General features: G+C 63.2%; 52 protein-coding genes, 2 tRNA genes and 1 pseudogene (1 of these 55 only partly in view). 33 read left to right on the forward strand and 22 right to left on the reverse strand.

Translation table 11 applies throughout. From position 1 onward, the window contains the following. A protein-coding gene (gene truA / locus MRBLMA1_RS12800) for a tRNA pseudouridine(38-40) synthase TruA (protein ID WP_363737213.1) crosses the window boundary here: on the forward strand, window positions 1–105 show its 3' end. It extends 642 nt beyond the left edge of the window; only the last 105 of its 747 coding nucleotides appear in the window; its start codon lies beyond the left edge, outside the window; it ends in the stop codon at window positions 103–105. Between the two features lie 31 nt (window positions 106–136). On the opposite strand, the gene MRBLMA1_RS12805 is transcribed toward truA, so the two are convergent. Further along, window positions 137–856, reverse strand: a complete 720-nt coding sequence (locus MRBLMA1_RS12805) for a queuosine precursor transporter (protein WP_363737214.1) — start codon at window positions 854–856, stop codon at window positions 137–139. An 84-nt stretch (window positions 857–940) separates the two neighbouring features. Here MRBLMA1_RS12805 and MRBLMA1_RS12810 point away from each other — a divergent pair. Beyond that, window positions 941–1,017, forward strand: a tRNA-Arg gene (locus MRBLMA1_RS12810). Between the two features lie 13 nt (window positions 1,018–1,030). Here MRBLMA1_RS12810 and MRBLMA1_RS12815 read toward each other — a convergent pair. The 3 genes from MRBLMA1_RS12815 to fsa form a co-directional block, all read right to left on the reverse strand. Beyond that, window positions 1,031–3,052, reverse strand: a complete 2,022-nt coding sequence (locus tag MRBLMA1_RS12815; RefSeq protein WP_363737215.1) for an acyltransferase family protein — start codon at window positions 3,050–3,052, stop codon at window positions 1,031–1,033. A 192-nt stretch (window positions 3,053–3,244) separates the two neighbouring features. Beyond that, on the reverse strand, window positions 3,245–3,589 hold the full coding sequence (locus MRBLMA1_RS12820; protein ID WP_363737216.1) for an antibiotic biosynthesis monooxygenase family protein: 345 nt from the start codon (window positions 3,587–3,589) through the stop codon (window positions 3,245–3,247). Between the two features lie 186 nt (window positions 3,590–3,775). Beyond that, a complete protein-coding gene (gene fsa, locus MRBLMA1_RS12825) occupies window positions 3,776–4,429 on the reverse strand; it encodes a fructose-6-phosphate aldolase (RefSeq protein WP_363737217.1) in 654 nt (217 codons plus the stop codon). Window positions 4,430–4,575: 146 nt separating this feature from the next. On the opposite strand from fsa, the gene MRBLMA1_RS12830 reads away from it, so the two are divergent. Genes MRBLMA1_RS12830 through MRBLMA1_RS12840 form a run of 3 tightly spaced genes read left to right on the forward strand, consistent with a single transcriptional unit; the run spans window position 4,576 to window position 7,624 of the window. Next, window positions 4,576–5,241, forward strand: a complete 666-nt coding sequence (locus MRBLMA1_RS12830; RefSeq protein WP_363737218.1) for a DUF2490 domain-containing protein — start codon at window positions 4,576–4,578, stop codon at window positions 5,239–5,241. A gap of 47 nt (window positions 5,242–5,288) precedes the next feature. Next, window positions 5,289–7,460, forward strand: coding sequence for a primosomal protein N' (locus MRBLMA1_RS12835; RefSeq protein WP_363737219.1), 2,172 nt, complete (start codon window positions 5,289–5,291; stop codon window positions 7,458–7,460). 14 nt (window positions 7,461–7,474) lie between these two features. Then, complete coding sequence (locus MRBLMA1_RS12840) at window positions 7,475–7,624, forward strand: DUF1289 domain-containing protein (protein ID WP_363737220.1); 150 nt, start codon at window positions 7,475–7,477, stop codon at window positions 7,622–7,624. Window positions 7,625–7,658: 34 nt separating this feature from the next. On the opposite strand, the gene ada is transcribed toward MRBLMA1_RS12840, so the two are convergent. Next, on the reverse strand, window positions 7,659–8,717 hold the full coding sequence (gene ada / locus MRBLMA1_RS12845) for a bifunctional DNA-binding transcriptional regulator/O6-methylguanine-DNA methyltransferase Ada (protein WP_363737221.1): 1,059 nt from the start codon (window positions 8,715–8,717) through the stop codon (window positions 7,659–7,661). A gap of 117 nt (window positions 8,718–8,834) precedes the next feature. On the opposite strand from ada, the gene MRBLMA1_RS12850 reads away from it, so the two are divergent. The 10 genes from MRBLMA1_RS12850 (at window position 8,835) to MRBLMA1_RS12895 (ending at window position 19,476) form a co-directional block, all read left to right on the forward strand. After that, window positions 8,835–10,385, forward strand: coding sequence for a S1C family serine protease (locus MRBLMA1_RS12850; protein WP_363737222.1), 1,551 nt, complete (start codon window positions 8,835–8,837; stop codon window positions 10,383–10,385). Window positions 10,386–10,602: 217 nt separating this feature from the next. Continuing rightward, complete coding sequence (locus tag MRBLMA1_RS12855; RefSeq protein WP_133653031.1) at window positions 10,603–11,157, forward strand: F0F1 ATP synthase subunit delta; 555 nt, start codon at window positions 10,603–10,605, stop codon at window positions 11,155–11,157. A gap of 2 nt (window positions 11,158–11,159) precedes the next feature. Beyond that, window positions 11,160–12,689 (forward strand): F0F1 ATP synthase subunit alpha, encoded by a 1,530-nt coding sequence (gene atpA, locus MRBLMA1_RS12860; protein WP_363737223.1) that lies wholly within the window; start codon window positions 11,160–11,162, stop codon window positions 12,687–12,689. Window positions 12,690–12,803: 114 nt separating this feature from the next. Next, on the forward strand, window positions 12,804–13,688 hold the full coding sequence (locus tag MRBLMA1_RS12865; protein ID WP_363737224.1) for a F0F1 ATP synthase subunit gamma: 885 nt from the start codon (window positions 12,804–12,806) through the stop codon (window positions 13,686–13,688). A gap of 12 nt (window positions 13,689–13,700) precedes the next feature. Next, the gene (locus MRBLMA1_RS12870) at window positions 13,701–14,021 is read left to right on the forward strand and encodes a hypothetical protein (RefSeq protein WP_363737225.1); all 321 of its coding nucleotides are present in this window, start codon (window positions 13,701–13,703) and stop codon (window positions 14,019–14,021) included. Between the two features lie 24 nt (window positions 14,022–14,045). Continuing rightward, on the forward strand, window positions 14,046–15,491 hold the full coding sequence (atpD, locus tag MRBLMA1_RS12875; protein WP_363737226.1) for a F0F1 ATP synthase subunit beta: 1,446 nt from the start codon (window positions 14,046–14,048) through the stop codon (window positions 15,489–15,491). Between the two features lie 55 nt (window positions 15,492–15,546). Continuing rightward, on the forward strand, window positions 15,547–15,801 hold the full coding sequence (locus MRBLMA1_RS12880) for an ATP synthase F1 subunit epsilon (protein WP_133652903.1): 255 nt from the start codon (window positions 15,547–15,549) through the stop codon (window positions 15,799–15,801). 190 nt (window positions 15,802–15,991) lie between these two features. Continuing rightward, window positions 15,992–17,518 carry a CpaF family protein gene (locus MRBLMA1_RS12885; protein WP_363737227.1) on the forward strand — a complete coding sequence of 509 codons (1,527 nt, stop codon included), beginning with the start codon at window positions 15,992–15,994 and terminating at the stop codon, window positions 17,516–17,518. A 187-nt stretch (window positions 17,519–17,705) separates the two neighbouring features. Beyond that, window positions 17,706–18,509, forward strand: a complete 804-nt coding sequence (locus MRBLMA1_RS12890; protein WP_363737228.1) for a class I SAM-dependent methyltransferase — start codon at window positions 17,706–17,708, stop codon at window positions 18,507–18,509. Between the two features lie 61 nt (window positions 18,510–18,570). After that, window positions 18,571–19,476, forward strand: a complete 906-nt coding sequence (locus tag MRBLMA1_RS12895) for a DMT family transporter (RefSeq protein WP_363737229.1) — start codon at window positions 18,571–18,573, stop codon at window positions 19,474–19,476. Here the strand turns inward: MRBLMA1_RS12895 and MRBLMA1_RS12900 are convergent. Next, window positions 19,473–19,901 carry an OsmC family protein gene (locus MRBLMA1_RS12900; RefSeq protein ID WP_133652899.1) on the reverse strand — a complete coding sequence of 143 codons (429 nt, stop codon included), beginning with the start codon at window positions 19,899–19,901 and terminating at the stop codon, window positions 19,473–19,475. The two genes, MRBLMA1_RS12895 and MRBLMA1_RS12900, sit on opposite strands and share 4 nt — an antisense overlap. A 94-nt stretch (window positions 19,902–19,995) precedes the next feature. Between MRBLMA1_RS12900 and MRBLMA1_RS12905 the strand changes: the two genes are divergently transcribed. From MRBLMA1_RS12905 to MRBLMA1_RS12955, 11 genes are all read left to right on the forward strand, one after another. Next, the gene (locus MRBLMA1_RS12905) at window positions 19,996–20,361 is read left to right on the forward strand and encodes a PRC-barrel domain-containing protein (protein WP_363737230.1); all 366 of its coding nucleotides are present in this window, start codon (window positions 19,996–19,998) and stop codon (window positions 20,359–20,361) included. A gap of 172 nt (window positions 20,362–20,533) precedes the next feature. Further along, a complete protein-coding gene (locus MRBLMA1_RS12910; protein WP_363737231.1) occupies window positions 20,534–21,202 on the forward strand; it encodes an RBBP9/YdeN family alpha/beta hydrolase in 669 nt (222 codons plus the stop codon). Between the two features lie 99 nt (window positions 21,203–21,301). Then, a complete protein-coding gene (locus tag MRBLMA1_RS12915) occupies window positions 21,302–21,493 on the forward strand; it encodes a YezD family protein (protein ID WP_363737232.1) in 192 nt (63 codons plus the stop codon). Between the two features lie 170 nt (window positions 21,494–21,663). Then, the gene (locus tag MRBLMA1_RS12920; protein WP_363737233.1) at window positions 21,664–24,138 is read left to right on the forward strand and encodes a TonB-dependent receptor; all 2,475 of its coding nucleotides are present in this window, start codon (window positions 21,664–21,666) and stop codon (window positions 24,136–24,138) included. A gap of 251 nt (window positions 24,139–24,389) precedes the next feature. Then, entirely contained in the window at window positions 24,390–25,262 is an 873-nt protein-coding gene (gene panB / locus MRBLMA1_RS12925) for a 3-methyl-2-oxobutanoate hydroxymethyltransferase (RefSeq protein WP_363737234.1), read from the forward strand. A gap of 74 nt (window positions 25,263–25,336) precedes the next feature. Continuing rightward, window positions 25,337–26,035: a tetratricopeptide repeat protein gene (locus MRBLMA1_RS12930; RefSeq protein WP_363737235.1), complete on the forward strand. Its 699-nt coding sequence runs from the start codon at window positions 25,337–25,339 to the stop codon at window positions 26,033–26,035. A gap of 14 nt (window positions 26,036–26,049) precedes the next feature. Beyond that, window positions 26,050–27,393, forward strand: a complete 1,344-nt coding sequence (locus MRBLMA1_RS12935) for a PQQ-binding-like beta-propeller repeat protein (RefSeq protein ID WP_414714731.1) — start codon at window positions 26,050–26,052, stop codon at window positions 27,391–27,393. 117 nt (window positions 27,394–27,510) lie between these two features. Further along, window positions 27,511–28,878: a ribosome biogenesis GTPase Der gene (gene der, locus MRBLMA1_RS12940; RefSeq protein ID WP_133652891.1), complete on the forward strand. Its 1,368-nt coding sequence runs from the start codon at window positions 27,511–27,513 to the stop codon at window positions 28,876–28,878. After that, window positions 28,865–29,080 carry a sulfurtransferase TusA family protein gene (locus MRBLMA1_RS12945; RefSeq protein ID WP_363737237.1) on the forward strand — a complete coding sequence of 72 codons (216 nt, stop codon included), beginning with the start codon at window positions 28,865–28,867 and terminating at the stop codon, window positions 29,078–29,080. The genes der and MRBLMA1_RS12945 overlap by 14 nt, the downstream gene beginning before the upstream one ends. Window positions 29,081–29,188: 108 nt before the next feature. After that, a complete protein-coding gene (locus MRBLMA1_RS12950; RefSeq protein WP_133652889.1) occupies window positions 29,189–29,632 on the forward strand; it encodes an Hpt domain-containing protein in 444 nt (147 codons plus the stop codon). 197 nt (window positions 29,633–29,829) lie between these two features. Continuing rightward, the gene (locus MRBLMA1_RS12955) at window positions 29,830–30,846 is read left to right on the forward strand and encodes an LLM class flavin-dependent oxidoreductase (RefSeq protein WP_363737238.1); all 1,017 of its coding nucleotides are present in this window, start codon (window positions 29,830–29,832) and stop codon (window positions 30,844–30,846) included. Here the strand turns inward: MRBLMA1_RS12955 and MRBLMA1_RS12960 are convergent. Next, window positions 30,814–31,887 carry an acyltransferase family protein gene (locus MRBLMA1_RS12960; protein WP_363737442.1) on the reverse strand — a complete coding sequence of 358 codons (1,074 nt, stop codon included), beginning with the start codon at window positions 31,885–31,887 and terminating at the stop codon, window positions 30,814–30,816. The genes MRBLMA1_RS12955 and MRBLMA1_RS12960 overlap by 33 nt on opposite strands. 194 nt (window positions 31,888–32,081) lie before the next feature. Between MRBLMA1_RS12960 and MRBLMA1_RS12965 the strand changes: the two genes are divergently transcribed. Then, entirely contained in the window at window positions 32,082–33,740 is a 1,659-nt protein-coding gene (locus tag MRBLMA1_RS12965) for an ATP-binding protein (protein WP_363737239.1), read from the forward strand. A gap of 4 nt (window positions 33,741–33,744) precedes the next feature. Here the strand turns inward: MRBLMA1_RS12965 and MRBLMA1_RS12970 are convergent, their stop codons facing one another. Next, complete coding sequence (locus MRBLMA1_RS12970) at window positions 33,745–35,196, reverse strand: MATE family efflux transporter (RefSeq protein WP_363737240.1); 1,452 nt, start codon at window positions 35,194–35,196, stop codon at window positions 33,745–33,747. A gap of 78 nt (window positions 35,197–35,274) precedes the next feature. Next, the gene (locus MRBLMA1_RS12975; protein WP_363737241.1) at window positions 35,275–37,974 is read right to left on the reverse strand and encodes a valine--tRNA ligase; all 2,700 of its coding nucleotides are present in this window, start codon (window positions 37,972–37,974) and stop codon (window positions 35,275–35,277) included. 77 nt (window positions 37,975–38,051) lie between these two features. On the opposite strand from MRBLMA1_RS12975, the gene MRBLMA1_RS12980 reads away from it, so the two are divergent. Next, complete coding sequence (locus MRBLMA1_RS12980) at window positions 38,052–38,768, forward strand: alpha/beta fold hydrolase (protein ID WP_363737242.1); 717 nt, start codon at window positions 38,052–38,054, stop codon at window positions 38,766–38,768. A gap of 35 nt (window positions 38,769–38,803) precedes the next feature. Here the strand turns inward: MRBLMA1_RS12980 and MRBLMA1_RS12985 are convergent, their stop codons facing one another. The 4 genes from MRBLMA1_RS12985 to MRBLMA1_RS13000 form a co-directional block, all read right to left on the reverse strand. Continuing rightward, window positions 38,804–40,858, reverse strand: a complete 2,055-nt coding sequence (locus tag MRBLMA1_RS12985; protein WP_363737243.1) for a S9 family peptidase — start codon at window positions 40,856–40,858, stop codon at window positions 38,804–38,806. 210 nt (window positions 40,859–41,068) lie between these two features. Continuing rightward, entirely contained in the window at window positions 41,069–41,560 is a 492-nt protein-coding gene (locus MRBLMA1_RS12990; protein ID WP_363737244.1) for a DUF2497 domain-containing protein, read from the reverse strand. 68 nt (window positions 41,561–41,628) lie between these two features. Continuing rightward, window positions 41,629–43,101 (reverse strand): TolC family outer membrane protein, encoded by a 1,473-nt coding sequence (locus MRBLMA1_RS12995; RefSeq protein WP_363737245.1) that lies wholly within the window; start codon window positions 43,099–43,101, stop codon window positions 41,629–41,631. Between the two features lie 19 nt (window positions 43,102–43,120). Further along, window positions 43,121–43,753, reverse strand: a complete 633-nt coding sequence (locus MRBLMA1_RS13000) for a protein-L-isoaspartate O-methyltransferase family protein (protein WP_363737246.1) — start codon at window positions 43,751–43,753, stop codon at window positions 43,121–43,123. Window positions 43,754–43,954: 201 nt separating this feature from the next. Here MRBLMA1_RS13000 and MRBLMA1_RS13005 point away from each other — a divergent pair. Continuing rightward, window positions 43,955–44,028: transfer RNA gene (locus MRBLMA1_RS13005), tRNA-Cys, on the forward strand. Between the two features lie 162 nt (window positions 44,029–44,190). Beyond that, the gene (locus tag MRBLMA1_RS13010; RefSeq protein WP_363737247.1) at window positions 44,191–45,441 is read left to right on the forward strand and encodes a tyrosine-type recombinase/integrase; all 1,251 of its coding nucleotides are present in this window, start codon (window positions 44,191–44,193) and stop codon (window positions 45,439–45,441) included. Window positions 45,442–45,640: 199 nt separating this feature from the next. Here MRBLMA1_RS13010 and MRBLMA1_RS13015 read toward each other — a convergent pair whose 3' ends face one another. Then, complete coding sequence (locus tag MRBLMA1_RS13015) at window positions 45,641–46,036, reverse strand: hypothetical protein (protein WP_363736255.1); 396 nt, start codon at window positions 46,034–46,036, stop codon at window positions 45,641–45,643. Between the two features lie 254 nt (window positions 46,037–46,290). Here MRBLMA1_RS13015 and MRBLMA1_RS13020 point away from each other — a divergent pair, with 254 nt between their 5' ends. Continuing rightward, window positions 46,291–46,815, forward strand: a complete 525-nt coding sequence (locus MRBLMA1_RS13020) for a hypothetical protein (RefSeq protein WP_363737248.1) — start codon at window positions 46,291–46,293, stop codon at window positions 46,813–46,815. 137 nt (window positions 46,816–46,952) lie between these two features. Here the strand turns inward: MRBLMA1_RS13020 and MRBLMA1_RS13025 are convergent, their stop codons facing one another. The 3 genes from MRBLMA1_RS13025 to rlxS form a co-directional block, all read right to left on the reverse strand. Continuing rightward, complete coding sequence (locus MRBLMA1_RS13025) at window positions 46,953–47,180, reverse strand: helix-turn-helix domain-containing protein (RefSeq protein WP_363737249.1); 228 nt, start codon at window positions 47,178–47,180, stop codon at window positions 46,953–46,955. Then, window positions 47,177–47,596 carry a hypothetical protein gene (locus MRBLMA1_RS13030; protein WP_363737250.1) on the reverse strand — a complete coding sequence of 140 codons (420 nt, stop codon included), beginning with the start codon at window positions 47,594–47,596 and terminating at the stop codon, window positions 47,177–47,179. The genes MRBLMA1_RS13025 and MRBLMA1_RS13030 overlap by 4 nt, the downstream gene beginning before the upstream one ends. 153 nt (window positions 47,597–47,749) lie before the next feature. Continuing rightward, window positions 47,750–49,810, reverse strand: a complete 2,061-nt coding sequence (gene rlxS, locus MRBLMA1_RS13035; RefSeq protein WP_363737251.1) for a relaxase/mobilization nuclease RlxS — start codon at window positions 49,808–49,810, stop codon at window positions 47,750–47,752. A 277-nt stretch (window positions 49,811–50,087) separates the two neighbouring features. On the opposite strand from rlxS, the gene MRBLMA1_RS13040 reads away from it, so the two are divergent. Then, the gene (locus MRBLMA1_RS13040) at window positions 50,088–50,450 is read left to right on the forward strand and encodes a hypothetical protein (protein WP_363737252.1); all 363 of its coding nucleotides are present in this window, start codon (window positions 50,088–50,090) and stop codon (window positions 50,448–50,450) included. 10 nt (window positions 50,451–50,460) lie between these two features. On the opposite strand, the gene MRBLMA1_RS13045 is transcribed toward MRBLMA1_RS13040, so the two are convergent. The 4 genes from MRBLMA1_RS13045 to MRBLMA1_RS13060 all read right to left on the reverse strand — a co-directional run bounded on the left by MRBLMA1_RS13045 (window position 50,461) and on the right by MRBLMA1_RS13060 (window position 54,896). Then, on the reverse strand, window positions 50,461–51,372 hold the full coding sequence (locus MRBLMA1_RS13045) for a HEPN domain-containing protein (RefSeq protein WP_363737253.1): 912 nt from the start codon (window positions 51,370–51,372) through the stop codon (window positions 50,461–50,463). 90 nt (window positions 51,373–51,462) lie between these two features. After that, window positions 51,463–51,708 carry a sigma-70 region 4 domain-containing protein gene (locus MRBLMA1_RS13050; protein ID WP_363737254.1) on the reverse strand — a complete coding sequence of 82 codons (246 nt, stop codon included), beginning with the start codon at window positions 51,706–51,708 and terminating at the stop codon, window positions 51,463–51,465. 59 nt (window positions 51,709–51,767) lie between these two features. Then, window positions 51,768–53,522: a ParB/RepB/Spo0J family partition protein gene (locus MRBLMA1_RS13055; protein ID WP_363737255.1), complete on the reverse strand. Its 1,755-nt coding sequence runs from the start codon at window positions 53,520–53,522 to the stop codon at window positions 51,768–51,770. Window positions 53,523–53,981: 459 nt separating this feature from the next. Beyond that, entirely contained in the window at window positions 53,982–54,896 is a 915-nt protein-coding gene (locus tag MRBLMA1_RS13060) for an SDR family oxidoreductase (protein ID WP_363737256.1), read from the reverse strand. 105 nt (window positions 54,897–55,001) lie between these two features. On the opposite strand from MRBLMA1_RS13060, the gene MRBLMA1_RS13065 reads away from it, so the two are divergent. Then, complete coding sequence (locus MRBLMA1_RS13065) at window positions 55,002–55,586, forward strand: TetR/AcrR family transcriptional regulator (protein ID WP_363737257.1); 585 nt, start codon at window positions 55,002–55,004, stop codon at window positions 55,584–55,586. Window positions 55,587–55,739: 153 nt separating this feature from the next. On the opposite strand, the pseudogene MRBLMA1_RS13070 reads toward MRBLMA1_RS13065, so the two are convergent. Then, a pseudogene (locus MRBLMA1_RS13070) lies at window positions 55,740–56,123 on the reverse strand (tyrosine-type recombinase/integrase); the annotation flags it as partial. Window positions 56,124–56,410 lie beyond the last annotated feature (287 nt).

Here is a 56,410-nt window from a genome sequence, read left to right on the forward strand (position 1 = left end):
GCGGACATGGAGGCGGCACGGGACGCGAAGGACCGGGCGGCCCTGGGGCTCAATGCACCGCCGGACGGGCTGTATTTCGTAAGCGCGCGTTATCCGGACGATTGAGACGCGCCGGCTCAGGCGGCAGCGGGATGCGTCACAGGCTGGTCCGGAACGGCGTGAAATTCGTGCCCTCGTCGAACACGTCCAGCCCCTCGGCGCGCTTGAGGCGGTCGACCACGACATAGGTGACGGGCGTCAGCACGGCTTCCCATGTGACCTTCATCAACCAGTTCGTGACCATCACGGTCGCCACCTGTGCGTTGGTCCAGTTGCCGTAGAAGGCGAGCGGATAGAAGAGCAGGCTGTCCACCCCCTGCCCCACCACGGTCGATCCGATGGTCCGCATCCAGAGATGCCTGCCCTGCGTCAGCAGCTTCATCTTGGCGAGGACGAAGCTGTTGGCGAACTCCCCCGCCCAGAAGGCGGTGACGGAGGCGAAGACGATGCGCCATGTGCTGCCAAAGACGGCCTCATAGGCCTTCTGGTCCGGCCATCCCTCCGCCGGGGGCAACTGCACCACCACCCAGCTCATCAGCGCCATGAACAGCATCGCGCCAAAGCCAGCCCAGACGCAGCGCCGCGCCCGCGCATAGCCATAGACTTCCGTCAATACGTCGCCCAGCACATAGCCGAGCGGAAAGAAGAGGATACCGGCGCCAAAGGTGAAGCCGCCTACGGTCGACAGCTTCGCCGCGCCAATCAGGTTGGACAGCAGCAGGATCGCGACGAAACCAGCCATGCAGAAATCGAAATAGCGCAAGGGCCGCGCACCCAGCGCATAGGCATCGATTTTCCTTACCCCCTTGTCGGTCATGCGCTCCTGCATATCGGGCACGCGCGCAAATGCAATCGCCCATGATTGCAAGCGGGGCGAAGGGCGGCTATCGAACGCGCCAACGGCCCCGTAGCTCAGCTGGATAGAGCATTCGCCTTCTAAGCGAATGGTCACAGGTTCGAATCCTGTCGGGGTCGCCAATTCCCCTTTGCTTCACCGCTTTTCGCGGCGATCGGCCCCATCCCGGATCGGCCGCATCGCTTCATGGATCATGCCTGTCAGCAACAGGCTGCCTTGCCGCGACAGATGGTCATCGTCGGAATAAAGCGGCACGCCATGCATCATGGTCGCGCAATGGCCGCTGCGGCAGAGAAGACGGTGCGGATAGACGATGCTGACCGCGAAACGCCGCCGCATCGCGTCGAAGGCGCCGAAAACGCTGCGCTGACGCCGCAGATAATCCGCCAGGGGCAGGTCCAGCCCCGCCGGTTCGCTGTAGAGTTGGGCCCGCGCCAGGCTTTCCGGTACATTGCGGCGGAATTCCGGAACCGGGGCGACCAATATGACCCGCTTGCCCATGCCGGTCAGCGCCCGCACGCTCTCCTCCAGCCCCGCCCGGAATAGTTGGGCATCCCGGCTGAGGCTCCTGTCGTCATTCTCGTCCCGGCCAAGATAGCAGGGCATCCCGCCTTCCGGGCGACGTCCATCTGCGCACAGGCCCCAGCGGGACACAAGGAATATGGTGTGGATGGTCGGGCTGTCGCGCAGCATTGCCAGAACCTGCGCATTGAACGCGCTGCAATCATGGCTGGCGGGCTGGTCCAGCCGGTCCAGCCCCAGCAGGGTGGGGCAGGCGGGGTAGGATGCGATCCGTCCGGACAGGCCCAGCGCATCGCCCGCCTGATCGAATGCAGGTTTCAGCGCATGGGCGTGAGAATCGCCCCATAGCAGGAAGCTGGGCGCCGTGCCGTTATGCGCGCCCACCGCACAGAGCGTCCGGTGCCGGACCGCCGCCATGCCCGAACAGCGCTCGGGCAGGTAGGCCATGCTCCCGCTCGCCGCGTCGAGCGCAGCGACGGACGGCGCCACCCGCGCGGGCAAGCCGCCCGAAAGATAGAGCAGCGCTCCCGCTCCGCACCCCGCCGCCATCATCGCGCCAGCCAGCGCAAAGGCGCGGCCATTCGTGAAGCGGCGCGCCCGGCGGAACGGCTCCTCGATGAAACGCCAGGACAGAAAGGCAAAGAGGAAAGAAAGCAGGATGACGAGCAACTGCTCCCGCAAGCGCCAGTCCCCGTCGGTGCGATAGGTCCAGAAGACGACGATCGGCCAGTGCCACAGATAGAGCGAATAGGATATGCGGCCGATGGCTACGGGCGCCGCGCCGCCCAGCACCTGGCTGATCGCCGATCCGCTCTGCCCCGCATGCAGGATCAGCAATGCGCCGAGCACGGGATAAAGCGCGTTCAGCCCCGGAAAGACCGTTGCGCTGGAAAAGCCGAACAACGCCCAGCCGATCGACGCCATGCCGGCCAGCGCGCAAAGCTGCGCCGCCCATCTCCTCCGCAGCGGCGGCAACAGGCCCATCGCCAGCAACGCCCCCGCCAGCAATTCCCAGGCGCGGGGAAAGGGAAGGTAGAAGGCCAGCACGGGCGCACGATCGACCAAAAGCAGCGCCGTCGCGAAGGACAGCAACGCCATCATCGCCAGCAACAGCCGGCTGCGCCCTCCCGCCCGAAAGGCGCAGAGCATCAGGAGCGGGAAGAGGATATAGAATTGCTCCTCCACCGCCAGCGACCATGTGTGCAGCAGCGGCGCCTCCTCCGCCGCGCTGCCGAAATAGCCGCTGTGCCGGGCAAAATGCAGGTTGCTGGCGAAAAGCACCGTCGCTGCGGCGCTCAGGCCAAGAGCGCGATAATCAAGCGGCAGCAGGATCTGGCTGCCGACCAGGATGGTGACCGCGATGGTCGCGAACAGCGCGGGAAATATGCGGCGGATGCGCCGCGCATAGAAATCGGTCAGGCTGAACCGGCCTTCCGTCATTTCCCGGCTGATGATCGTGGCGATCAGATAGCCGGAGATGACAAAGAAGATGTCGACCCCGACGAAACCCCCGGTAAAGGGCCAAAGTCGGACATGATAGAACAGCACCGGCAGCACCGCCAAAGCGCGCAGCCCGTCGATATCGCGACGATAGGCCAGGGATGGCCTGGCGTCCGTCGCGGACGAAACCGGCAAGACCGGACAGGAAGCACTGGCAGCGATGCTTTCCCTCCTCTTTTCCGGGGATTTGGCAGGCGCTCATGGTGATAGAGCCTGTATCGCCCGGCGCATCGGCGCATCGGGACAGTCCCCAAGATCATAGGTGTTAGCAGGCTGGCTGGAAGGCGCAGGGAGGAGCGCGCAAGGGGTGGGTCCTTGACCGATCGGTCAGTCGCTGCTGCCGCGCCCTCCCATCGAACGCAACAGCAAGTCGTCGGTCACCGTCATGGTGAAGATGGGATCGGCGTCGGGCGGCACTTCAGCTATGGCATCGACGAAGGCGGCGCGGGTTTCGGGATCGTCATAGACCATCTTTTGATCGAAGGCCGTGCGCCAGGTCGCCTCGTCGGGCCATTCGGCATAGCCGACGAACCGTCCATCCGCATCGCGATGCAGGCGCGAACCATAGCTGCCATATTTCTCGCGGATCAGGTCGGTTCCCCGGCGCCATGCCTTGCGGAACTGATCCTCCTTGCCGGGGTGGACGCGCCACCAATAGACCGCGACGAACATCGCCTCTCTCCTTCAGGGGAGAGAATGAACTGCGCGGCGGGGAGTTGCGACGAAAAAGAGCAAAGCGCCGTGTCCCTGCAAAGCCGCTGGAAGGAGACCAGTGGCGCGCCGGCACGGTCCAGACGGCAGGGACGGGCTCCCGCCTTCGCAGGAACCCGCCATTCCCCGACGCCTATCCTTGGAACATCAGAGAACCGACTGGCCGGTCTTCTCCCAATCCGCCAGGAAACCGGCAATGCCCTTCTCGGTCAGCACATGGTTGAACAGCGCCTTGATAACGGACGGAGGCGCGGTCATCACGTCGGCACCGATCTTCGCGCTTTCCAGCACATGGATCGGGTGGCGCACGCTGGCCACCAGGATTTCCGTGTCGAACGCGTAATTGTCGTAGATCAGGCGGATATCCTCGATCAGCTTCATGCCGTCAAAGCCATTGTCGTCATGGCGCCCTACGAAGGGCGAGATGAAGCTCGCGCCCGCCTTGGCCGCCAGCAGCGCCTGATTCGCCGAGAAGCAGAGGGTGACGTTCACCATCACGCCCTCGCTGGTCAGCGCCTTGCAGGTCTTGAGGCCATCGATGGTCAGCGGCACCTTGATGCAGACATTGTCGGCGATCTTCCGCAGGACGGCGGCTTCCTTCATCATCGTCTCATGGTCGAGCGCGACGACCTCTGCCGACACCGGGCCTTCGACGATGCCGCAGATTTCCTCCACCACTTCCAGGAACTTGCGGCCCGACTTGTGGATCAGCGAGGGGTTGGTGGTGACGCCATCGAGCAGGCCGGTAGCGGCCAGTTCGCGGATTTCATTGGTGTCGGCGGTGTCAACGAAGAACTTCATGGATCTGCTCCAGCGGAGGGGAAAGGGTCGAATCGCGTCTCCTTTAGCGGCTCCCTGACGGATTAGCCATTATTGCCGATGACTGGCCCTTTACCGGGCGCCCCGCGCACCATTATGACAGCGGCACCTTTCCAAAGGACCGATCCATGCTCCGCCGCCTGCGTCCCCGCCACATATTGGACGCGCTGATCTCTGCCGGCCTTCTGGCCGCCTCGCCCGCCCTTGCCGCCAGCCAGGAAAATCAGTTCTGGACGAGCGAATCGCTGGTCGTCCAGGCAAGCGACGCGGACATCGTGTCGCTCGACCTCAGCCAACGTTTCCGCCAGGCCTCCTCCGGTGGCGAGCAGCAGACTGCGCGCATCACGATCGACCACCGCATTGCAAAGGCGGTGCAGATCGGTGGCGGCATCGCCTTCTTCCGGTCCGACCCGGAGCAGGAAATGCGGCTGTTCCAGCAGTTGACGCTGACCAGGGGCATTTGGCTGTCCCGCACCCGCATCGAGCAGCGCTTTTTCGATACGGCGGACAGGGCGAGCTGGCGGCTGCGGCAACGGGTGCAGGCTTCGGTGCCGCTGGATAGGGCGAAGCGGTGGACGCTGATCGCAGCAACCGAGTTGATGTTCCACCTGAACCGCGCCCGTCCCAATGACAAGCTGGGCCTTGCCGTCATGCGCAACCAGATTGGCCTGCGCCATCCGATCACCAGAGCGCTCGACGCGCAATTGCTCTACATGCGGCAGCAGAGCTTTCGCGACGGCCGCCCAGATGCGGTGGCGCATATCCCCTGGCTGACATTGAGCTGGAAGATCTGACGCTTCTTGGCCTTGCCTCCCCTGCCCGGCAGTTTAGGGAGGAGGCAATGAGTTCGCGCGCCCGTGTCATCCTGCTGAACGCCGCCCTGGGGCCCCTCGACTATCGCGTGCCGCACGGGATGGCCGTGAGGCCGGGCAGCATCGTCGTGGCGCCGCTGGGGCCGCGCCAGATCGTCGGCGTCGTGTGGGAAGAGGACAGCTTCCCCGAGATAGAGACGGTGGGCGACAATCGCCTGCGCAATATCATGGCGATCGTCGACGCGCCGCCGGTGCCCGAAACCGTGCGCCGCCTGATCGAATGGACGGCGGATTATTATCTCGCCCCCATCGCCGCCGTCCTGCGCATGACGCTGGCCTCGATGGCAGCGCTGGAGGGCGCGCGCACCGTCATCGAATATCGCGCCACGGGCGACCTTCCCGACCGCATGACCGAACAGCGTGCCCAGGCGATGGAACGCATCGGCGAACGGCAGGGGCTGATCCGCGAACTGGCGATGATCGGCGGAGTCAGCGACGCGGTGATTCGCGGATTGGTAAAGGCCGGTGCCTTCGAAGCGGTGGAGGTGAGCGTCGACACGCCCTTCCCCATGCCCGATCCCGATCACGCCCCGCCGCTGCTGTCGGACAAGCAGGGCGCCGCCGCCGACCAGTTCATCGCGGCAGTCAGGGACCGGGCCTTCGCTCCCTTCCTGCTCGACGGCGTGACCGGTTCGGGCAAGACGGAGGTCTATTTCGAGGCCATGGCCGCGACGATGAGGGAGGGTCGGCAGGTGCTGGTGCTGCTGCCCGAAATCGCGCTGACCGAACCTTTTCTGGAGCGCTTCGAAAAGCGCTTCGGCACCGTACCGGTGAACTGGCACAGCGGCCTGCGCCAGAGCGAGCGGCGCCGCGCCTGGCGAGCCATTGCGGCGGGCGAGGCGCGGGTGGTGGTCGGCGCCCGCTCGGCGCTGTTCCTGCCCTACCCCAATCTGGGCCTGATCGTCGTCGATGAAGCGCATGAGGCGAGCTTCAAACAGGAGGATGGCGTTCATTATCACGCCCGCGACGTGGCGGTGATGCGCGGCCTCATCGAGAAATTCCCGGTCATCCTCGCTTCCGCGACGCCCGCCATAGAAACGCGACATCAGGTGGAACTCGGCCGCTATCGCGAGATCAAACTGCCATCCCGCTTCGGCGGCGCGGCCATGCCGGAGATAGAGGGCATCAACCTGCTCACCGATCCGCCGGAGCGCGGCCGCTGGATCGCCCCGCCGCTGGTCCGCGCCATTGACGAGACCATGGAGAAGGGCGAGCAGAGCCTGCTTTTCCTCAACCGCCGGGGCTATGCGCCGCTGACGCTCTGTCGCCATTGCGGCTATCGCTTCCAGTGCCCCAATTGCACCGCCTGGATGGTCGAGCACCGGCTGACCCACCGGCTGGCCTGCCATCATTGCGGCCATGTCATCCCCGCCCCGCGCTTCTGCCCGGAATGCAAGGAGGAGGATTCGCTCGTCGCCTGCGGGCCGGGGGTCGAGCGCATCGCGGACGAGGTGAAGGCGCTGTGGCCCAACGCCCGCACCGCCATCGTCACCTCCGACACGCTCTGGTCGCCCGCCAAGGTGGCTGAATTCGTGAAATCAGTGGAGGCAGGCGCCGTCGACATCATCATCGGCACGCAGCTCGTCACCAAGGGCTATCATTTCCCGAACCTGACGCTTGTGGGGGTGATCGACGCCGATCTGGGGCTGGAGGGTGGCGACCTGCGCGCGTCGGAGCGCACCTTCCAGCAGATCGTGCAGGTGGCGGGACGGGCCGGGCGCGGGCAGAAACCAGGCCGCGTCTTCATCCAGACCCGCATGCCGGAGGCGGAGGTGATCAAGGCCCTGATCGCCGGCGATTCGGAGCGCTTCTACGAGGTGGAGACAAAGAATCGCCGCCACGCCAATGCCCCGCCCTTCGGCCGCTTCGCCGCGATCATCGTCTCCAGCGAGGAGGCGGACGAAGCCGCTGAGATCGCCCGGTTGATCGGCAAGTCAGCGCCCCTGATCGACGGGATGCGCGTCTATGGCCCCGCCCCGGCTCCCTTGTCGGTGCTGCGCGGGCGCCACCGCCACCGCCTGCTGATCCACGCCACGCGGCAGGTCGACGTGCAAGGCATCATTCGCGAATGGCTGGGCAATCTGACCTGGAAATCCGGGACACGCGTCGCGGTGGACGTCGACCCCTACAGCTTCATGTGATGGCCTGAGACCCCATGGAAAGTCCCTGCGTCAACATCTGCAAGCTGGACAAGGCCCGGCACGTCTGCACCGGCTGCGGCCGGACAACGGACGAAATCCAGCGCTGGGCAGGCATGAGCAAAGCCCAGCGCCGCGCGATCATGGAGCGGTTGAAGGACCGCTGAAACCCCATGCTCCTGCGCCAGAGCGCGCCGATACTCAGCCCTTCTCCCTCTCCAGCAATCTCTTCTTGCGTTCCACCCCATAGGCGTAGCCGCCCAGGCTCCCGTCGCTCCGCAACACCCGATGGCAGGGGATCAGCACGGCAAGAACATTGTCGCCGCAGGCCGTCCCGGCAGCCCGCACTGCGCCTGGCCGGCCGATGGCCGCCGCGATTTCGCCATAGGTGCGCGTCTCCCCCGGCGGAATCGCCCGCAACGCCGCCCATACCGCCTGCTGAAACGCCGTGCCGCTCACGTCGATCGGCAATTCCAGCGACTCGGCAGGCGCGTCGATCAGCCGGACAAGCTGGGCTGCCAGCGCCGAAAACGCCTCGTCGGCGGGCAGGATTTCCGCCTTGGGAAAGCGGCGGCGCAAGTCCGCCTCATCTTCATCGAAACTGATCCGGCACAATCCCCGCTCCGTGCCGGCGACCAGCACTCTCCCCAGGCTGGTCTGCACCACCGCATGGCGAATCGCCACGCCCCGGCCGCCATGCTTCCAGGCGCTGGGCGTCATGCCCAGGTGCCGCTCCGCATCGGCATAGGCGCGGCTAGGGGCATTATAGCCCGCTTCATAGATGGCGCCGGTGACGCTGCCGCCATCCTCCAGCGCGCTTTTCAACCGCTCGGTGCGCAGCGAGCGGGCGTAGGCAGCCGGCGTCATTCCCGTTTCCCGCCTGAACAGCCGGTGGAAATGATGCGGCGAATAGCCCGCATGCGCCGCCACCGCCTCCAGCGAAGGCGGGGTTTCGGCTGCGGCGATGAAGGTGACGGCCGCCTCCACCGCCAGCCGGTCGCGTCCCACTTCATCAGGGCGGCAGCGCAGGCAAGCGCGGAAACCCGCCGCCCGCGCTGCCTCCGGGTCGGCCAGGAAGATCATGTTCTCCCGCCGCGGATGCCGCGCGGCACAACTGGGCTTGCAATAGATGCCGGTGGTCAGCACCGCTCCCACGAACCGCCCGTCAAAGCTGCGATCGCGGCGTAAAAACGCGTCCCAGCAGGCGTCGGCGTCAGGCACGGCATGGATCTGGGCTTCGATCTGTCTCATCTCGGTCATGGATAAGAGATAGCCCGCCCGAACGCATCAGGCTTCCTGCCGCTTGCGGTCAAAAAGCGGTTCCGCGCTTTTTGCGCATTGCCTCTATCCCGCCATCGCATATGAATGCCGCCAGTCATGGTCGCATCATTCCGTCGCCTCGCCCCCTTCCTGGCCGCCCTTCTGGCTCTTGCCGGACCGACCGGCGTGCATGCCGAACAGCAGGACATTGCCGCCGCCGCCCGCGGCGTGGTCCGCGTCGTGCTGGTGGCGACCAACGGTTCCGACGCCTATTTCGTGGGCCACGGCAGCGGCTTTGCCGTCGCGCCGGACAAGATCATCACCAACGCCCATGTCGTCGAACTGACGCGCGAGGAAAAGGATCTCGTCATCGGCGTCATCCCTTCGGAGGGAACCAAGACCTATGGCGGCAAGATCATCGCCTTCTCGCCCGGCAACGACCTTGCGCTGATCCAGCTGGAGGAAGGCCATCTGCCGGTCAGCACCTTCTATGCCGGAGCGGTGAGCGACGGGCAGCATGTGACCGCCATCGGCTATCCGGGCACGGTCGACCGGGCGCAGGGGCTGGGCCTCAAGCAGTTGGTGGAACCGCTCGGCACGGTGAAGACCAGCGGCAATGTTTCCTCCGGCCGGGCCAGCCAGAATTTCGACACGGTGCTGCACACCGCGCCCCTGGCCGCCGGCAACAGCGGCGGACCGCTGATCGATGATTGCGGCCGGGTGCTGGGCGTCAACAGCTTCGGGTCTGTCTCCGACGGCAATGATGCGGAATTCGGATTCGCCGTGTCGTGGCGCGAAATCGCCTCCTTCCTGCGGCAGGCGGGCGTATCGTCGCTGCACACGATCGTTCCCTGCCGTTCGATGGCGGAGGCGGACGCCGCCGAATCCTCCCTGACCCAGCGGGAGCAAGCCAGGAGCGAGCAATCCGAGCGCGCCCGCGCGGACGCCCGCGAAGCGGCGCTGAACAAGGCGCGCGACACAGCCGAACGCGACGTCATCTCCGCGCGGGAGAACGCCATGGCGGGCGCCGCCGTGCTGCTGGCGCTGGCGGTGCTCGGGCTGGGCGCGGGCGGCCTGCTCTACAGCCAGGGACGGGAAAAGCGCGCGACCTGGTGGCTGGCCGGCGGCGGCATCCTGCTGTTCGCGGCAATCGGGCTGTTTTTCCTGAAGCCCAGCTTCTCCAGCATAGAGGAGCGCATCAAACTTCCGGAGGATGCGGGCGTCAACGGCAACGGCGCCTATGCCTGGGCGGGCGACAATATCTGCCGGGTGGACATGAACCGCAGCCGGCTTACCATATCCCAGCCCAATGACATCGGGTTCCACTGGGCCGAGGGCGGGTGCGTCGACGGAAACACCCAATATGTTTCTTCCGGCACAGGATGGCAGCGCGCATCCGTGCCCGATGATCATAATTTCGTGACCGTCAGCCGCTTCGATCCTGCGACGGGCACGCTCCGGGTCCAGCGCTGGCTGCCAGACATCGATACCATGGCGAAGGCCCGCGCACTAGGCGGCGGCGCGATCAAGGGGTGCGCGGGCGATCCTGCCCTGCTGGGAAAAATCGCAAGTCTGCAGAATGATCTTGCCGCCCTGCTTCCGGCCCAGCCCAATGAACGGATCGTCTACCATTGCCAAAAGGGTCGGCTCACCCCGGGCGAAGGGTGACGCCCGCCGCAGCCGGTCAACGATTCGGCCCATATTGAAACCCTGTCAAATCGCGATGATTTCATACTGACGGTCGAATCGCGTTCCATGGCTTGCATAGTCACAATCCCACTGCTAACCGGCCCCCCAACAGGGGATCGGGACGGACAGACCGGGCCCCCTTTTTGCATGACCGGCAATTCAAATTGCCTGGAATCAAGTGGAGGACGGTAAGCGCGTGGAGACGACCGGCGGTATTCAGGCCAGCCTCAGCGGCCGCTATGCGGTGGCGCTGTTCGATCTGGCCCGCGACGGCAAGACGCTCGACACCGTCGCGGCGAGCTTGGCTGCGCTCAAGGCGGCCCTGGCCGAATCGGCCGATTTCAAGGGTCTGGTGAACAACCCCGTCCTCAGCCGTGACGCAGCAGGCAAGACGATCGCCGCGGTCGCATCCTCCATGGGTCTCGACGCGCTGACCACGAATTTCCTGGGCGTGCTGGCCCAGAACCGCCGCCTTTCCCAGCTGCCCGCGATCATCCGCGCCTATGAAACGCTGCTGTCGAATCACAAGGGCGAGGTTCGCGCCGAAGTGACGAGCGCCCATCCGCTCGACGCCGGACAGGTCAGCGCCCTGCAGCAGGGCCTTCGCGCCCGCGTCGGCCGCGACGTCGCGCTCGATGCCAAGGTCGATCCCGCGATCCTGGGGGGGCTGGTCGTCAAGATCGGCAGCCAGATGATCGATTCCTCCATCCGCACCCGTTTGAATAGTCTCGCTTTGGCGATGAAAGGCTGAACATGGATATCAACGCCGCAGAAATTTCGAAGGTCATCAAGGACCAGATCGCCAATTTCGGCACCGAAGCGCAGGTGAGCGAAGTCGGTTCCGTGCTGACCGTGGGTGACGGCATCGCCCGCGTCCATGGCCTCGACAACGTCCAGGCGGGCGAAATGGTCGAGTTCGCCAATGGCGTGCAGGGCATGGCGCTCAACCTCGAAGCCGACAATGTCGGCGTCGTGATCTTCGGCTCGGACGCCGAGATCAAGGAAGGCGACACCGTCAAGCGCACCGGCACCATCGTGGACGTTCCCGTGGGCAAGGGCCTGCTCGGCCGCGTGGTCGACGGCCTCGGCAACCCGATCGATGGCAAGGGCCCGATCCAGTATACCGAACGCAAGCGCGTTGAAGTCAAGGCGCCCGGCATCATCCCCCGCAAATCGGTGCACGAACCCGTGCAGACCGGCCTGAAGGCGATCGACGCCCTCGTCCCCGTCGGCCGTGGCCAGCGCGAGCTGATCATCGGCGACCGCCAGACCGGCAAGACCGCCGTCGCGATCGATACCTTCATCAACCAGAAGGGCATCAACGCGGGCGACGATGAGAGCAAGAAGCTCTATTGCATCTACGTCGCGGTCGGCCAGAAGCGCTCGACCGTCGCGCAGATCGTGAAGCAGCTCGAAGAAAATGGCGCGATGGAATATTCCATCGTCGTCGCCGCGACCGCTTCGGAACCCGCTCCGCTCCAGTATCTGGCGCCCTATACCGGCGTCACCATGGGCGAATTTTTCCGCGACAACGGCATGCATGCCGTGATCGTCTATGACGACCTTTCCAAGCAGGCCGTCGCCTATCGCCAGATGTCGCTGCTGCTGCGCCGTCCTCCGGGCCGCGAAGCCTATCCCGGCGACGTCTTCTATCTCCACAGCCGCCTGCTGGAGCGCGCTGCGAAGATGAACGACGCCAATGGCAATGGCTCACTGACCGCGCTGCCGATCATCGAGACTCAGGCGGGCGACGTGTCGGCCTATATCCCGACCAACGTGATCTCGATCACCGACGGCCAGATCTTCCTCGAAACCAACCTCTTCTACCAGGGCATCCGTCCGGCCATCAACGTCGGCCTGTCGGTGTCGCGCGTCGGCTCCGCCGCGCAGACCAAGGCGATGAAGAAGGTGTCGGGCTCGATCAAGCTGGAGCTGGCCCAGTATCGTGAAATGGCGGCCTTCGCCCAGTTCGGTTCGGACCTCGACGCTTCGACCCAGAAGCTGCTGAACCGCGGCGCTCGCCTGACCGAGCTGCTCAAGCAGGCCCAGTTCTCGCCCCTGCCCTTCGAAGAGCAGACCGCGTCGATCTTCGCTGGCACCAACGGCTATCTCGACAGCGTGCCCGTCAAGGACGTGACCCGTTATGAAGAGCTGATGCTCGCCTATCTGCGTCACGACCATGCCGACGTGCTGGCCGCGATCCGCGACAGCAAGGACCTAGGCGACGAGCCCAAGGCCAAGCTGAAGGCCGCGCTCGACAGCTTCGGCAAGACCTTCGCCTAATATTTAGCCGTCACCCCAGCGAAAGCTGGGGTCTCAGGCCGGATAGGTCCGACCTGGGGGCGTGAGATGCCAGTCTGCGCTGGCATGACGGAACAGGATTGAACGAGACGGGACATGGCCAGCCTCAAGGAACTGAAGATCCGTATCGGGTCGGTTAAATCGACCCAGAAGATCACCAAGGCGAAGCAGATGGTCGCCGCCGCGAAGCTGCGCAAGGCGCAGGCCGCGGCTGAGGCTGCGCGCCCCTATTCCAGCCGCCTCGAAGCGGTCGTCGCCAGCCTCGCGTCGAAGATCGCCGGCGGTTCGGGCGAAGGCGCTTCCCCGCTGCTCGCCGGCACCGGCAAGGACAACGTGCATCTGCTGGTCGTCGCCAACTCCGACCGCGGCCTCGCCGGCGCGTTCAACGCGAATATCGTCAAGGCCGCCCGCGCCAAGGCGCAAGAACTGATCGACGCGGGCAAGACCGTCCGTTTCTACCTCATCGGTCGCAAGGGTCGCCCGGTCATCAACCGCACTTTCCCCGGCATGATCGTCGCCCAATATGACACGACGGGCGCCAAGGAGCCGGGCTATGCGCAGGCTGAAGCCATAGCGCACGAGCTGACCGACATGTATCTGAACGGCAAGTTCGACGTCGCGCACCTCTTCTTCTCGCGCTTCAAGTCGGCGCTCGCCCAGATCCCGACCGAGCAGCAGATCATCCCGGTCAAGATTCCCGAAGACGCCGACCGCAACGCCATCGGCGCGACGGTGGAGTATGAACCGAGCGAGGAAGCGATCCTCGACGACCTGCTGCCGCGCAACGTCACGGTGCAGATCTTCAAGGCGTTGCTGGAAAACAACGCGTCCGAACAGGGCGCGTCGATGACCGCCATGGACAATGCGACCCGCAATGCCGGCGACCTCATCAACAAGCTGACGATCCAGTATAACCGCAGCCGCCAGGCCGCGATCACCACCGAACTCGTCGAAATCATTTCGGGCGCCGAGGCCTTGTAAAGAAGGTGTTTGATGCTGCTATCTCTTCTTTTGGCTGCAAGTTCAACCGCGCTACCGTCAGCTGAGGAAGTGGGATCAGCCTTGGCGATATCTCGAGGCTGCAGAGATTTGGATGGCTATACAAATTGCAACCCGGAGCAGCCTGTAGGAGCGACTTTTAGAGAAGTTTTGTGCGTTGAATATGGAAGCGATAAAGATGGAGACATCATCGCCCGCTGCGTATTCAAAGGTGCGAGAGTGAAATTTTCCGGTAAGCGCCGAAAGCTTGAAGAGCTTGGCGATGGCTCAATTGATGTAATTTACCACGGCGACATCTGGTTGCCGGCACGCTGACAAAGAAGGCAAGGAAACGAAGCAATGGCAACCACCAACAATGTAGGCCGCATCTCGCAGGTCATCGGCGCTGTCGTCGACGTGACCTTCCCCGATGCGGTGCCGTTCATTCTCTCGGCGCTGGAAACCAGCAACAACGGCCAGCGCCTCGTTCTGGAAGTCGCCCAGCATCTGGGTGAGAACACCGTCCGCACCATCGCGATGGACTCGACCGACGGTCTGACCCGCGGTCAGGAAGTCATCGACACCGGCGCGCAGATCCGCGTTCCCGTCGGCCCGGCCACCCTCGGCCGCATCCTGAACGTCGTCGGCGAGCCGATCGACGAGCGCGGCCCGGTGGAAACCACCCTCTCCGCCCCGATCCACGCCAAGGCTCCCGAGTTCGTCGACCAGTCGACCGACGCGTCGATCCTCGTCACCGGCATCAAGGTCATCGACCTTCTCGCCCCCTATGCGAAGGGCGGCAAGATCGGCCTGTTCGGTGGCGCGGGCGTGGGCAAGACCGTGCTCATCCAGGAACTGATCAACAACATCGCCAAGGGCCATGGCGGCACCTCGGTGTTCGCGGGCGTCGGTGAGCGTACCCGCGAGGGCAACGACCTTTATCACGAATTTCTCGACGCCGGCGTTATCGCCAAGGACGCCGACGGCAACGCGATCAGCGAAGGTTCGAAGGTGGCGCTGGTCTACGGCCAGATGAACGAGCCCCCGGGCGCCCGCGCCCGCGTCGCCCTGTCGGGCCTCACCATCGCGGAATATTTCCGCGACCAGGAAGGCCAGGACGTGCTGTTCTTCGTCGACAACATCTTCCGCTTCACCCAGGCGGGCGCTGAAGTGTCGGCCCTGCTCGGCCGTATCCCTTCGGCCGTGGGCTATCAGCCAACCCTCGCCACCGACATGGGCGCCCTTCAGGAGCGCATCACCTCGACCAACAAGGGTTCGATCACCTCGGTGCAGGCCGTGTACGTCCCCGCGGACGACTTGACCGACCCGGCACCGGCGACTTCGTTCGCGCACTTGGACGCCACCACCGTTCTCAACCGCGCCATTTCGGAACTGGGTATCTATCCGGCGGTCGACCCGCTGGACTCGACCAGCCGCGTTCTGGAACCCCGCGTCGTAGGGCAGGAGCATTATGAAACCGCCCGCGCGGTTCAGGCGATCCTGCAGAAGTACAAGTCGCTTCAGGACATCATCGCGATCCTGGGCATGGACGAACTGTCCGAAGAGGACAAGCTGACCGTCGCCCGCGCCCGCAAGATCCAGAAGTTCCTGTCGCAGCCCTTCCACGTCGCCGAAGTCTTCACCGGCATCTCGGGCAAGTTCGTCCAGATCGAGGACACGGTGAAGTCGTTCAAGGCCGTGGTCGAAGGCGAATATGACCATCTGCCTGAAAACGCCTTCTACATGGTCGGCGGCATCGACGAAGCCGTCGAGAAGGCGAAGAAGCTGGCTGCCGAAGCCGCCTAAGCAACGCTCATGTCCCCCTCCCTCTTCATGGGAGGGGATTTAGGACTTCCCAAGAATGGCACTGCATTTCGAACTCGTGACCCCGGAAAAGCTCGTCCGCTCGGAAGAGGTCTATCAGGTGGTCGTCCCCGGCACCGATGGCGACTTCGGCGTGCTGGAGGGCCATGCACCCTTCATGTCGACCGTTCGCGACGGCGCGATCCAGATCTTCGCGTCGTCAGGCGCTGCACCGGAGGTCATTCCGGTTCGCGGCGGCTTCGCCGAGGTCAACGAAAAGGGCCTGACCGTCCTTGCGGAGCATGCGGGCTGACATCAGCCACAGCGACATATGCTACAGAAGGGCCGTGCTCCAATCCGGAGCGCGGCCCTTCTTTTTTTTGCGCGTTTCCATCCTGCCTTGCCCGGCAAGACGACCCGTCGCCATTAGGCATTTATCAAAGTTTCCGCCTTATTCACCTTTTCTAGCCACAGCTGTGCCCCAGTCATTTCGGCGGAGAATTATGAGCGCGTTTGGACGGAAAAATGGACCTGCAGGCATCAAGCCAGGTTTCGGCCTCGCCCGACCGATGCAGGGGGGCGCGCCCAGGGAAGAGGTCAAGGGCGGCGAGCAATTCCCGCCCCTGGACATGACCGCCATCCCGACGGAAGCGCCGCTCGACCCGCTTTCCGCGCCCACCGGCCAGATGCAGCGCAACGCCGACGCGATGCAGCGTCTGTCGGATCGCGCCAATGCCGAACATGCCGCCGATGCCGGACCCCAGGGCTTCGAAGCCTCGGTCCACAAGATCAAGGAGCAGGTGCTTCCCCGCCTGCTGGAACGTGTCGACCCCGAAGCCGCCGCCACGCTGACCAAGGATGAACTGGCCGAGGAATTCCGCCCGATCATCATGGAGGTGCTGGCGGAACTGAAGCTGACCCTCAACCGCCGCGAACAATTCGCGCTGGAAAAGGTGCTGGTGGACGAACTGCTCGGCCTCGGCCCGCTGGAGGAACTGCTGGCGGATCCGGACGTCAGCGACATCATGGTCAATGGTCCTGAGCAGACCTATATCGAAAAGAAGGGCAAGCTCCAGATCGCGCCCATCAAGTTCCGCGACGAAGAACATCTGTTCCAGATCGCCCAGCGCATCGTGAACAAGGTCGGCCGCCGCGTCGACCAGACCACGCCGCTGGCCGACGCCCGCCTGCCCGACGGCAGCCGCGTGAACGTGATCGTACCGCCACTGTCGCTGCGCGGCACGGCCATCTCGATCCGTAAATTCTCCGCCAAGCCGATCACCCTCGACATGCTCGCCCAATGGGGCGCGATGAGCCAGAAGATGTGCACGGCGCTCAAGATCGCAGGCGCCTGCCGCTTCAACATCGTCATCTCGGGCGGTACGGGTTCGGGCAAGACCACCATGCTCAACGCCCTGTCGAAAATGATCGATCCGGGCGAACGCGTGCTGACCATCGAGGACGCGGCCGAACTGCGCCTGCAACAGCCGCACTGGCTGCCGCTGGAAACACGCCCGCCGAACCTGGAGGGCCAGGGCGCGATCACCATCGGCGACCTTGTCAAGAACGCCCTGCGTATGCGCCCTGACCGCATCATCCTGGGCGAAATTCGTGGCGCGGAGTGTTTCGACCTGCTCGCCGCGATGAACACCGGCCATGACGGCTCCATGTGTACGCTCCACTCCAACTCCCCGCGCGAATGCCTGGGCCGTATGGAAAACATGATCCTGATGGGCGACATCAAGATCCCGAAGGAAGCGATTTCCAAGCAGATCGCCGACTCGGTCGACCTGATCGTGCAGGTGAAGCGCCTGCGCGACGGTTCGCGCCGCGTCACCAACGTCACCGAAGTCATCGGCATGGAAGGCGACGTGATCGTCACCCAGGAACTGTTCAAGTTCGAATATCATGACGAGGACGACAGCGGGAAGATCATCGGCGAATATCGATCCATGGGCCTGCGCCCCTACACGCTCGACAAGGCCCGGCAGTTCGGCTTCGACCAGCCTTTCCTGGAAGCCTGCCTGTAACGATCGGCGCCTCCAGTCGCTTCCAAGCGATCCGAACTGGCCGCCGACCCTGATATGCCGGGAAAGCAGGGAACCCGGATTGGGTTTGTAACAATGTGTTGCCGGCGGACATTTTCCGCTGGCCCGCTTGCGCAAGGCGCGCATCATCGGCACATCGGACGCTCTTCCCGCAAAGAGAGGAATGCCGATGAACCGACTAGCCCGCGCCGCCCTGCTGCTGACCGGCCTGTCCCTGCCGCTGCTTCCCCTCGCCGCCCAGCATGCCCAGCATCAGGCGAATGATCCGATCACCGCTGCCGTTGCCTCGTCCAGCCGCACGCCCGCCAACGTCGCCCGCGACATCTATCGCCATCCGGCCGAAACGCTCGCCTTTTTCGGCGTGAAACCGGGCCAGACGGTGGTCGAATATGCGCCCAGCGGCGGTTGGTACACGGAGATATTGGCGCCCCTGCTGCGCGAGAAGGGCAAATTCTACGCGCTTCAGCCGACCGGCCGCTACCTGGACAGGTACAAGGCGTTCCTTGCGGCAAAGCCCGCCGTCTATGACAAGGTTCAGCTGGTGCCCTTCCCTGACCAGACCAGCCTCGTTCCGGCCGGCAGCGTCGACACGCTGCTGACCTTCCGCAACGTCCACAATATGGTGATGAACGGAACCGAAGCAGCGACGTTCAAGGCCTTTTTCAACCTGCTGAAGCCGGGCGGCACGCTGGGCATCGTCGACCATCGCCTGCCCGAAACGCGCGATGTCGCGATGGAGAAGACGAGCGGATATCTCAAGGTTTCGACCATCCGCCATCTCGCCGAGGCCGCCGGCTTCCAATATGTCGGATCGTCGGAGGTCAACGCCAATCCCAGGGACAGCGCGGATTGGGAAAAGGGCGTGTGGACGCTCCCGCCGACCCTGAGCAATGGAGAGGTCGACAGGGCGAAATATCTCGCCATCGGCGAAAGCGACAGGATGACGCTCAAATTTCGCAAGCCGATGAAGTAGCGTCTCGCCCTGTACGGGGATAGTAGTTGCGCGCCGCATCTTCCCGGTTAAGGGGAAAAACGTGCCGCCCGCTTCCCCTTCCTGCCGTCCGCATCGTCCGTTCACGGCCATTGGCCTGCGACTGATAGCGGTCATCTGCCTGTCGATCATGTCGGTGACGATCAGGCTGGCCGACAGGCACGGCGTCCATTTGGTCGAATCGCTGTTCTACCGGCAGGCGCTGGCCTTGCCTGTGGTGTTCGTCTGGATTGCCACGACGACAGGCATCGGATCGATCCGCACGCGGCGCATCGGCGTTCATGCCACGCGCATGGCGATCGGCATGACCGGCATGGCGCTCAATTTTCTCTCCTATATCCTGCTGCTGCCGGCGGAAGCGGCCACCATCGGTTTCACCATGCCGATCTTCGGCACCATATTGTCCGCGCTGATCCTGCGCGAGGCGACGGGCATCCACAGGTGGAGCGCCGTTCTGGCCGGCTTTGTCGGCGTTCTCATCATGGTCCGGCCAGACGCCGGCCATTTCCCCGCCATCGGCGTGGCGGTCGCACTTGGCGGCGCGTTCATCACCGCCAGCGTCAGCCTGATCCTGCGCGAATTGGGGCGAACGGAAAGCGCCGGGGTGATCGTCTTCTGGTTCACCCTGCTGTCCCTGCCGCCATTGGGCGTGGCCATGCTGTTCTATGGTCAGGCGCATGATGCCGTCACCTGGGGACTGCTGCTGCTGATCGGCGTAGCGGGCGGGATCGCGCAAATCTGCATGACGGCCGCCCTGCGCCAGGCGCCGGTTTCGGTGGTGCTGCCGATGGACTACAGCGCGATCATCTGGACGACGCTGCTCAGTTGGGCGATCTGGGGCAATTGGCCGATGGTGACGACCTGGGTGGGCGCGGCGCTGATCATCGGAAGCGGCCTGTACATCGCCTGGCGGGAACATGTCCGCGCCAGGCGCATGGCTCCAGCCTAGAGCAGTTCCGCGTCCAGGCTGATTTCCGCCTTCAGCAGCTTGGACACCGGACAATTGGCCTTCGCTACGGCCGCCAGTTCCTGAAAACGGGCATCGTCCACGCCGGCTATGCTCGCCTTCAGGCTCAACCTGCTCGCCGTGATGGCAAAGCCGCCATCCTGCTGTTCCAGCGTCACGACGGCATTGGTCTCCATCTTCTCCGCGGTCAGTCCAGCTTCGCCCAGAATCAGCGACAGGGCCATGGTGAAGCAGGAGGCATGCGCAGCCGCGATCAATTCCTCCGGATTGCTGCCCGGCACGCCCTCGAACCGCGTCGCAAAGCCATAGGGATAGGCGTCAAGCGCGCCACTCTGGGTCGAGATCGCACCCTTCCCATCCTTCAGCCCGCCGCTCCATACCGCCGATCCGCTGCGATTGATCTTCATGATCGTCCTCCTGTCTGCCTGCCGAGCTCGGGGAACCCTGCCGGTCCCCCTGGGTTCGGTCACCATAGCGCGATTTTTTCGCAGGAGAGTGACAATGTCTGACATGGCGAGGGAAAATCATGGCGACCTGATCGCATCCGACCGGGTCGAGGGCACCACAGTCTATAACCGCCAGGGCGACCGGCTGGGCCATATCTCCAAATTCATGGTGGACAAGCGCAGCGGGCAGGTGCGCTATGCGGTCCTGTCTTTCGGCGGCTTTCTGGGCATGGGCACCGACCATTATCCGCTGCCCTGGTCGATGCTCAGCTACGACACGGACAGGGGCGGCTATGTAGTGGATCTCGCCCGGGACATATTGGACCAGGCGCCCCGGCATCTGCCCGACGAACGGCCGGATTACGACGACACCTATGGCCGCAGCGTGTTCCATTATTATGGGCTGATCTACCCCTGGTGAGGAACATTCGGGCAGCGTCCCGCCGCGCAAAGGAGGTAGCCGACGACGCCTTTGGCTAGATGAACGTCAGATGAATCGGGTTGCCTAGATTCCGACACATTTTGTCGCTTCCCCATTGTCTACTGGATAAATAGAATTATCTCTCCCTCGACAATAGGACGAGGATCTCACCATGGAGCGATTCGGACATTCGGGAGACGCGCGCCAGCCGGTCGTGCTGACCATTCCCGGCCTCAACAATAGCGGGCCTGGCCATTGGCAGACACTATGGGAAAAGACGCGGGGCGATTGCGAGCGCGTCGACCTGGGTAGCTGGGCCAGCCCCAGCCGCAACAGCTGGGTCACGCGGCTGGATGCCGCGATCCGGGCGGCGAACGGCCCGATCATCCTGGCCGCGCACAGCCTGGGCTGCCTTGCGGTCGCCTGGTGGGGCGCCCTGCAGAGCCAGGCCTATGGCTGGCCCGTGACAGGCGCGTTGCTGGTGGCGCCGCCGGATTGTGACCGGATGGAAACGCCCGAGACGATCGGCGGCTTCGGCCCCACACCGCGCGCGCAATTGCCCTTTCCATCGGTCGTCGTGGCGAGCCGCAACGATCCCTATATCTTCTTCGAACGCGCCCACAGCATCGGCAAGAACTGGGGCAGCAGCTTTGTCGACGCGGGCTTTTGCGGCCATATCAATGCGGATTCGGGTCTGGGCGAATGGCGCTTCGGCCAGGCGCTTCTCGACAAGCTGATCGACAATGCGCATGAGCAGGCCTCTGCAATGCGCCAGTTAAGGCCCGCCATCCCGCTCGCTCATCAGGAGCGACGATTGGCGGCATTGCGGGTCAACGGCTGAACTTTCTTCCAGGGCGCGACAAGGGAAACTTGAGCGCCCCTTATATTTGCTTTTTTGTCTATCGATACAGTTGAGATAAAGAGCAGCCAAGAGGTATTTATGAGTGAAAACCGATCGATCGAATTCGCCCGCAACGGCCACGGCGATGGGCAGCGCCACGACATAGCGGTCAGCATCGAAAGGGTGCGCAGCGTATTGGAGGCCCTTCGCTTCGGATCTGTCACGCTGACCGTCCATGATGCACGGGTGGTGCAGATCGACGTGACGGAAAAGACGCGCCTTACCGCCTGAAGCAAAGCGGGGGCGCAAGACTACAGGGTTGCTGAAAAAGGCCCGCCAAAGGGCTGAACAACAGGTGGCAAGGGGTGGGCCACATTTTCCATTCCCAGACCAGGGGCTTTGAGCGGATCACCGCAGAGGCCGCGATCAACATTCACCGGACATCCGGAAGGGGAATCATCATGATTGCGCGTTATCTGTTGCTCGCCAGCGTGGCGGGCGCATCCATCATCGCGTCCAGCGCACAAGCGCAGGATGCGTCTCAAACCTCTCCGCAATCCGCGGCGGACAGCGCAGAACAGGCATCCAGCGCCCGCGGCGAAGTGATCATCGTCACCGCCCGACGCCGCGCCGAAACCGCGCAGGAGGTGCCGCTGGCGATCTCCGTCGTGCGCGGCGACAGCATCGAAGCGACCGGCAACTTCAACGTCGTGAAGCTTCAGCAACTCGCCCCGACGCTCCAGGTCTACACCACCAACCCGCGCAACACCTCCGTCAACATCCGTGGCCTGGGCGTACCGTTCGGCCTTACCAGTGACGGGTTCGAACAGGGCGTGGGCATCTATGTCGACGACGTCTACAACTCGCGCGTCGCCGCCGCGACTTTCGACTTTCTCGACGTCAACCAGGTCGAAGTGCTGCGCGGCCCCCAGGGCACGCTCTACGGCAAGAACACGACCGCCGGCGCGATCAACATCACGACCAACCAGCCGACTTTCAATTTCGAGGGCCGCGCCGAACTCAGCGTTGGCAATCTGGGCCTCAAGCAGGCGAAAGCCGCCGTTTCGGGACCGCTGTCGGACACCATCGCCGCGCGCATCGCGATCGCCTCGACCAGCCGCCGCGGCACGATCTACAATGTGACGTCGGACCGCTGGATCAATGAGCAGGACAATCTGGGCATTCGCGGCCAGCTGCTGTTCCAGCCGAACGATGACTTCAGCCTGACCCTGTCAGGCGATTACAGCCGGCAGAACCCGGAATGCTGCGGCACCGTCTTCGTGCGCGTCGGCACGACGCAGCGCCCGCTCACCCGCCAATATGACGCGCTCGCCGCCGCGCAGGGCTATGTGGTCCCCAGCCGCAATCCCTATGACCGCCTGACCGACCTTGATTCGGAACTGAACGCGGGCAACAAGATCGGCGGCGTCTCGGCCCGCATCAAATGGAATGTCGGCCCCGGCACGCTGACGTCGGTCACCGCCTGGCGCTTCTGGGACTGGAAGCCCGCGAACGACCGCGACTTCACCGGCCTGCCGATCGTCTCGCTGTCGCAGAACCCGTCGCAGCAGGACCAGTATAGCCAGGAATTCCGCTATAATTACGAAAGCAGGAAGGTCGACTTCGTCGTCGGCCTGTTCGGCTTCAAGCAGCGGATAGACACGCAGGGCACAGAACAGCAGGGCGCTGCAGCCAGCAAATGGAACCTCACGGGTGCGAATGCGAACAACCCGAGCATTCTGCAGGGGTTGACCGCAACCAACACGCAATGGCTGAAGAGCGAAAGCGCGGCGCTGTTTGGCCAGCTTAGCTGGAAAGTCACCGATGCCCTGACCATTCAGCCGGGCGCGCGCCTCAACTATGACAAGAAGTCGGGCTTCTATCAGCGGGTCGTGACCACCGGTACGGGTGCGGTCATCACCAGCTGCGCTCCCTCGGCAACGGCTGGCAATCCGGTGCTGACCGCCCAATGCGGCATCTACCAGCCGCAGGTCAGCGCACCTTCCGACAGCGCCTGGAACTTCACCTACGACTTCAACGTCAACTACAAGATCGCGCCCGACATCCTGGCCTATGCGACCTATGCCAAGAGCTTCAAGACGCTGGGCATCAATCAGAACGGCCTGCCGCTCAATTCCGACAACACCGTCAACTATGCCGCCGGCACGGTGAAGCCGGAATCGGTCAATCATTTCGAAGTGGGCCTCAAGACCCAGTTCTGGAACCGTCGCGCGACCTTCAACCTCACCGCCTTCCGCACCGAGATCAAGGATTTCCAGGCGACGGTGAATGGCGGACAGTTCGGCACGACGCGCGGCTATCTCGCCAATGCCGACAAGGTCCGGTCGCAGGGTATCGAGGCCGACTTCAAGATCGTCGCCAGCGACCGCTTCACCGCTTATGCGAACGGTGCCTATACCGACGCCAAATATGTGAAGTTCTGCAACGCGCCGCCACCGCCGGAACTGGCTGGCGGATCAAGCACTGGCATAGTGGTGACCGACCGTTGCTCCTACACCGGCACGCCTGGCCCCGCCGCTACGGCCAGCCAGGTCAGCCCGCCCTTCGTCGACATTTCCGGCGAGCGTCTGCCCGGCGTGTCGAAATGGGCCTTCTCCTACGGCGCGGAATATAATATTCCGCTGACGTTGCTCGACAAGGACGGCCAGCTCTATGTCGGCGTGGACGGCAACTATCGTTCACACTGGAACTCCAACGCCACGCCGTCGATCTATACGGAGGTGAAGGGCTACGCCCTCACCAACTTCCGCGCCGGCTTCCGGGGTGACGGCTTCGATGTCTTCGGCTGGGTCCGAAACGCCTTCGACGTCAACTATATCGACAATCTTCAGGTAGCCCCCGGCAACACCGGCCTTATCGCCGGCACGCCCGGCGACCCCCGGACCTGGGGCGGAACGATCAAATTTTCCTTCTGAACTTCTAGACACTCAAGCGAGGTTCACCCCCTGCGGGAGCGACACGGCCCTGTCGCTCCCGTATTTTTGGGTGGTGCTCCTGTGAAGACATGGGCGATTTCCGGTCAGCTGGCATCATCTGACGGTCGGGAAATCGGCATGGAAGGAAACAAGAGAGCGATCGGCCTCATCCAATCAGATCGAAAAACCCCACTTATGCCAAATATGTGGCATGATTTGCGCCCCGCGCCCCGCTGCGTTACAGCGCAGCCATGTCCACGACCTTCACGCTCGACACGTCGACCAGCCGCGCCAATCCGACGCCCGCGCCGATGAAGCGCCTGACGGTGCCCGCCATCCAGCGCCGCAAGTTCGAAGGGAAGACGCAGGAACCGCTGGTGATGCTCACCGCCTATACTGCTCGCCAAGCGCAACTGCTCGACTCGCATTGCGACATGCTGCTGGTGGGTGATTCGCTGGGGCAGGTGATCTATGGCCTCCCCTCCACCCTGCCCGTCACGCTCGACATGATGATCGCCCATGGCGCCGCCGTGGTGCGCGGCAGCTATCACAGCGTCGTGCTGGTCGACATGCCCTTCGGCAGCTACGAAGCCTCCCCGCAACAGGCCTTTGCCAGCGCCAGCCGCGTCATGGCGGAAACTGGTTGCGCGGCCGTCAAGCTGGAAGGCGGGGTCGCCATGGCGGAAACCATCAGCTTCCTCAGCCAGCGCGGCATTCCGGTCATGGCGCATATCGGCCTCACCCCGCAGGCGGTAAACGCGCTGGGCGGCTATGGCGCGCGCGGCAAGAGCCAGGAAGAGCATGCGAAGATCATCGCCGACGCCCGCGCCGTGGCGCAGGCCGGCGCCTTCGCCATGGTGCTGGAGGGCGTGATGGAAGACATCGCCATCACCGTCACCGACAGCGTCGACGTGCCGGTGATCGGCATCGGCGCTTCGGCCCATTGCGACGGGCAGGTGCTGGTGGCGGAGGACATGCTGGGCATGTTCGATCGCGTGCCCCGCTTCGTGAAGCGCTATGAAAATATCGCGGAAACCATCGAAAAGGCCGCTGCCCAATATGCGGCGGATGTCCGAAACCGGCACTTTCCAACCGAAGATCAGGTCTATCGGCCCAAAAAGTGATTTGCGCGAAGCAATAGCGCCGCTAATGATCGCGCCTTCCGCCTGCCTTTTCTGATGAATTTCTGGAGACCCAAGTGGCCCTGACGCCGCAAAACAGCGAAGCCTTTATGCGCGAGGTCGACGAGGCCGTCCGGCAGGACCAGTTGCTGACCTTCTGGCAGCGCTTTGGCCGCTGGATCGTCGCGGCGGTGATCATCGGCCTCGCTGCCTTCGGCGGCTGGCTCTATTGGCAGCATTATACCAGGACGCAATCGCAGGCGGTGTCCGAGGAAATGGACAAGGTGATCGCTACCGCCGTCGGCGGCGGCACCCCCGATGCGAAGGAACTGGACAAGCTCACCCAGGCGAGCCAGCCCGGCTTTCGCGCCTCCGCTCTGCTGGTGAAGGCGGGCGCCGCCGCGCGCAAGGGCGACAGCAAGGCTGCGATCGCCGCCTATAAGGCGATGGCCGATGACAGTTCGCTCGACCAGCCCTATCGCGACCTCGCCCTCATCCGTCAGACCACGCTCGAATATGAAAGCCTGGCTCCGCAACAGGTGATCGACCGGCTGAAGCCCCTCGCCGTGGAGGGCGCGCCCTGGTTCGGCAGCGCCGGGGAACTGGTCGCCATCGCTTATATGAAGATGCGCAAGCCCGACCTTGCCGGGCCGCTGTTCGCCGCCATGGCGAAGGACAGGAACGTGCCCCAGTCGATCCGTTCACGCGCGCGACAGATGGCGGGCTTATTGGGTGTGGACGCAGTCGAAACGCCGGTTGTGGCCGGACAGGAATGATTGGGCGCATGGGAATGCACAGCATGACGAAATTTTCTGGCGCCAGCCGCGCCCTGACCGTTGCCATGATGATCGCCCTGCTCGCAGGTTGCGGCATTGTTGGCGGCAAGAAGGGCGGGCCCAAGACCCCCGTGGTCGGCAAGCGCACCTCGATCCTCAGCAATGAACAGGGGGTGGAGGTCGACCCGACGCTGGCCGACGTGCCGGTGACCCTGCCCGAACCCTATGTGAACGATCAATGGTCGCAGCCGGGCGGCAGCCCCGCCAAGACCATGGGCAATCTGGCGCTCGGGGCGTCCCCCTCGCAAGCCTGGACCACCTCCATCGCCGGCAGCACGCCCCAGGCCCGCCTGGCGTCCAGTCCGGTGGTCGTGGGCAGCAAGCTCTATGTGATCGACGCTGACGCGCGGGTAATCGCCTTCGACGCGAACAGCGGCGCGAAGCTCTGGCAAACCGCCCTCCCTGCCGAAGGCAGCGGCCGCGCCCTGTTCGGCGGCGGCGTCAGCGTGGTGGACGGAAAGCTCTATGCCAGCACCGGCGTCGGCGATGTCGCCGCGATGGATGCGAATACAGGCGCTGTCCTGTGGAAGAAGCGCCCCGGCGGCCCGCTGCGGGGCGCGCCAACGCTCGCCAACGGCCATGTCTATGTGATGGGCCAGGACAATCAGATCTTCGCCCTCAACCAGAGCGATGGCGAAGTGCAGTGGACGGACAGCGGCACGCTGCAGGTCACCGGCATTTTCGGCGTCGCCGCGCCGGCCGCCGCGCAGGGCACGGTGATCGCGGGCTACAGTTCGGGCGAACTCACCGCCTATCGTTATGAAAATGGCCGGACGCTGTGGGGCGATGCGCTTTCGCGCACCAGCATTTCCACGGCCGTCGCCACTCTCACCGACATTGATGCTGATCCGGTTATCGATCGCGGCCGGGTGTTCGCCATTGGTCAGGGCGGCCGCATGGCGAGCTATGAACTGGTGAGCGGCCAGCGGCTTTGGGAAATCAACATCGCCGGCATCTCGACGCCTGCGGTCGTGGGCGAATGGGTGTTCGCGGTGACCAGCGACGCCAAATTGCTCTGCGTCGCCCGCGCCACCGGCAAGATCCGCTGGATCAGCCAGCTTCGCCGCTGGCAGAAGGAAAAGAAGAAGGACAAGGCCATCCGCTGGAGCGGACCGGTGCTGGCTGGCGGCCGCCTGATCCTGGTATCGACCCATGGCGACCTCAACTATGTCGATCCGACGACCGGCAAGGTCCAGGCCGAAGTCGACCTGAAGAAATCCATGTCGCTGTCGCCGGTCGTCGCGAACAACACGCTTTATATCCTGGCGGACGATGGAAAGCTGACGGCGTTTCGCTGACGCCATCGATAATGCTAGATAACCGTGCTCCTGCGGAGACGGGAGCCCAGTTCCAACGCCTGGACTGGGCTCCCGTCTCCGCAGGAGCACTCATAGTTTAAAGGAACAGGGCCTCTCATGCTGCCCACCATTGCCATTGTCGGGCGGCCCAATGTGGGCAAGTCCACCCTTTTCAACCGGCTCGTCGGCAAGAAGCTGGCGCTGGTCGACGACCAGCCCGGCGTGACCCGCGACCGGCGAGAGGGGCAGGCCAACCTGCTCGGTATCGATTTCACGATCATCGACACCGCCGGTTATGAGGATGAAGATCCGCAGACGCTGCCCGGCCGGATGCGCATGCAGACCCAGGCGGCGGTGGAAAATGCCGACGTAGCGCTGTTCGTCGTGGACGCCCGCGCAGGCGTGACTCCGCTGGACGAGGAAATCGCCCGCTGGCTGCGCGAAGGCGACGCGCCCGTCGTGCTGATGGCCAACAAGGCAGAGGGCAAGGCGGGCGACGACGGCGTAATGGAAGCGTTCAGCCTGGGCCTGGGCGATCCCATCCCCTTTTCCGCCGAACATGGTCAGGGCCTGGCCGACCTTTTCCAGGCTCTCCTGCCCTATATCGACCGCGAGGAAGAGGAGGAGGAGGCCGAACCCGATGAAGCCGACATCGAATCCGCACCGCTCAAACTGGCCATTGTCGGCCGCCCCAACGCGGGCAAGTCGACCCTCATCAATCGCCTGCTGGGCGAAAACCGCCTGCTGACCGGCCCGGAAGCGGGCATCACCCGCGACAGCATCGCGGTCGATTGGAAATGGACCAGCGCCGACGGCCAGGAACGCCCGGTCCGCCTGATCGACACCGCCGGCATGCGCAAGCGCGCCAAGGTGCAGGACAAGCTGGAAAAGCTGGCGGTTTCGGACGGCCTGAACGCTGTGAACTTCGCCGAAGTGGTGGTGCTTCTGCTTGACTCCACCCGCGGGCTGGAGGCGCAGGACCTGCGCATCGCGGACAAGGTGATCGAGGAAGGCCGCGCCCTCGTCATTGCCCTCAATAAATGGGATACGGTGGAAAACGGCTCGGCGCTCTATCAGGGCATCAAGCAGGCGTTATCCGACGGCCTCGCGCAGATACGCGGCGTACCGATCATGACCGTCTCAGCCTCCACCGGCAAGGGACTGGACGATCTCATCCGCGTCGCCTTCGAAACACGCACCGCCTGGTCGCAGCGCGTGTCGACCGGAATCCTCAACCGCTGGTTCGAACGCGCGCTGGAGGCCAATCCGCCCCCTGCTCCCGGCGGAAAGCGGATCAAGCTTCGCTACATCACCCAGAACAAGACCCGCCCGCCGACCTTCGTGCTGTTCGGCACCCGGCTGGATGAGCTGCCGGAAAGCTATCGCCGCTACCTCGTCAACGGCATCCGCAAGGAACTCGGCTTTGGCGCCGTGCCGGTGCGCCTGACGCTGCGCAGCGCCAAAAATCCCTATGCCAGCAAGTGAGACCGTGCATATCGATGCCAGGGGGATGAAATGCCCCTGGCCCGCCCTGCGCGTGGCAAGGGCGATGCGTTCGGGACATGCGGTCACGGTGGAGGCCGACGATCCGATCGCGCCGGCGGAACTGGAGGCTTTGGCGCGGCAGCAGGGCTGGCAATTCACCGCCACTGGTGCCTCGCTTTTCGAGATTTCCAGATCGCCATGACGCCCGTGGGACGGCACTGGATTATATGGGGCTTTCGATCTTTCGCGACTTAACCCCCTATTTACGCTCTTCTTCTATGCTGCCCCCGGCAAGGCAGGGAGTGTCAGGGTGTCATATCAAGAGGCCGAACTGGTCAATTGGACGGATTTTGCCAAATCCCGTTCGGAGTTGGGCACCGCCTTCCTCCGTATCCTGGGCTATTTCCGCGAGGATGGCGAAAAGGCGATAAGCGCGATCGAAGAGGCATTTCGCGCCCGCAACGCCGCTGCACTGGTCACCCCGGCGCACACGCTGAAGGGCGAGTCGGGCCAATTCGGCGCCTATCGACTGAGCGTCCTGGCCGAGAAGATAGAGATGGTCGCTCGCCGCTGCGTCGAGAGCCGGGAAGGGCCCGATGAACTGATCGAGGACGTGGTTGCGCTGCGCCCTTGTTTCACCGAGACGATGGCGCTGCTCGACCGCGACGCAAATCCACTCGTCGCGCGCCGCCCGCAGGGCTTTGGCAGACGCGTCGACAGTCCCGCCCCCGGATTCGGCCGCGCCGCGGGTTGATTGCGCGGTCAGGCAGGCGCAGGCGCCGGACCATGCGTGGAGCGATTTCCACTCGGATCGCATCATCTGACGGTCAAGAAATGGCGGCACCACAAGGATAGGGTGGTCGTTCTGGTCCAATCGGATCGAAAACCGCTCCGGGCGTCCGCCCCCATTAGGTATTGAAATAAAACGGGTCATGTCCCCATATGCTGGCCATGACCCGTTTTTCCGTATTGGACCTCGTCCCCGTCAACGAAGGCAGCACTGCCGGTGAAGCGCTGGACCGCGCCGCTGCCTTTGCCATCCATGCCGAAACCCTCGGGTTCCACCGCTACTGGGTGGCGGAACATCATGGCATGCCGGGCATCGCCTCCGCCGCGACCGCCGTGGTGCTGGCGCATATCGGACGGGCCACCAGCCACATTCGAATCGGTGCGGGCGGCATCATGCTGCCCAATCATGCACCATTGCTGATCGCTGAGCAGTTCGGCACGCTCGCCGCACTCTTCCTGGGCCGCGTCGACCTCGGCCTAGGACGCGCTCCCGGCTCCGACCAGCGCGTGGCGCAGGCGATGCGACGAACGCTGAGCGGCGGACCCGACGAATTCCCGCGCGATGTGATGGAATTGCAGGCCTATTTCGCCGGCGACGCGCGCCTCGGCTTCCGGGCAACGCCTGGCGCAGGAGAGGATGTGCCGCTCTGGATCCTCGGCTCCAGCCTCTACGGCGCGCAACTGGCCGCCGCGCTTGGCCTGCCCTACGCCTTCGCCTCGCACTTCGCGCCCGGCGCGCTGGACGAGGCCATCGCCATCTACCGCCGTGATTTTCAGCCCTCGGCGCAGCTTGAACATCCTTATGTGATGGCGGGCTACAATGTCTTCGCCGCCGATACGATGGACGAAGCCAGGCTGATCGCAACATCCATGCAGCAGGCCTTTGTTCGACTGCGCACCGGGCAGCCGGGCAAGCTACAACCGCCCGTTCCCGGCTATTATGAAAGCCTGCCCCCGCAGGCGCAGGCGATGCTAGCCGATGTATTGAGCGCTTCGACCATCGGCACCCAAGCCGATGTGGAGCGCGACCTGGCGGCCTTCATCCGCCGCACTCAGGTGGATGAAATCATCATCGGCGGCCAGATTCACGATCTGGCTGCACGCAAGCGCAGTCTGGAGATCGCCATGGCAGCCGGTCAGGCGGCGTCAGACAGACATCAGCCGGCCCCCGCTCAATAGCTTCGCCAACCCTGGTGCGGCGCGGCTGAGCATGGATCCAAGCATCACCACGACCAACAGCACCAACAGCGGCTGAACCAGCAGATAGGCCGGATAGAAGGGCGATCCCAGCTTTCCGAACAGTTGACCCAACACCGGCCCTCCCAGCCAGATCAGAATGAGGTGTGAGCAGAACAGGAAGAAGGCGAACGGCTCGATTCGCAGCAACATTCCCCGTGCCGCGCTGGCCGCCAGCGACCAGGCCAATCGCCAGAAGAACAGCGCAGCCGCGATCCGCACCATCATGTCAAGCACGCCCGTCCCGATGCCCGGTGGCAAGACGCCCGGATGCAAGGACATATAAAGCTGTGCCGTCATCAACAGCGCAAAGGGCGGCGCCGCAACGATCCAGGGCAGCGCCGACATCCGGCTTGCCAGCCCCTCGCGCCGTGCGATGATGCCCATGGTGAAGAAGAACAGGATCGACGCTCGCATCAGCACTGGCGGTCCCCAGCCCATGATCTGGCACAGCGCCGCCATCGCCGCGACCATGGCCAGCGCCCAGCCGGGCAGGCGAACGAGCAGGGGGGCCGCAAGCATGCACAGGAACAGGTCGCGCAAAAACGGCATCTGCACATTGATGTCGGGATTGCGGCTGACGATGAACAGTTCCTGGAACATCCAGTCGCCGGACGAAGGCACTGGCGCCGACAGGCCCAGCACCCAGGCCGCACCCGACACAAGCAGGATCGCCAGCGCATTCCACAGGATCATCGGCAGCAGGATTGTCCGCGCCTTGCGCCCGACATGACGCAGCCAGTCATGCGTTCGCGACGATCCCGCGACCAGCCAGCCAGAAATCAATCCCAGCAAAGGTACGGCGCTGCGCCCGAAAACCTCCATCAGGCCCCAGCGCAAGCTGTCCTGTGGCGTCCCCCGCAGGCTTTCCAGATCGTGCCCGTTAAGGCCTGTCCATGCATGTACATAGACCACGCCCAGAATACAGATCACCCGCGCGATGGAAATCGCATCGGATTGCCGCGCCACGTCGGTCATCGGCATCCGCGACACAGGATATCCCCGACTTTCGGTCAATGTTTCAACAGCCAAGCCTGACACGCATTTCCTCTGACCAACACGGCGCCAGACTGGCCGCACCAACAACATGGGCAGGCGATAAGCAGAATCTTTACCGGTCGCCGGTTAAATCGATCCAACGTGCCGGAATCCCGTCCGGTCGAGGGAAAAGCAGGTTCATGACCCAGATGCACGGTGCAGACCATTTTGCCGGCGCGCAGCCGCATGTCTTCCAGGCTCCTGTCGATGCCATGGGAATGGTTTTCCAGATCGCCGGATCCAGTTCGCAACTGATCATCGACGCTGCCCGCATTGCGTCATTGGCGCATGATCCCGACCCTTCGCTCGCCATGGCGGGGCAGGTCGGCAGCCAGGTCAAGATGCGCGTTGGCCCCGTCTGGCTGATCGCCAGCGTCCGCGCCATGGCGATGGACCGGCAGGACAGCAACAGCATCATTGTCGACATCGATTTTCTGGGCGAAGGCGATGAAGAGAAGCTGACGGGGCGGATCTACCGCTTCCGCCGCGGCGTGACCCGCTATCCGACGCCGGGGACGGAGGTCTATCCGGTGTCGAGCGCGGACATGCAGCAGATCTATTCCGCCGACGACCGGCCCCATGTGCAGATCGGCACCGTTTATCCCACGTCCGACACCCGCGCTGCGCTCTATGTCGATTCGATGCTGGGCAAGCATTTCGCCCTGCTGGGTTCGACCGGCACCGGCAAATCGACCAGCGCCGCACTGATCCTGCACCGCATCTGCGACCTGTCGCCGCAGGGCCATATCGTGATGATCGACCCCCATGGCGAATATGGCGCCGCCTTCCACCAGAATGGCGCGGTCTACGACGTCAACAACCTCGCCCTGCCCTATTGGCTGATGAATTTCGAGGAGCATTGCGAGGTGTTCGTCACCTCGGAAGGCTCCGAGCGGACGGTGGATTGCGACATCCTCGCCAAATGCCTGCTTGCCGCGCGGTCGAAAAACCGGCTGGCGGAGAGCATTGGCCGGCTGACCGTCGACTCACCTGTGCCCTATATGCTGTCGGATCTCACCAACATCCTTCAGAACGAGATGGGGAAGCTGGACAAGGGCACCGGATCGCTGCCCTATATGCGGCTGAAGACCAAGATCGACGAGATCAGGAGCGATCCACGCTACAGCTTCATGTTCTCCGGCATGCTGGTCGCGGATTCGATGCAGGAATTCCTTGCCAAGATCTTCCGCCTGCCCTCCGGCGGCAAGCCGATCTCGATCATAGACGTGTCGTCCATGCCGTCCGACATCACCTCCGTGGTGGTGTCGGTGCTGTCGCGGCTGGTGTTCGACTATGCGCTGTGGGCGCGGGACGAGCCACAGCGCCCGATCCTGCTCGTCTGCGAGGAAGCCCATCGCTACATCCCCAGCAGCACCAGCGGCAGCGGGCAGGCCGTTCGCCGCATCCTGGAACGGATCGCAAAGGAAGGCCGTAAATATGGCGTGTCGCTGGGCCTTATCACCCAACGTCCGTCGGACCTTGCGGAAGGCGTGCTGTCGCAATGCGGCACGATCATCTCCATGCGCCTCAACAATGACCGCGACCAGGCATTTGTGAAGGCTGCCATGCCGGAAGGCGCGCGCGGCTTCCTCGATTCCATCCCCGCGCTGCGCAACCGGGAAGCGATCATCTGCGGCGAAGGCGTCGCCGTGCCGATCCGCGTGGCGCTGGACAATCTGGAGGAAGCACGTCGTCCCGCTTCGGGCGATCCGAGCTTTACAGAACTCTGGCGTCAGTCGGGCGGAGAAGCGGAGATACTGGCGCGCACCATCACGCGCTGGCGCAGCCAGGGGCGATAGGCTTCTATCCCGCCGGGACGACCCGCCCGGCTGGTTCGCTCTCCGCCTGGACGCTTTCGCGGCACTCTTCCTGGTTCACGGGAACGAGCAGCTTCGCCTTCCGCCAGCCACCCTGCAGATAGACCAGCCCGGCAAGCAGGAAGGCAGCAGCCGAACCCGCAGGAAAACTCAGCCACAGGGCATCCGCACCCAGATGCGGATAGCCCAGATGGTAGAAGCCCAGCCGCACTGCGAAGAGAGTGAACACAAGGATCAGCAACGGCCGCACCACCACGCCGTTGGCCCGCATCACCCCGAACAGGATCATCGTGCCGCCGAACAGCATGAAGCTCCAGCTCGCCAGAAGCTGCATGTGCCAGGCAGCGGCGATCGCTGCCTCATTCTGTCCCAGGAACAGCGACAGCAACGGCGCGTGGAACAGCAGGATAACAGCGACCATCGTGCCGGTGATCAGAAACAGATAGCCCATGCCATAGCCGGTGATGCGGCCGATCCGATCCCATCGGCCAGCGCCGATATTCTGCGCCGCCATGGCGCTGACCGCCGCGCCCATCGCCATGGCCGGCATCTGGAGATAGGTCCAGATCTGCTGGGCCGCGCCATAGGCCGCTGTGACAAGGAACCCCTCGCGATTGACGAGGCCGATCATCACCAGTCCCGACGTGGACATGACGATCATCTGCAATCCCATGGGCAGCCCCTTGCCGAACAGAAGCCGCATCTGGTCCGGCGCCGGGCGCAGATATGCCAGTTCCCGTCCGCGCAGCCGCAGCGGCAGATCCTTCGCATAGGTGTAGAGGATGATGCCGATAAGGCTGATCACGCCCGCCGCCGCCGTGGCAGCCGCCGAACCGCCGATTCCCATGGCCGGAATCGGGCCAAGACCCAGGATCAACACGGGGTTGAGGACCAGATCGACACCGACGCTCACGAGCATGAAGATCAACGGCGTTCGCGCATCGCCCGTTCCGCGCAGGCCCATCATCATCATGACGCTCAGCAGGGAAGCGGGCATGGCGACGAAGATCACCCGCAAATAGATGAGCGCAAGGTCGAACGCCTCCGCCGGGGTCGCCAGCAGCCTCAACAAGGCCGGCGCGCCGATCCATCCGGCGGTCGCTACGACCAGACCCAGCAGGGTGCAGAAACCAACAGCCGATCCGAAAGCCCTGCGCGCCGCGTCAAGATCGTTCCGCCCTACCGCCTGCGCAACCATCACCGTCGACGCCATGCCAAACCCGAACACGACGGAGAACATCAGGAACATGGTGATGTTCGCATTGGCGGTCGCCGCTAGCGCCTGCGCGCCCAGGAAACGGCCGACCCAAATGGCGTTGATCGATCCGTTCAGCGACTGGAGGATGTTGGACGCCAATGTCGGGATGGCGAACAGCAGCAACGCCGATGCAATCGGTCCTTGCGTCAGGTCTCTGGCCCGCTGTTCCCCTGCAACCATGAACCCTCCTGTCCCTTGCGGATGACAACTCGCACCATCTGGCTGACCCGGTGACTCCCGGTCAGATTCCTTCGCCGGTCAGGCGAGCCGTTCCAGCGCCGCCTTCAATCTTTCCGCCTCTGCCGCCTTTTCACCATGATCCTCGCGCGCCTTGGCCACCGCCTCGGGCTTGGCCTTCTCGACGAAGCTGGGATTGGAAAGACGCCCGGACAGCGAATCCCGTTCCTTCTCGGCCGCCGCCAAGGCCTTGGCGAGCCGCGCTTTCTCGGCGGCGATGTCGATCACGCCTTCCAGCGGCAGGATGAAGGTCGCCTCGTCCACCACGATCTGCGCCGCGCCGCCCGTGACGCTATCGCCAAAGGAGAGGCTTTCCACCCGGCCCAGACGCGCCAATGCGGCCCCCTGGCGATCGATGCGGCGGCGGGTTTCCTCGGCCGCGTCATGCACGACCACGCTGAGCTTCGCGCCGGGCGGCACGTTCAGTTCGGTGCGCGCCGTCCGCATCGCGCCGATCAGCCGGATAAGCCAATCGATCTCCCCCTGCGCCTCGCTGTCGACGGCATAGAGCGCCTGCGGCCAGCGGGCGACGATCAGTTCTGTTTCGCGGCTGCCGGTCAGATTCCATAACTCTTCGGTAATGAAGGGCATGAACGGATGCAGCATCACCAGGATCTGGTCGAACGCCCAACCCGCGACGGCGCGCGTTTCCTCGTCCATCGAGCCCTTGGTAAGCTCGATATACCAATCGCAAAACTGGTCCCAGACGAAGTGATAAATGGCGTTGGCCGCGGCGTCGAACCGCAGTTCGGACATGGCAGTGTCGATCGCCTGGACGGTCGCCACCGTCTCCGCGATGATCCAGCGATTGGCCGGGGCTTCCGCATGGGGTGCCTCATGGCTGGTCGATGCGGCGACGCCGTTGGCTTGCAGGAAACGCGCCGCGTTCCACAACTTCGTCGCGAAGTTGCGATAGCCCTCGACGCGCTTTTCATCCATCTTCACGTCGCGCCCCTGGCTTTCCATGGCCGCCATGAAGAAACGCAGCGCATCGGCGCCGAACCTGTCGATCAGGCCCAGCGGATCGACGACATTGCCCTTGGACTTGGACATTTTCTGCCCATCCGCGGCCCGCACCAGACCGTGAAGATAGAGCTTGCGCCACGGCACATCACCCATGAACTCCAGCCCCTGCATCGCCATGCGCGCATCCCAGAAGAACAGGATGTCGAAGCCGGAGATCAGCAGGTCATTGGGGTAATGGCGCTTGAGCGTCTCGGTCTCCTCTGGCCAGCCCAGCGTGCCAAAGGGCCAGAGCGCGGAGGAGAACCAGGTATCGAGCACGTCGGGATCGCGGACCAGCGCCTTGTTCCCGGCCATCGCCTGCGCTTCTGCTTCGCTCTCCGCGACATAGGGATTGCCGTCCTCGTCATACCAGGCGGGAATCTGATGTCCCCACCAGAGCTGGCGCGACACGCACCAGGGCTGGATATTCTCCATCCAGTTGAAGAAGGTCTTTTCCCATGTTCTGGGCACGATCTCGATCCGCCCGTCGCGCACTGCCTGCATCGGCGCGACCGCCAGCTTCTCCGCATCGACATACCATTGATCGGTCAACCACGGCTCGATCACCACGCCCGAACGGTCGCCAAAGGGCGTCTGGATGGTGCGCGGCTCTGCGTCGGAGAGGACTTCCTCGCCTTCCTTGTTCTTCGAAACATGCGGCACCAGCAGGCCGAGCGCCTTCATCTCCGCCACCACCAATTCGCGTGCGCCGTCAACGCCATCCTTCCGGAAGCGGTGCAGCCCCAGGAACCGATCCGGGATCAGCCCGTCGGCGGTCTGGGTCACATTGGCGTCGGCATCGAACATGTTGAGCATCTCGGCGGCGCGGAAGCCCGCCCGTCTGCCCACTTCGAAATCGTTGAAATCATGCCCCGGCGTGATCTTGACCGCGCCCGATCCGAGTTCAGGATCAGCATGCTCGTCGCCCACTATCCTGAAACGCCGGCCAGTGATCGGCTGGAGGATGTCCTTGCCGATGACGTCCCGGTAGCGGGGGTCGTCCGGATGAACCGCGACCGCCATGTCCGCCAGCATCGTTTCCGGCCTTGTCGTCGCGACCACGATATGGTCGACCCCGCTGGGGAGCTTGACCCCATCGGCGAGCGGATAGCGGAAGTGCCAGAAGCCGCCCTTCACCTCCTGCGTCTCAACCTCCAGGTCCGAAATCGCCGAGCGGAAGCGCGGATCCCAGTTCACCAGCCTCTTGTCGCGATACAGCAGGCCACGCCTGTGCAATTCCACGAACACCTTGATGACGGCTTTCGAAAAGCCCTCGTCCATGGTGAAGCGCTCATTGGCCCAATCCATGGAACAGCCCAGGCGGCGAAGCTGGCGCGTGATCGCACCGCCGCTTTCCGCCTTCCATTCCCACACCTTCTCGACGAACTGCTCGCGGGTGTAGTTGGTGCGCTTGTCCTGCTGCGCCTCCATCTGCCGTTCGACCACCATCTGCGTCGCGATGCCCGCATGGTCGGTCCCCACCACCCACAGCGCGTCCTTGCCGCGCAGCCGCTCGTAGCGGATGACGATGTCCTGCAAGGTGTTGTCGAGCGCATGGCCGATATGCAGGCTGCCCGTGACGTTCGGCGGCGGGTTGACGATGGTGAAGGGTTCAGCATCGGGCCGGGCCGGGCGGAACAGCCCCCGCTCCTCCCAATGGGCGTACCAGCGGGACTCGATTTCGGCGGGGTCGAAGGTCTTGGGCAATTCGGTCATAGGCTGGCCTTTACGCAAGGCGGCGGCGGCGTCAAATATCCGCTGCATCTTTCCTCCGTCCATGAGGCAAAAAAGCCGTGACCGCATCCCCAAAGCCGCTGACCATCGTACTGATCCCCGGCCTGATGAACGATGGCTGGGTCTGGCACGGCGTGATCGGCGCGCTGAGCCGCCTTGGCTCCATCCATATCGCCCGCACCGACGGCTGCGATTCTCTGGCTGCCATGGCCCGGAATATCGCGGACAGGGTCAGCGGTCAGATGGTGGTCATCGGCCACAGCATGGGCGGCCGGGTCGCGCTGGAGCTGGCGGACCAGGTGGCGGACCGCATGGTGGGACTGGCGCTGCTGGATACGGGCGCGGGCGGCCCCAAGGCGCATGAGGCGGAAGGGCGCCTGAAACTGGTCGATCTCGCCCGTAAAGAGGGCATGGGCAGCGTCGCGAAACAGTGGATGCCCCCAATGTTGGCGCCGCACCGGCTGGAGGATGTGGCGTTGATCGAGGGCATCACCGACATGCTACTGCGCGCCGACGCCGATATTTTCGCAGCCCAGCAGAAGGCTCTGCTCAACCGGCCGGATCGATTGGACCTGCTTGCGTCCATAAGCTGCCCCATCCTCGCGGTCACCGGCAGCGAGGACAATTGGGCTCCCCCGGCCCAACATCAGGAGATGGTCGACCGCGCCCCCCATGCCCGGCTGGAAGTGGTGGAGGGCGCTGGCCATATGCTGCCTGTCGAGGCGCCGGAGAAGCTGGCGGAGATACTGACCGGCTTCATCCGCGCTATCGCCTGATCCGCCCTAATTTGGAGCGCAGACCCATAGAAGTCTCACCGGTCCTGCTTCTTCGTCCACCGATCCAGCCAGCCCAGTGCCTCGTCATACCATTGCAGCGAGTTGCGCGGCTTCAGCACCCAGTGATTCTCGTCCGGGAAGATCAGCAGCTTTGACGGCACGTTTCGCCTCTGCAGCGCGGTGAAGGCCGCTAGTCCCTGCGTGTAGGGAATGCGGAAATCCTTTTCGCTGGTCACCACCAGCATCGGCGTCTTCCATTGGGTCACATGGTTGACCGGGTTCCATTTTTCGAACTCTTGCGGATTTTCATAATAGGGTCCGCCATGTTCCCATTCGTCGAACCACAATTCCTCGGTTTCATAAGCCATGGCACGGGCGTCGAACACGCCGTCATGCTGGACAATGCACTTGAAGCCGTCGGGCCAGTTCCCTTCGATCCAGTTCATCATGTAACCGCCATAGCTGGCGCCAAGTGCGCAGCCGTTTCCTGCGTCGACCTGCGCGTCCCGCGCCGCGGCGGCCGCCAGACCCAGTTTCAGGTCCTCCAGAGGCTTGCCGCCCCAATCCTTGTTGATGCTGTCGGTAAAGGCCTGCCCATAGCCCGTCGAACCATGGAAATCGACGATGACCGCTGCATAGCCATGGGAAGCGAACAGCTTGGGATTCCAGCGGTAGGACCAGCTGTCGTTGAAGCTGCCTTGCGGGCCGCCGTGGACGAGCAAGGCCACCGGCAGCTTGCCCCCAATCCCCTTCGGCTTCACGATCTGGCCCCAGACAATGTCGCCATTCGCGCCCCTGAAGCTGTATCGCTGCACCGACACATCGTCGACCCCGGCCAGCTTGTCCCCATTGACGCTGGTCAACCGAACGGCCCTACCCTTGCCGCCCGGCATCTTCCAGAAATCGGCGGGCGACTGAATGCTGTCGAGCGTGTAGACGAAGCCGCCCTTGGGCAGCGGCAGGACGCTGCCCGCATGACCCGCCTGCGTCAGCCGCGTGACCTTGCCCGACGCGGCGTCCACGCGGAATACCGGATGGTCCAGCACATCATCGGCGGTAACCAGAATGCCCCTGCCATCGGCTTCCCACACAATGGACGCGACCGATCGGTCCCACGCCTCGGTCAGCGCCCTCGTCTCGCCCGTCGCGATGTCGCGCAGCATCAACACCTGCCGGTCACTCTCATAGCCCGGCCGCTTCATCGCGGCATAGGCAAGCCATTTTCCATCGGGCGACACCGCGGGCATGCTGTCCATCGCATCATTGGCGTCCGTCAGATTGACGGGCGCCGCCGCCCCGTCGGCGGGGACCGCGAAAATATCCAGGTTGGTGGACAGGGATTCGATGCGCCCCGCCTCGCGCAGCGTGAAGAACAGAGTCTTGCCGTCGACGCTCCAGACGATCTCTTCGGCACCGCCAAAGGGTTTGGACGGGCTGTCTCCGACCAGCGCACCCATGACCGACACGGCATTGCCGCCATCCAGCGGCATCACGAAGATCTGCGAGCGCTGCCCGTCCGCCCATGTATCCCAATGGCGCACGAACAACTGGTCATAGACGCGTCCCGTGCCAGCCGTGGGCGGGGGCGCGGCCTTTACATCGTCAAGGGTCTTCGCACCCACGGGCCGGTCTGCCCACAGCGCGACGCGATCACCCGCCGGACTGAGCAGGAACCCCGAAATCCCGCCGGGCGCCTTCGTCACCTGCTCGCTCTTACCGTCCTGGACGACGACCCGCCAAAGCTGGTCTTCCCCACTCCGGTTGGAGAGATAGTAGAGCGATCTGCCGTCCGTCGAAAAGGCTGGCGCGCTTTCATTCTTGTCCGGGAGGGAGGCAATCATGCGAGGCGCCGCACCCGCCTTGCTCAGGTCCAGCAGATACAGGTCCGTCCTTCCCCTGTTCCCTGCAAGATCGGTCGCTCGCAATTGATAGGCGAGCCATCGCCCGTCGCGGGAAAGCGCCGGCGCCGACACGCGACGCAGGTCGACCATATCGCCGGGCGTGAATGGCCGGGCAGAGGCTGGCGCGGCGATCCACGCCGCTTGAGCGAGAGCCAGAGCACCAAGTCCCGCTTGCAGAAGAGATTTCATCGATGACACCCTTGAACCGGATCGCGCCGCTTTTCGCGGCGGCGACGAAGCTATGAACAAGGGTGTAGGCAGCCGCCGGCTGGCTCGCAAGGATCAGCCACTGGTGCGTAATAAAATAACAAAGACCGAATGATCGCGGTCAGTTCAGCATGATTGCGGCGGGAGACAAGCAACCGCACCTCGCAATGGCGCGAATCAGAGCGTCTCGACTCAGCGGCCCGTGATTCGGGCGATTTCCTTGGCGACCATGTCCTCGACCATCTGCGGCAAGCGCGCGTCCAGCCATTCCTTCAGCATCGGCTTCAGCATCGAACGCACCAGCCCATCCAGCGTATTGTCTTCGCCTTCCCTGGGCGTAACGAGCATGGATGACAGGGCGGACAGGGAATGCCGGGCCGCAACTTCGCTTTCGACGGACAGGATGGACGCACCCTCCTGCTCGGCAGCAGGCCGGGACGCGCGGGACGTTCGATGAGCAGGCATGGGTTCCTCCACAGCAACCTCGTCGGTCAGTTCCAGCACTTCGTCGCCAGCTGGTTCGGACAGGGCCTCCGGCACGGAAACAGGCCGGACCTTCTGCGCGGCTTCTCCGCGTGCTCGGCGTGGCAGGGTCTGCACCGCTTCCTCGCCCTCTTCAGCGATGATCCGCTTGATGGACGAGAGGATGTCCTCCATCGAGGGTTCCTTGCTCATGTCGCCCATGGTTAACCCCTATTCCTGTCCCCGTTAACGCCATACCACCAAGGAACGCTCCTGAGGTTAAAATTGCGTTAAGGCTGCGCCAAACCGGGGTCCACATTGGCGTTTTGCGCCGGGGAGTCAACGGTCCGCGTCGATTGAACCTTTGGCGCTGGGTCGAAATCCCAATCGAACCATTTGCCCTTCACCCGGTCATAATTAACCATCGGGTCATAAAGCGTACCGGTTTCGAGGTTCAGGTCATCCGCCTCGGCATGGCCCATGGCCGCCAACAGGCTGAAGCCGGCGACATAGGCGTTGCGGCGCGCCGTCACCAGTTGAACCTTGGCGTTCACCGCTTCCTGCTCGGCATTCAAGATGTCCAATATGGTGCGGCTGCCGACGGAATTTTCCGCTCTCACGCCTTCCAGCGACAGGTTCGCCGCGTCCACCGCCTTCTGGTTGGACTGGATGCTCTCCAGCGACGCCTGCCAGCTTGCATAAGCCGAACGGGCCTGCGCGATCACGCCGCGCTCGACCTCGATCACCTGCTCCATAGCCTGCGATTCGAGCGCCTGGCGCTGCCGCACCTGCGCGGCCGGACGTCCGCCCTGGTAGAGTGGAATGCTGAGTTGCACGCCTGCCGAGGCCTGCTTGTTGACCTGCGACCCGTCGGCGCTGTTCATGGCGCTCAGCGTATCAAGATAATTGGTGTAACCTGCCTGGGTGACGGCGGAGAGCGTGGGCGATACCGCTGCCTTGGCCACATTGACATCGTAAGCCGTCGCTTCCCGATTCTTGGCGGCGGCCAGGATATCCGGATTGTCCTTCAGTGCGACCTGTACCGCGGCATCAGGGGACGCCGGCAGTCCCGGAAGCGCTGGCGGCGGCTGAAGATCGTCCGGCGCCTCGCCGACTAGCGCGATATAATTTTCCCGGCTGGTGATCAGGTTCGCCTCGGCCGTCTGGAGGCTGGAGCGGGCCAGCGCCAATCGCGATTCGGACTGCGCGACATCCGTTCGGGTCACGTCCCCCACTTCGAAACGGTCGCCTGTCGCCTGGAGATTGACCTCCAGCGCCCTCACATTGGCCTGGTTGAGCGCGACCACGGCACTGTCGCGGATCACGTCCATATAGGCGGCAACCACGCGGGAAAAGACACTCGCCTCCGTCCCGCGAAGATCTGCCTGCCCTGCTGCCACGCGGGTCTTCGCCGCCTTCACGCCGTTACGCACGGCGCCGCCGGAATAAAGCGGTACGGTCAACTGGGCATTCGCATCCACCGTCCGCTGCGGCGAAGTGAAGCTGATCGTCGGCTTGAGAATGCTTTCCGTATAGGTCCCGGTCGCTCCAAGCGAGGGTCGCCCCGCCGCCTTCTGGATAGGCACGCCCTCATCGGTCGCCTGTTGCCCGGCACGCGCGCCGGTAAGCGTCGGGTTGGAGCGATAGGCCTTGGCCAGAGCCCCCTGCAGGGTCTCCGCATGAACCGTCCCGGCCATGGCAGAAGACACCGACAGCAACAGGATGAGGGCATTACGCCCCGAAAGGCAAGATCTTGCTGTCATGTCCCCCCCATAGGCCCTTTCAGAACACAAATCGTTCCGGTGCGGCAAAGCCCGGAAGTACGACCATTTCCATGTCGGCGAGGCGGGAAAGACCCAACACCCCCGACACCACCCGACCGCTGCACAAGCGGGTCACGCCACGCTCCACAATGCCTGTCACCACCCGCGCGCCATCGGCAAGCTGCTGAACGAGCGCGGCGGGCACTTCCTCCACCGCGCCGTCGACGAACAGCACATCATAGGGCGCGCCAACGGCAGAACCAGCATTCAGAGGGCCGCGAACCACGGTTACGCCATCGACCGCGATGTCCGGTCCGCCCTCTTCCTCGACCGCGGTGACCTGCGCACCCAGCGTCGCCAGCAGTGCCGCGCTGTAGCCTGTGGCGGCGCCGATCAACAGCACCCTGTCACCCTTGGCGATCTGCGCTTCCTTCAGCAGACGGCCCGTGACCAGCGGCGGATTGAGCGCGCGACCGCCCGCAAGCGGGACCGGCCGATCGACATAAGCCATGGCCCGCCGCTCAGCCGGCACGAATTCCTCCCGCGCCACATGCGCCATCGCCGCAATCACGCGCTGATCATCCACATCGCTGGTGCGAAGCTGGCTTTCGACCATGGCGGCCCGCATCGATGAAAAATTCTGCTCCGTCACGACAATTCCTCGACTGGGATAGCTTTTAGGAAAGCTGTATTAGGAAAGCAATACAGCAAAGATATAAATCGGACCTCTAAATCAGCCAACGAGCCACGCCAAGCGGCTTTACGTGCTCCAACACCAGAATCTTGCGCTACGATATCACAGCGCTGCTTGACTTTGCATCAAAAGCCGCACATTTGCGGCCACCCACGCCGAGGCCCGATGGCGGAGTGGTGACGCAGCGGACTGCAAATCCGTATACGCCGGTTCGATTCCGGCTCGGGCCTCCATTTCAGCTTCCAGAGACGTCCGCAGACGTCCGATAAATGGCTGATTTCTGCCGTTTTTTGTGCTAGACTTGCCAGGCAAATCCGGCCGGCTCCATCCTCTTCCGAGTACAATGAGGGTACAGTTGATGGACCGCCCGCCGAGCACCGCTTGGGAGGTCCATCATGGCAGAAGGCAGCAGTCGCAGAACAGGCCTCACCGCAAATGCGGTGAAAAACGCTAGGCCCAAGGAGAAGCCGTACAAGCTCTCCGATCGTGATGGCCTCTACCTGCTCGTAAAGCCGACCGGTGTCCGATACTGGCGCATGAACTACCGCTTCAACGGACAGCAGCGCACCCTGTCATTTGGCCGCTGGCCAGAGATCATGCTGAGCGACGCACGGGAAATGCTTCTCGAGGCGCGACGAAAGCTGGCGAAGCGAGTCGATCCGGCCGAGCAGGCGAAGCTGGACAAGATCGCCAAGTCGTTGGCTGCAACCAACACCTTCGAGACGATTGCGGAGGAATGGCTGGACAAGATCGAGAAAGAGGGTGCCGCGCCGCTCACCCTTAAAAAAGCAAAATGGCTACTGGGCAAAACCTACGCCGCGATCGGTTGCCGCCCCATCACCGAGATTTCAGCGCATGAGCTCCTCCTGGTCCTGAAGAAGGAGGAGGCCACGAAACGCTACAATACGGCAAACCGCATTCGCAGCACCTGCAGCCAGGTATTCCGTTATGCGATCGCCACCGCCCGCGCCCAGCGTGACATCGCCGTGGATTTGCGCGGCGCGCTCATCACACCGCGAGAGCAACATCGCGCCGCTGTCACGACGGCCGCCGAAGCCACCGCATTGCTGAGAGCCGTTGAGGATTACGAAGGCAGCCCCCTCACCCGAATCGCCCTTCGCCTCCTTCCGCACCTTTTTGTTCGTCCTGGTGAATTGCGATGGGCTGAATGGAAGGAGTTCGATTTTGAAAAGGGCGTATGGACGATCCCAGACTTCAAAATGAAGATGCGCCGCCCGCACGCCGTCCCCCTGTCACGGCAGGCGCTCGCCATCATAAGCGAGATCGACCACGACGCTGCGTACAGCGATTTTCTGTTTCCTTCGTTGCGGGCGCTTGATCGACCGATGTCGAACAATACGATCAACGCTGCCCTAAGACGGCTTGGCTATTCCAAGGATCAAATGACCGGCCACGGCTTCCGCGCTATGGCGGCGACGCTCCTCAATGAGATGGGTATCTGGAACCCTGACGCCATCGAACGCCAGCTCGCTCACGCAGACGGAAATTCGATCCGCCGCGCCTACGCGCGCGGGCAATATTGGGAAGAGCGGGTCCGAATGATGCAGCACTGGTCAGATTATCTCGACCAGCTACGGGACGGCGCTACCGTTTTGCGACCGAAATTCGGGCATAGCGGATCATAATTTGCCATTGAGGAATCGATGGCATAGCGGCCGCAACTGGCCGATTTGAGACGGTCCGGTTATTGGCGGACATAAGCAGAAAGCTGCCCTTCCGCTGTCATGGCCCGGCACTATGGTAGGCGGGCAATAGCCGCCGGTCGGCTGTCGACCATTAATTGCTGTTCCAATCACGACCCTTACTCTCCAAAAGCGGACATAGCTATTGCGTCGACCAACGCCTGCGTGGTTCCTGACACGCAAGTGCGATGGTTTTCTCGTCTTTTTCTTCGATGTTGATTACATGCCTCGGGGAAAATGGAAGCTCTGTTCCGAACCAAAATTCATCGTTCTCAGCGATGGCACTGGGTTCATTGTCGAGTATTCCCAGATACCCGCCATCTATGCGCTCCCTGACCAGAACCCACATCCGCTCCACGGCGACATTCTCATCACCGTCATCGACGCTTATCCGAAAGATCAGCTTTGCAAGGTCTCCGGGTTTAAGGTTTTCTCGCCTTTGCCGGTCGGGTATCCAAAACGTCTCTGGCGCAGCGGCGTGGTAACCCTCACCGTCATCAAGGCACCATCCGTCGGTTTGGAAATCTGGCTCACGCATGACACGATCTTAGCTCAGAGTGGAATGTCTGCAAGGCGCTGTCACCTAGCCGCAAGCCGTCATTCCGCTCTCCACACCATCGCGGCGATTGGGTCGGATGAAAGGCTTGGCGAGTCGCACCGGTGCTGTCGGTCCGGTTTATCTTTGCACCAAATACGACGCCGGGACGACCCGGACGGGTGGTGAGTGGACTGTCGGCTCTGGAAGTTGAAAACGCTATAGCTGCCGTTCCGCAACGACAGTATGTCGCTAGCATGACCGATGAAGCCTCAACTGACACTGATTGCTATTGTGGATCGCTGACTGATCTTGCCGTGGTCCCGATGGGTTCCGATGGTTTGGATGAACGCGTGTTTGCGTCCTTTGAGCGGCTGGTCGAGCATGGAGGCGATCAATGGTGGCTCTATATCTCAAACTGCCACCAGTGTTCGCAGGATTGGATGATCGCATCCGACGAGCGCATTTACGACAATCACTATCTGCGCCGCATCACGCCGTCCGTGCGGCAAGCCGCCGTGGAAAATGGGCAGTGGCCCGACGAGTTCATGACCTACGAGCAGGTTTTAAGGATCGGCCGAACCATGAGCACACCGTGGACATTTCTCGACCGTCGTTCGCCGGGATTGGTATGGACAGCCGAAGACTTACGTCGAGAAAAGCCCGACATCTCATTTGCTGAGATTGCCTATCTGCTTGGCATCCCCGAACCTGATGCTGTTCGCTTGCTGCAAAAGCCGACGCTTATGGACCGCTTTCGGGCATGGCTCTTGCGCCATTGAACGGCAATTTCTGGTCGACGGCCGACTATCTGCTTTTCTAACGCCTGAACCTGAACGAACGACCGGTTCCAGGAAACAGAAAATACCCGTTGGACGGCTACAAGTGGCGCGTTGCTGTCGAACCGCTTTCTATCAGATCAACGATCTTCCAGGCGCCGTACCAATGCCTTGATCCCCTCGACTGGGACCAGTGTCGCGCTTCCAAGCTTGAGCGTCCTGATCTCGCCCTCGGCAATGAGTTCATAGAATTTGCTGCGCCTGATCCCCAGCATCCGGCAGGCATCGGGAATGCGCACCGTGATCGGCTCGATCCTGTCCTGAGACGGCAGGTCGATATTCTTGAACGGTCGATGTTCACGGCTCATTGCAAACTCCTCAGCTTTTGGATGATGGGATCGTCGGTGGCTGGCGGCGCCTTGCCCGCGAACCGATCGGCAATCTCGTCGATCAGTTGCGCAAACAGCTTGGCGCCTGCGGCCTGTGCGGCTTCGCTAACCGGGTTCATGGCCCCGGTGACGAGCTGATGCCGGACCATCCGCGCCAGTACCTCCCAGACCAGAGCCTGGTTGCGCCGCAGCCAGTCGGTGTTGCGGTCGATCCTGGTAAGGCGAATGCCAATGGCTTCGTCGCTCTTCGGCGCCTGCCGCCGGTTGAACCAGGCGTCGAGTGCCTCGACCAATATCTCCGACCGCGCCCGGCCCGAACTTTTCGCCAGATGCTCGAGCCGCCTGCTCATCTCCTCGGGCAGGAACAGTTGGTGCCGGGTCTTGTAGGTTTTCATGGGGCGTCGGCCTGCTCATGCTGATGTCCGGTGGCAGCGGATTAGCTCAGCGCAAGGGGGAACACAGGAGCGATCCGCTGCCATGGATGATGATGGCTGTCCGGCCTCTGCCTGGACATGGGGCAGATGGGAGCAAATCGGACCAGTTCGGCCCTACATGCCGCCGATACTGGGACCGCCGCGGCCCCGGTCGATGGTCCAGCTGATCGGCCGGTCCTCGCGCATCAGTCCGGAAAGCTGCTTGCCCACATGGCGGTCCAGCTCGTCACGCCAGGGCACCAAGGTAAACTCATGGCTGCGCTCGATCAGCGCGAAGCGGCCGGATGTCATGTCGATCCGTCGCCTGAGTGTCCCCTCCACCCGTTCGCCCGGCACCGTCTCGGCAAAGGGCAGGCCCATTTCCTTCGAGAGTTGGTTGGCTACGGCCCGCACCTCCCGCTCCCGCAGAATGCGCAGCAGATTGCGGCGGTAGATCACTTCATCGCCCTGACGCTCCGCGAGTTGCTGATCGACCAGCCATTGCTGGCGCAACGCCAGCGCCTTGCGCACCTCCTGACCATAGCCGCTGCTGGCGATCGGCGCCCTGTCGCTGGCGGTCAGTTCCCTGTCCAGCCAGGTGGCCGCCTGAACGCCTGTCTGCTGAAGGATCGGCGCGGCTGACAGTATCTCGACCTTCACCGGCTCGGCCCGCAGCTTGCGCTGCTCATAGGCGCGAACGGTGTCGAGATGATCGGGACCGATCTTCCATGTCCCGTCGGCTTCGCGTTCCGGCTTGCCGGTCACCTTGCGGATCGCTTCCAGCCGCCGGACATGGGTTTCGACAAATTCCTCGCTGGCATCGGGATCATGGTTGAGGTGAATGCCCAGGCTGTAGCGTCCGGCATTCGCTTCGGCGATCCGGGCGACGGTGCGGTCGACGCTGCGCGGTTCGGCCTGCCGGGACGTCAGGCTCACCATGCCGCCGATCGGCGTGGGTTCGGCGCTGGTGCCGACATCGACATAGTGGCTGCGCCCGTCGATGCCGTCGACAATGAGATAGCGACGCTCATGATCGTCATCGGCTGCGCCCCGCTTCATCACCCTGCCAATGATGGGACCGGTGACCTGCTCGGGCACCTGGTCGATGCCATGGACAACATAGCGGTCGGCATCGGGCGAGGATGCTTCCTTCTCCTTTGTCATCTCCCGATGCATGAGGCGGATGATGTCCCCGCGCATCCCCATGTCGGTCAGCGTCTGTTCCATCTGCGGGGAGAGCGTCCAGGAGAGCGGTCCGGTCGGCTCCGCCAGCTCCATCCGCTCCAACACCCACGCACGGGCAACCAGCAGTTGCTGCTGGCCCGCATCGATGCCCTGTAGCCCATCGATCCGGCGCAGGTCGATGATATGATATTTTGCCTGTGCCATTAGCATGCGGTCGAGCCGGGTGAGGCGTTCGGCCTCCACCTCGCGTTCGAGCTGCTGGCGCACCTCGATCTCGCTTTGCGGACCCAGGGACCGGGTCATGATTTCCGATGCCCGATAGCGGATGGCATGGGCGATATAGTCGCCTGCGATATGGAGGGTCTTGCCGTCCTCGGTGACGCCCCGGATCAGGATATGGCTGTGGGGGTGTCCCGTGTCGAAATGATCGACCGCAACCCAGTCGAGGGTGGTACCCAGATCTTCTTCCATCTTCGCCATCAGATCGCGGGTAAAATCGCGCAGCGTATCGAAGGCCGGGCCATCCTCCGGCGCGACGATCAGGCGGAACTGATGACGGTCGTCCAGACCCCGCTCGGCAAAGGCCCTGGAATCGGCCTCGTCCGCGAACGTCGAATAGAAGCGCCCCGGCTCCCCCTCGCGGCTGACGCCATCGCGTTCGAGATAGCGCAGATGCATCCCCACGGCGCCGGCCTTGCCGGCAAGCTTCACGACCCGCGCTTTCACCGTCACCCGCCGGGGCCGCACCCGCATGCCGCTGCCCCGGTCGAAGGACCAGCCCGAACCGCGCGGCACGGCAGCCGCAATCCGCGCGCCGCGCCCCCGTGCATTGAAGCGGCCGGAGCGAGGACCAGAATCCGCCCCATCAAGCCCCAAACGGCGCGGGTTGCCGCCGCGCCGGGCAACCTGCTTCAATATCTGCGAGCGCAGCCGAGCCGCACGCGGCGGGCGGGCGCCCTTGCGCCGCGAACGCCCGACGCGGGGCTCGAAGCTATCGTCATCCTGTGCCATAGTCAGGATATGGCGAGAAAGGTCCCAAGGCCTCAAGTATCTCGCGCGAAAGTCCAGCTTTGCTGCGGCTTTGCGGACAGACAGTGCCGGTTTTCTGGCTCTCGGGAGACAGGCCGTCTCCAGCAAAAAGGATGTGCAGACAAAGGCTTGGCCGGGCAGATGCGACGAAGCGTGCCGGCCTTTATCTTGCTGCGATCTCCTAACCCGGCACCCCTTCCTTATGTTCCCTATATGTTCTATTCTCAGGCCCATAGCGATTCTCAGGGAAGGGCCAGGCATGGGCGTGCAGATCGAGGCAATGGACGGCGGCAGGCTGAGGCTGAGCGGCGATGTCGAGACCATATTCGACCTGCCTGCCAGCGCGGTGACAGACGGCTTTTCCTTCGCCTTTTCCGATGGGACATTGCTGCGCGGCCATCATGATATTGGCAGCGGGCGCTGCCATTTCACGCTCGCGGCGGAGGGTGCGGCCATTGTCAGGATCGTGCGCGAGGGGCGTCATGACCGTGCGCAGATTGAATGGAAAGTCGAATGGATGACGCTCGCCTGTGGCAGCAAGACGCTGTGTCCGATCCATGCCAAACCGCATGATGACGGGCGGCAATTGGTGCTGGATATAGAAGCCAGGGAAGCGGCGTGACGCGCTGCGCTCAGGCAGCCTTGGCGAGGGTTTCGATGCGGCTTTCGCAAGCTTCGCGGACAAGATTTTGCAGCAGCGACACCCGCTGCGCGATCCAGTCCAATTCCTCTTCGGTGATGCGATAGGCCCGCGAATAGCGGGCCTTGATATAGGCGTCGCGCAGCAGGGAATAGCAGCGCTTCTCAAAACGGGTCTCGCGGGGCCAAACGGTTTTGAGCGACGGCTCCAGTTCCTCGGCCAGATCGCGCAGCCGGTTCAGATTATGGCTCTTGGGGCTGTACAAAGTGCGGACGAGAAACAGGCAATGATAGAAGCGCTCGGTCGCCTGATGCAGGAGAAACGCCGCTTCCTTCGGACGATCCATTTCCTTCACGAGCTGACTCGTTTTCAGGAAAGTTTCAGCGCTTTCAAACCACTCGTCGAAATAGTCCTGCGTCTCCTTGAGTGCCTGCTCCGCAGATAGCGGTTGCGGCTCGACAAAGGGGTGCTCCGGCTCCTCGAAGAGTGAAATCCCGTCACGCAATATGTCCATGAAGAAGTAGCGACCCAGCCGCAGCTTGTCGTTCACATCGTCGAGGCTGTGGTAGATAAGACTGACCGGGGTACGCAGAACCGTGCCCGCTGACAGATCGGCCAGAAGTTGGCTTTCGGTCTTCTCCCAGAATTCCGCAATGTCGGTCAGGTCATCATGATTGACGACGATCAGCAGATCATAATCGGAGAAATAGCGCCCCACCGGGTCTTCGACCCAGTCGCCTCGGGCATAGCTGCCGAACAGGATGATCTTGAGCAATTTGCCGTTGCGGTAGCGCGGCTGGGTGCGCTGCGCGGTAGCGCGGGCAAAGCCCTCGCGCACGGTCTCGACCACATGCGCCAGTTCGCGGCGCTTGCCTTCGGGCAGATGATCGAGGCTGGTCTTCATGGCCCTAGTCCTAACCTGCTATCGCAAATCCGCCAACCTCGCCGCGTAGCAGCGATGAGGTTGGCGGCATGAAATCTCTCCGCCTCGCAATCATTTGCGCCACCATCGGCGCGGTGGCGATGCTTCTCCATGGCGCAGATGATAACCGATATGAGCGATGGCGCGGACCATCTGCCGTTCGACGGCCCTGACGGAAAGGCCGGTTATTCTGGCGACCTCCTCATAGGTCATGGCATCGAGCCGCACCGCGAGGAATATCTCCCGGCGCAGGCGCGGCATTGTCAGCAGGGCCGCCTCCAGACGTTCCAGCCGATCAGGATCGGGGGTGTCGGTCATGACAGGTCTCCCGTTCAAAGGAAGGACCGGCGGTTTGAAAGACCGCCGGCCAGGACAGGTCATGCGGCCTGTGGCAAGGGTGCGGGATCGCCATGGGGTTCGGCGTAGGCGGACAAGGCCATGGCCTCTACGGCGCTGGTCGTCCGGCTGACGCTGCCGACGCCGCCGCGCTGCGTGTAGCCGCTGGCCGGGAAGCGCAGCCAGCGCGGCACCCAGCCCTCGACCATGGTGCGTCCGTTGGTGCCTGTCAGACAATCGCGAACGATCTGCTTCTTGGTCTTGCCGGTTGCCTTCGCATTGGCTTCGGCAATATCCTTGCCCGCCACCTCGGCCAGCATGGCGTCGATCACCTCACGGTCGCGGAGGCTATCGAGCAAGGCGTCGTCGGCCTGCCAGACCTGCGCCATGTCGATGCCAAGCTGCATGCCCAGCGCGTCGACAAGATCGCACCGTGCGTCCAAGGTCTCGCCCATCACCACAGACAGGATGGACATGACGGTGGCATCGTCCAAGGTGCAGAGTCTGGCGTAGAGGCTGGTCAGCCCATCGCTGCCACCCGTGATGGTTGGGGTGTCTGCATCGAAGTCCAGTACCGCCAGCAGCCTGCGCCGCTCGGCATCGAACTGCGCCTCGGATGGGCTGTTCTCGACGCTCTCGGCAATCGCATCGGCGGCGCGCTGCGGTTCGGTCCTGATCGTCCAAAGCGGCGATCCCGCGATCATATGCGCCACCGCCACCCGCAGGCAGAGGCCGGGATGGCCGATTATTCCTGCCCGGACGGCGGCATGGCGATGCAGGTCGATATAATCCTGCTGGCTGCTCGTCACTTCGGGCCGTGAGGGCTTGTTGGTGGCTTCACCGCTCTCCCCCTGCCTCTCCAGCTTGCGGGCTTCCTTGGTCGTGAGATAACCCTCATGGAAAGTGACATCGCCCCTATGGCTGGTGACGACATAGACCTTGCCGCCCTTGCGCTTGGGGCAGCGCTCATATTCCCAGCCATGGAAGGGTTCGCCCTGTGGGAGAAGGACGATATCGCGCCATCCGGCATCCCGATATTGCTCGACCCGCGTCTCTATCGCCGCATTCTGGGCCTGCCAGAAGGCCACGACATCCGCGAAATAGCGATCCTCCCCGAACAGGTCGGCCACGATCCCGCCTTCATAGCTATCGACATCGAACAGCGCCGCCTTGATCGGGATCGACACCCCTCCGAACAGCCATGCCTTCAACGCCGATCCCGTCGGCACATAGGCGCTCTCGTCATCGAGCAGGGCCAGCCAGTCGCGCTGCTGGGATTTGGAAGCGAGGGTCAGATGCCGCACGGTAACGACATCGATCTTTGCCGCCCGGAAGAGATTACGGATGCGGGGCAGCAGATTGCCCAAGGCCAGCGTCCGCTTCACCTGCAACGCGGTCAGTCCGAAGGTCAGCGACAGTTCCTCGACGCTGCGTCCCTCGCGCATCAATCGCGTAAAGGTTTCGCACTGGGTCATTTCATCAGGATCGAGCCGGGCGATATTCTCGATCAGCGAAGCTTCCAGCGCCGCCGCGTCGTCCCCTGCCTCGATCACCGCGCAGGGCAGCGCCTCGGCTTCGCCGCTTTCCTCAGCGACGGCAAGCGCCGCCTGATAGCGCCGCTTGCCTGCCACGATCTCATAGGTGTCCGGACTACCATTCACCCTGACGATCAGCGGCACCAACACGCCCCGTGCCCGCACGGACGGCAGAATGTTAGACAGGTCCGCCTTGCCCTTGCCGCGCATGTTGACGGCAGAGACAGTGAGCTTGGCGATGTCGATATGCTTGAGTTCCATGGTCCTTCACTCCTTCAAACCGCCGCAACCGGCGCCGGAATGGCGGGTGGGCGGCAGGAGCGGACCGGCAGGCCCGCCGGCAGAGCCGGGCTGCATCCGCAGGACCGGAACGAAGGTGGAGGACTCCAGCGAAGCCGGAGTTGCGGCCCGGCGCGGCGGGCCTAAGGGCAAGCGACGCCCACCCGCCAGATCGACGCCGCCAAGGCCAACGCTGTCGCACCGCAGGCGCGGCGACCGCCGGGGCGGTGCGTAGCACCGGCCCTCATGCGTTACTGATCGTTACCCGCATGGGACGAGACGCCAAGGGCGGCTCGGTGGAGCGAAGCGGAATAGAGCAGGATCGCGCCAGCGGCGCGAAACGCCGATCATCTCTTTTCAAATTTCGGTCCGACTGCGATCGCCCTGATCCCCGACGTTCGTGGCCCGAATTGCGCAGCCCGATAGCGGTCCTACATTCAGCTATACGATCGTCATGCCGATGAGTTGTTCCGAGACAGTCCACAGGCGTGTGGCCGCCACTTCATCCAAAGCCCTTGAAGGTATGTTCGCCCGAGCTGGGAAGCCTCGCGTTTCACTCAACCCGTCCGGACCATAATAGGCTCCCGGTTCCGCGTCGGGGGATGTTGCGGCGAAGAGCGTCGGGAGTGCGCCCCGAGACGTGGGTTGGAACAGGAACCATAGCAGCGATCGCGTCAGGCCCATCGCGCTCCAGCGTCCTGGTGCATTGTGAAGCAGATCGGTTCGCGCGATACCCGGATGTGCGCCAATGCTGGAGAGTCCCCATCCATTTGCCTCGCTGCGGCGCTGTAGTTCCAGCGCGAACATGAGGCAGGCCAGCTTCGACTGGCTGTAGATCGGCATGGGCTTGTAGTGCTTGTCCGCATTCAGATCGTCAAAATCGATCGAGCCGCTCCGTGCTGCGACGCTCGACAGTGTAATGACCCAGGCGCCATCGCTGGCTCTCAGGAGCGGCAGGAGTTGGCCTGTGAGCGCGAAATGGCCGAGATAATTGGTCCCAAGCTGCAACTCGAACCCGTCTTCTGTCTCCCGGCGCTGTGGAGGCACCATGACACCGGCATTATTGATCAGGAGGTCGAGGCTCGCTTGCTGATTTCGCAGCCTCTCTCCAAATGCTGCAATGGACTTCAGACTGGCGAGATCAAGCTGCTCGAAGCGCACATGGGCATGTGGGACCTGGGATCGGATCGATGCGATCGCTGCAGCCCCTTTTTCTTGGCTACGGCCTGCGATGATGACGTCGCAACCAGCACTTGCCAAGGCCAGCGCATCCTCGAAGCCTAGGCCTCCTGTTCCCGTAATGACCGCAGATCGGCCGCGCTGGGAGGGAATGTCGGATACGGTCCATGTCGTCACGGGAGGAGCCTTTTCAAAAAAGCGCACTTAGTGTAAAAAGACAAATATCGCACTGAGTGTAATTTTCAAGAGGCAATGCTTATTGTGCCGAGCGCAACCTCTCAAATGTCCACCGACGGATTGCGGGAGCGCAAGCGCCGCGAGACCCTGCAGCGGATAACCGATGCGGGAATCGCGCTTTTCGTCGCCAAGGGTTACGAGACGACCACCATCGACGAGATCGCGGTCGCGGCCGGAATCTCTCGGCGGACGTTCTTCTATTATTTCAAGTCGAAGGACGACATCCTCCTGTCTTTGCAGAGCGGCATGGGCGCGATGATCGCGGACGCAATCCGGCGTGCGCCAGACACCATGCGACCACTCGATGCGATCCGCGAGGCAGTGGTGGTGGTTAGCGCGTCAGTACCGACGGACGACATGATCGTTATCGACAGGCTCATGCGCTCTAGCGAAGCGGTTCAGGCGCGAAAGCAGGCAAGCTATGTGCAACACGAGCAAACACTGCTCGCGGCGCTGCGAGAGCGCTGGCCAGATCAGCCGAGTGAGATGGCACTGCGGCTCGTCGCAATGATGGCCATCGGCGCCATCCGGCTTTCAACGGAAATATTTCACAACGAGGGCGGACAACGTCCAATCGAGGCGGTGCTCCGCGAGGCTTTTGAAGCGTTGGACAACGAAATCGCGCCCTAATTTTACTTCGAATTCTACGACCGAAGTCTTCCTGCTCGGCGGCTGCTGCCGCCGACAAAGCTGTCGTTCGCGGGGGCAGATTCGCTCGTTGATACCTGCCGGTCGTTCATAGGGGTGGACCGGCTTCCCAGAGATATCAGGAAGCCGGAATTTTCAAATTTCGGTCCGTTCGGACAGCGTCAGAGCATCATCGACATCTACGCCGAGATATCTGACTGTATTTTCGATGTTGGTATGGCCGAGCAGGATTTGCACGGCGCGAAGATTGCCTGTGGCTTTGTAGATCAGCGCCGCCTTGGTCCGTCGGATCGAGTGTGTGCCATACTCGCGTCTGTCGAGGCCGATCGTCGAGACCCATTCATCGACGAGGCGCGCATATTGACGTGTACTCAAATGACCGAGGTCGATCCCGCTTGGGAATACGAAGTGGCGTATCGTCCCGCCGCGCCGATCAAGCCATGCTTTGAGGCTCTTGCGTGCCTCGGACATGATCTCGAATTGCACCATCGCACGTCTCCTACGACCTTTGATGGCCGCGCAAAAAACGCTCGGCTAAAACTATGGGCATTCCGTAGGGAGACGTCACGGATATCTCCCAATGGTCCCGACCAAAATTCAAACCTATCGGAGCGCCAAGATAGATTGAGGTTTCGCGTACTCATGCGCGTATAGAGAAGCATGCGAGGAGGTCTCGAAGCATGAAACGTCACCTGATTGCTGCTGCATTGATGCCGTTTTCGACCGCAGCCAGCGCGGCCGCGCCTATCGTTGTGCATCGCGATCCCGGCTTCGGCTATTGCGAGAAATAGGCGGTGGAGGTGCAG

The organism is Sphingobium sp. LMA1-1-1.1 (genome assembly GCF_040676365.1).
Lineage (GTDB): Bacteria > Pseudomonadota > Alphaproteobacteria > Sphingomonadales > Sphingomonadaceae > Sphingobium.

What these genes read in the sequence shown, in the direction of transcription:
- MRBLMA1_RS12805 (WP_363737214.1), bottom strand. Translation starts at nt 856, where the DNA reads ATGACCGACAAGGGGGTAAGGAAAATCGATGCCTATGCGCTGGGTGCG.
- MRBLMA1_RS12820 (WP_363737216.1), bottom strand. Translation starts at nt 3,589, where the DNA reads ATGTTCGTCGCGGTCTATTGGTGGCGCGTCCACCCCGGCAAGGAGGAT.
- fsa (WP_363737217.1), bottom strand. Translation starts at nt 4,429, where the DNA reads ATGAAGTTCTTCGTTGACACCGCCGACACCAATGAAATCCGCGAACTG.
- MRBLMA1_RS12830 (WP_363737218.1), top strand. Translation starts at nt 4,576, where the DNA reads ATGCTCCGCCGCCTGCGTCCCCGCCACATATTGGACGCGCTGATCTCT.
- MRBLMA1_RS12835 (WP_363737219.1), top strand. Translation starts at nt 5,289, where the DNA reads ATGAGTTCGCGCGCCCGTGTCATCCTGCTGAACGCCGCCCTGGGGCCC.
- MRBLMA1_RS12840 (WP_363737220.1), top strand. Translation starts at nt 7,475, where the DNA reads ATGGAAAGTCCCTGCGTCAACATCTGCAAGCTGGACAAGGCCCGGCAC.
- ada (WP_363737221.1), bottom strand. Translation starts at nt 8,717, where the DNA reads ATGACCGAGATGAGACAGATCGAAGCCCAGATCCATGCCGTGCCTGAC.
- MRBLMA1_RS12850 (WP_363737222.1), top strand. Translation starts at nt 8,835, where the DNA reads ATGGTCGCATCATTCCGTCGCCTCGCCCCCTTCCTGGCCGCCCTTCTG.
- atpA (WP_363737223.1), top strand. Translation starts at nt 11,160, where the DNA reads ATGGATATCAACGCCGCAGAAATTTCGAAGGTCATCAAGGACCAGATC.
- MRBLMA1_RS12865 (WP_363737224.1), top strand. Translation starts at nt 12,804, where the DNA reads ATGGCCAGCCTCAAGGAACTGAAGATCCGTATCGGGTCGGTTAAATCG.
- MRBLMA1_RS12870 (WP_363737225.1), top strand. Translation starts at nt 13,701, where the DNA reads ATGCTGCTATCTCTTCTTTTGGCTGCAAGTTCAACCGCGCTACCGTCA.
- atpD (WP_363737226.1), top strand. Translation starts at nt 14,046, where the DNA reads ATGGCAACCACCAACAATGTAGGCCGCATCTCGCAGGTCATCGGCGCT.
- MRBLMA1_RS12880 (WP_133652903.1), top strand. Translation starts at nt 15,547, where the DNA reads ATGGCACTGCATTTCGAACTCGTGACCCCGGAAAAGCTCGTCCGCTCG.
- MRBLMA1_RS12885 (WP_363737227.1), top strand. Translation starts at nt 15,992, where the DNA reads ATGAGCGCGTTTGGACGGAAAAATGGACCTGCAGGCATCAAGCCAGGT.
- MRBLMA1_RS12890 (WP_363737228.1), top strand. Translation starts at nt 17,706, where the DNA reads ATGAACCGACTAGCCCGCGCCGCCCTGCTGCTGACCGGCCTGTCCCTG.
- MRBLMA1_RS12900 (WP_133652899.1), bottom strand. Translation starts at nt 19,901, where the DNA reads ATGAAGATCAATCGCAGCGGATCGGCGGTATGGAGCGGCGGGCTGAAG.
- MRBLMA1_RS12905 (WP_363737230.1), top strand. Translation starts at nt 19,996, where the DNA reads ATGTCTGACATGGCGAGGGAAAATCATGGCGACCTGATCGCATCCGAC.
- MRBLMA1_RS12910 (WP_363737231.1), top strand. Translation starts at nt 20,534, where the DNA reads ATGGAGCGATTCGGACATTCGGGAGACGCGCGCCAGCCGGTCGTGCTG.
- MRBLMA1_RS12915 (WP_363737232.1), top strand. Translation starts at nt 21,302, where the DNA reads ATGAGTGAAAACCGATCGATCGAATTCGCCCGCAACGGCCACGGCGAT.
- MRBLMA1_RS12920 (WP_363737233.1), top strand. Translation starts at nt 21,664, where the DNA reads ATGATTGCGCGTTATCTGTTGCTCGCCAGCGTGGCGGGCGCATCCATC.
- panB (WP_363737234.1), top strand. Translation starts at nt 24,390, where the DNA reads ATGTCCACGACCTTCACGCTCGACACGTCGACCAGCCGCGCCAATCCG.
- MRBLMA1_RS12935 (WP_414714731.1), top strand. Translation starts at nt 26,050, where the DNA reads ATGCACAGCATGACGAAATTTTCTGGCGCCAGCCGCGCCCTGACCGTT.
- der (WP_133652891.1), top strand. Translation starts at nt 27,511, where the DNA reads ATGCTGCCCACCATTGCCATTGTCGGGCGGCCCAATGTGGGCAAGTCC.
- MRBLMA1_RS12945 (WP_363737237.1), top strand. Translation starts at nt 28,865, where the DNA reads ATGCCAGCAAGTGAGACCGTGCATATCGATGCCAGGGGGATGAAATGC.
- MRBLMA1_RS12955 (WP_363737238.1), top strand. Translation starts at nt 29,830, where the DNA reads ATGACCCGTTTTTCCGTATTGGACCTCGTCCCCGTCAACGAAGGCAGC.
- MRBLMA1_RS12960 (WP_363737442.1), bottom strand. Translation starts at nt 31,887, where the DNA reads ATGCCGATGACCGACGTGGCGCGGCAATCCGATGCGATTTCCATCGCG.
- MRBLMA1_RS12965 (WP_363737239.1), top strand. Translation starts at nt 32,082, where the DNA reads ATGACCCAGATGCACGGTGCAGACCATTTTGCCGGCGCGCAGCCGCAT.
- MRBLMA1_RS12970 (WP_363737240.1), bottom strand. Translation starts at nt 35,196, where the DNA reads ATGGTTGCAGGGGAACAGCGGGCCAGAGACCTGACGCAAGGACCGATT.
- MRBLMA1_RS12975 (WP_363737241.1), bottom strand. Translation starts at nt 37,974, where the DNA reads ATGACCGAATTGCCCAAGACCTTCGACCCCGCCGAAATCGAGTCCCGC.
- MRBLMA1_RS12985 (WP_363737243.1), bottom strand. Translation starts at nt 40,858, where the DNA reads ATGAAATCTCTTCTGCAAGCGGGACTTGGTGCTCTGGCTCTCGCTCAA.
- MRBLMA1_RS12990 (WP_363737244.1), bottom strand. Translation starts at nt 41,560, where the DNA reads ATGGGCGACATGAGCAAGGAACCCTCGATGGAGGACATCCTCTCGTCC.
- MRBLMA1_RS12995 (WP_363737245.1), bottom strand. Translation starts at nt 43,101, where the DNA reads ATGACAGCAAGATCTTGCCTTTCGGGGCGTAATGCCCTCATCCTGTTG.
- MRBLMA1_RS13010 (WP_363737247.1), top strand. Translation starts at nt 44,191, where the DNA reads ATGGCAGAAGGCAGCAGTCGCAGAACAGGCCTCACCGCAAATGCGGTG.
- MRBLMA1_RS13015 (WP_363736255.1), bottom strand. Translation starts at nt 46,036, where the DNA reads ATGCGTGAGCCAGATTTCCAAACCGACGGATGGTGCCTTGATGACGGT.
- MRBLMA1_RS13020 (WP_363737248.1), top strand. Translation starts at nt 46,291, where the DNA reads ATGACCGATGAAGCCTCAACTGACACTGATTGCTATTGTGGATCGCTG.
- MRBLMA1_RS13025 (WP_363737249.1), bottom strand. Translation starts at nt 47,180, where the DNA reads ATGAGCCGTGAACATCGACCGTTCAAGAATATCGACCTGCCGTCTCAG.
- MRBLMA1_RS13030 (WP_363737250.1), bottom strand. Translation starts at nt 47,596, where the DNA reads ATGAAAACCTACAAGACCCGGCACCAACTGTTCCTGCCCGAGGAGATG.
- rlxS (WP_363737251.1), bottom strand. Translation starts at nt 49,810, where the DNA reads ATGGCACAGGATGACGATAGCTTCGAGCCCCGCGTCGGGCGTTCGCGG.
- MRBLMA1_RS13040 (WP_363737252.1), top strand. Translation starts at nt 50,088, where the DNA reads ATGGGCGTGCAGATCGAGGCAATGGACGGCGGCAGGCTGAGGCTGAGC.
- MRBLMA1_RS13045 (WP_363737253.1), bottom strand. Translation starts at nt 51,372, where the DNA reads ATGAAGACCAGCCTCGATCATCTGCCCGAAGGCAAGCGCCGCGAACTG.
- MRBLMA1_RS13050 (WP_363737254.1), bottom strand. Translation starts at nt 51,708, where the DNA reads ATGACCGACACCCCCGATCCTGATCGGCTGGAACGTCTGGAGGCGGCC.
- MRBLMA1_RS13055 (WP_363737255.1), bottom strand. Translation starts at nt 53,522, where the DNA reads ATGGAACTCAAGCATATCGACATCGCCAAGCTCACTGTCTCTGCCGTC.
- MRBLMA1_RS13065 (WP_363737257.1), top strand. Translation starts at nt 55,002, where the DNA reads ATGTCCACCGACGGATTGCGGGAGCGCAAGCGCCGCGAGACCCTGCAG.